This window comes from Pseudomonas avellanae BPIC 631, from assembly GCF_000444135.1.
GTDB lineage: Bacteria > Pseudomonadota > Gammaproteobacteria > Pseudomonadales > Pseudomonadaceae > Aquipseudomonas > Aquipseudomonas avellanae.
This window is the reverse complement of record NZ_ATDK01000221.1, coordinates 1-54,312: the sequence shown is the minus strand read 5'-3', so window position 1 is coordinate 54,312 and position 54,312 is coordinate 1. Positions and strand designations below refer to the sequence as shown.

Sequence of the window (54,312 nt, the reverse complement as noted above, 5' to 3'; positions counted from 1 at the left end):
ATGCAGAAGTAGTCTCACACGTTGCGTCATCAAGTCCTACTCTGGAAGATGAAAATCGCTACACCTGCGCCGGATGCGTCGGGAGGATTTTCATCGCCAGCCCGGACAGGCGTTCGACGTCGGTCGCGTGCATTATCAAGGAAGATATCAATGAACAAACTCCATTCGAACAGGGAAATACTGCGTGCGGTGTACAAGGATCCGACACGTATCACCGAGTTTGCCGACACTGACATCGTCCTGCATAAGGCCGATCAGGGCGCTGGCGGTGGCCTGTCCATAGCCATCGGCAAAGACGCGGTGCTTTCCCACGAGATCAATCTGCTCAGACGCACGCGTCAGACCCTTTACATGGATGTCCACGACATCATTGCCAACGACCATTTCGGCTCGGTGGTGGGCGACCTGCGCGCGCGCTGCGAGGGGCGCAGAATCATCATGCCGTTTTGCGGCCTTTGGCGATTTCGTGACGGCAAGATTATCGAGCACTGGGAAAACGTCTACGACGTGCGCGCACTCGGCAATTTCATGAACGGCAAAGAACCGGTCATCAATCAGTGGCTTTACGGCTGAGCCCTTACGGTTGTGCATGGGAATGCGCGCCAGCCTGTGGGAGCATGTGTGCCTGACTGTCAGCAGGTACACATCATGTTGCGTATTCGTGGAACCGTAGGCCAATGGCCGGTGGATTTGACCCTTGAACTGGACGAAGGCGACTGGGCCCATCTGGGCGCTCAGCTCAAGGCTGTAGCGCCTGACCTGGCGGCACCGACCGCTGCCGAGACCAAGCCGGTCAATCCGGATGACCGGTTGTGGCTGGTCGCTCGGGAAATGCTGCAAAAAGCCGGGCAAATGAGTGGGCCGGATCTGCTGGGGCAACTGGAGGGGCTGGCCGGCAGCACCGCAGCTGGCAAGCATTTGCTGGTGCGTTTGCGTCACTCTGCGAACGTGAAGGTCGAGAGCGGCGGGGATGCGCCGCTGTACAGCTGGATCGAGACGGCCTGATCTGAATATCGGCGACAGGCATCATGTGATGCCTGTCGCGGGGGGGCTTCAGTCTGGATTGTTCAGTACAGCGCAGCAAACAGCTTGCGACGGTACGCAGTCACCAATGGATGGTCATTGCCCAGCAGGTCGAACACTTGCAGCAGCGTCTTGTGCGGCAGGCCTTCGGCGTAATTGCGGTTGCGGATGAACAGCTTGAGCAGGCCATCAAGTGCGGCTTCGTACTGTTGACGCGACAACTGCTGAATCGCCAGTTGATGCGCGGCTTCGTCATCCTGAGGGTTTTGCGCCAGACGGCTTTTCAGCTCGGCAGCATCCGGCAAGGTGGCCGCTTCGGCCAGAAAAGTCAGTTGCGCCTTGGCACCGGCCAGTTCGGCTTTATGTGCATCGCCGGTAACGGCATCGAGCACAGCGCGGGCTTCACTCAACTCGCCACGTTCGGCCAGGCAGCGTGCATACAGAATCAGCGCGGCTGCATGGGTGTTGTCTTCGCCCAGCAGTTGCTTGAGAACCGCCTCGGCCTCGGAGAATCGGCTTTCGGCAAACAATGCCTGCGCCTGCTTGAGCGGGTCAGCCGCCGGGGGCGGTGGCATGACCACATGCTGTTCAAGAATCTTGCGGATTTCCGACTCGGGCTGCGCACCGGCAAAGCCGTCCACCGGCTGGCCGTCCTTGAACAGCACCACGGTCGGCAGGCTGCGAATACCGAAGCGGGAGACAACATCCGGCTCGGCGTCGCAATTGACCTTGGCCAGCAGCAACTCGCCCTGATAGCTTTCGGTGATCTGCTGCAACAGCGGCATCAGGACCTTGCAGGGCGCACACCACTCGGCCCAGAAATCAACGAGGACAGGCTGATCGAATGACTTGTCGATCACCTGTTGGTCAAAGTTCGCGCTGGTTGCGTCGAAGATGTAAGCAGTTTCCTGGCTCATTGCACGTCTCGAAGAATCTGAATGCCGCCAACTATAAAGCCCGCAGGGCAATGCTGAAAGCGGCGTCGGCGGTGGGGCATCATCCTTGCCCTACGCTCGGCACTGTCCACACACCTGCTTTTGATTCTGCAGAAACCGTTTGGCTGAGCGATTCTGGACTGTTATTCAGCGCTCACCGCGCCGCGTGATACACACTCACGTCGCGAAACTCGTGCGGCTCGGCCAGGTCCGGCAGGGTGTGCGCATGCAGTATCGTCACACGCTGGTAGGCATCGTGCTTGAAGTCGCGCACGCGGGAATCCGCCACCAATGCCTCGCGGCCTCGGGAGAGAAACTGGTCCAGCAGTGGCAGGTTGGCGCGGTCGTAAAGCACGTCGGCGACCAGAATCAGATCGAAGCGATCCGCCTCGGCAAAGAAATCCGTCGAGTAGCTCAATGGCACCTGATTGAGTTCGGCATTGGCCCGGCAGGCAGCGAGCGCCAGTGGATCGAGATCACAGGCAACCACCTCAAGCGCCCCGGCCCTGAACGCGGCAATGCCCGCCACACCCGAGCCCGCACCGAAGTCCAGTACCCGCTTGCCAGCCACCCAGTGCGGGTTTTCAGCCAGAAAACGCGCCAGGGCCAGGCCACTCGCCCAGCAGAAGCTCCAGTACGGTGGGTCTTCCAGAATGCGGCGCGTTTCATCCGGGCTGAAGGCGCGGTCCATCTTGGCCTCGTCGATCAGCCACAGCTTCAGCTCTGTGCCCGGCAGCGCAGTGACAGCCAGCCGGGCGTCGCCAAGCAGTTCGCTCAACGCGTGTTGCAGATGTTGCGGGGCGATCATGGCGCCTTGACGAACTGCAATTGCCCCAGTGCCTGAGTGGTGGCCTGTTCGATGCGCATCGATGGCAGGTGCAGAATCAACTGTCCTGATTTGCTCGCACGGCCGCGCAATTCGACGCGTCCGCCCACCGGAAAGGCTTCCGGGTTGAAGCGCAACTGAAACGGCAGTGACTGGCCGTTGCCCTTGAGCAAGGTGCTGGTCAGCAGTTTTTGCGGACGACCGCGATCGTCGATCACCAGCATCGCCAGCTCGACCTCGGCACCGGCCGGGACGCCCAGCAATTGCCCGCTGAGCTCACGCTGATAAGGCAGCAACGGGCCCGGCCCGGCCGGCAGCTTGATCGCTGGCGCAACGGGCGGCGCGGCGACAGGTTTCGGGGCGTCATTGCTACTGCACGCGGCCAGCAAACCGATGAGGCCGAGTAAAAAAAGGGGGCGTAACGTCATCAAGAGCTCCACAAGACAAAAATCGAAAGGCTGTGTCACGCCAAGCGTGCAGTATTACCGAGCCGGGGCAATTTCACATCGCTTTAATGCGCGTCTATATACCGTAAACCCCCAGCCTTGTCTTGCCGGCAGGATGCGCTAACATGGCGCTCCTCATTCTTTCGTTGCCAGCCACCATGCACTGTCCCTTCTGCGGTGCCAATGACACCAAAGTCATCGACTCCCGCCTCGTCGCCGAAGGCGAGCAAGTACGCCGCCGCCGCGAATGCCTGGCCTGTGGCGAGCGCTTCACGACGTTTGAAACCGCCGAGCTGGTCTTGCCGCGCCTGATCAAGCAGGACGGCAGTCGCCAGCCGTTCGACGAAGAAAAGCTGCGCGCCGGCATGCAGCGCGCCCTCGAAAAGCGCCCGGTGAGTGTCGAACGGCTAGAAGCCGCACTGGCCCACATCAAGCACAAGCTGCGGGCCACGGGTGAGCGCGAGGTCAAGTCGCTGGTGGTCGGCGAGCTGGTCATGGGCGAGCTGCAAAAGCTGGATGAAGTGGCCTATATTCGCTTCGCGTCCGTGTACCGCCGCTTTCAGGACCTCAACGAGTTTCGTGAAGAAATCGACCGTCTGGCCCGCGAGCCGGGTAAGGAATGAGTGCAGTGTTGACTGAACAGGCAGCCCTCGACGTTCATTACATGGCCCATGCGGTGGAACTGGCGCGCAAGGGCCTTTATTCGACACACCCCAACCCGCGAGTCGGTTGCGTAATCGTGCGTGACGGCCAGATTGTCGGCCAGGGCTGGCATGCGCGGGCCGGCGAGTCGCACGCCGAAGTGCACGCGCTGCGCGAGGCCGGCGAGCTTGCCCGGGGCGCAACCGCCTACGTCACACTTGAACCGTGCAGCCATCAGGGACGCACCCCGCCGTGCGCCGATGCACTGATCAGCGCCGGGCTGGCGCGGGTCGTGGCGGCAATGCAGGACCCCAATCCGCAAGTGGCCGGCAGCGGGCTTTTGCGCCTGATGACTGCCGGTATCAGCGTTCAGTGCGGCGTGCTGGAAAGCGAAGCGCGAGCGCTGAACAAAGGTTTTATCAAACGCATGGAAACCGGACGGCCCTATGTGCGGGTCAAGATGGCCATGAGCCTGGATGGCAGAACGGCCATGGCCAGCGGTGAAAGCCAGTGGATCACCGGCCCCGAGGCGCGTTCTGCCGTCCAGCGCCTGCGCGCCCAATCGAGTGTGGTGCTGACCGGTGCCGATACGGTGCTGGCCGACAAGGCGCGCCTGACCGTGCGCCCTGACGAGTTAGGCCTCAATGCCGAACTCACTGCGCTGGCGGCTGCGTGTCCGCCGCTGCGCGTATTGATTGACGGACGGCTGCGCGTGCCATTGGATACGCCGTTCTTTCAGGCGGGCAGTGCGCTGGTCGTGACCTGCGCCGCGGCGTCGGCGCGGGGTCGTTATCAGGAAGACGGTCACGAGATGCTGGCGCTGGCCGACAGCGCCGGTCATGTTGACCTGCGCAGGTTGATGGGCGAACTGGGTGTGCGGGGCGTCAACGAGGTGCTGGTCGAAGCCGGTCCGCGTCTGGCTGGTGCCTTCACGCGTCTCGGGCTGGTCGACGAATTTCAGCTATTCATTGCAGGCAAGTTTCTCGGTTCGTCGGCCCGGCCGCTGCTCGATCTGCCACTGGCGCAGATGAGTGAAGCGCTGGAGCTGAACATTATCGAAATCCGAGCCGTCGGCAATGACTGGCGAGTCATTGCTCTCCCTGCCAGTGCACCCGGCGTATAATTCTTCGCTTTCGCCTAGCGCGTAGCCCTTGTTCTCCCGGAGGACCCATGTTTACCGGCATCATCGAATCCATCGGCAGCATCCGCGCCCTGACTCCCAAGGGTGGCGACGTCCGCGTTTACGTGGAAACCGGCAAGCTCGACCTGAGCGACGTCAAACTCGGCGACAGCATTGCCGTCAATGGCGTGTGCCTGACCGCCGTCGAATTGCCCGGCGACGGCTTCTGGGCTGACGTCAGTCGTGAAACCCTGACCGTGACTGCCTTTGTCGATTTGAAGAGCGGCAGCCGAGTCAATCTGGAAAAAGCCCTGACGCCGACCACGCGCCTTGGCGGCCATCTGGTCAGCGGCCATGTCGACGGCGTAGGCGAAATCGTCGCCCGTGCCGACAACGCCCGCGCCATCCAGTTTACGGTGCGTGCGCCGCGCGAGCTGGCCAAATACATCGCCCATAAAGGCTCGATCACCATTGACGGCACCAGCCTGACGGTCAACTCGGTCAATGGCGCCGAGTTCGAACTGACCATCGTGCCGCACACCCTCAGCGAAACCATCATGGCCGACTACCTGCCTGGCCGTAAGGTCAACCTGGAAGTGGATCTGCTGGCGCGCTATCTGGAGCGTCTGTTGCTGGGCGACAAGGCAGCAGAACCGGGTCACGGCACGATCACCGAAAGCTTTCTGGCCGAGAACGGCTACCTCAAATCCTGAATCAAGGAGGGTGCCGCGTGGCGCTCAATAATATCGAAGAACTGGTTGAAGACATCCGCCAGGGCAAGATGGTCATCCTCATGGATGACGAAGACCGCGAGAACGAAGGCGACCTGATCATGGCCGCCGAATGCGTCAAGCCTGAGCACATCAACTTCATGGCGCGTTTCGCCCGTGGCCTGATCTGCATGCCGATGACCCGCGAGCGCTGCGAAACCCTCAAGCTGCCGCTGATGGCGCCGCGCAACGGCTCCGGTTTCGGCACCAAGTTCACCGTCTCCATCGAAGCTGCCGAAGGCGTGACCACTGGCATCTCTGCGGCAGACCGTGCGCGTACCGTGCAGGCAGCCGCCGCCAAAGAAGCCAAAGCCGAAGACATCGTCAGCCCGGGGCACATCTTCCCGCTGATGGCTCAGGCCGGTGGCACTCTGGCTCGCGCCGGTCATACCGAAGCTGCGTGCGATCTGGCGCGCATGGCCGGGTTCGAGCCGACGGGGCTGATCTGCGAAGTCATGAACGACGACGGCACCATGTCGCGTCGCGCCGAACTTGAAGAATTTGCCCTGCAACACGACATCAAGATTGGCACCATCGCCGACCTGATCCACTACCGGATGATCCACGAACGTACCGTTCAGCGGATTGCCGAGCAGCCAATGGACAGCGAACTGGGCAGTTTCAACCTGGTGACTTACCGCGATTCGGTCGAAGGCGATGTGCATCTGGCGCTGACCCTGGGCAAGATCTGCGCAGAAGAACCGACCCTGGTGCGGGTTCACAACATGGACCCGTTGCGCGACCTGTTGATGGTCAAGCAGCCCGGCCGCTGGAGCCTGCGCGCCGCCATGCGTGCGGTTAGCGAGGCGGGCAGCGGTGTTGTGCTGTTGCTTGGTCACCCCTTGGATGGCGATGTATTGCTGGCCCATATCCGTGAAACTGCAGGGCAGCAACCGGTCAAGACGCCGACCACTTACAGCACCGTGGGTGCCGGTTCGCAGATCCTTCGTGACCTCGGTGTACGCAAAATGCGCCTGATGAGTTCGCCAATGAAGTTCAATGCGATATCCGGTTTCGATCTGGAAGTTGTAGAATACGTGCCCTCCGAATAAATACCGGCAGGTTGAAGCATGCGAAAGACTGTTTTTTGCAGCGTTTGGCCTGACAGGTGCGATTCGTGGCCTAATATCCCTCAAAGTCCGCCCCAAGGCGGGCTTGCTCTTTAATACGAGACTCACCGAATGACCTTGAAGACCATCGAAGGTACCTTCATCGCCCCCCAAGGCCGCTACGCCTTGGTGGTTGGCCGTTTCAACAGCTTCGTCGTGGAAAGCCTGGTTAGCGGTGCCGTTGATGCGCTGGTACGCCACGGCGTCAGCGAAAGCGATATCACCATCATCCGTGCGCCGGGTGCGTTCGAGATTCCACTGGTTGTGCAGAAAGTTGCCCAACGCAGCGAGTTCGCGGCCATCGTTGCACTGGGTGCAGTGATCCGTGGCGGTACTCCGCACTTCGAATACGTGGCAGGCGAGTGCGTCAAAGGCTTGTCCCAGGTTTCCATGGAATTCGGCGTTCCGGTCGCGTTCGGCGTATTGACTGTCGATTCCATCGAGCAGGCCATCGAGCGCTCCGGCACCAAGGCCGGCAACAAGGGCGCTGAAGCTGCCCTGTCCGCCATCGAAATGGTCAGCCTGCTGTCGCAGTTGGAGGCCAAGTGATTTCCGACGATACCGACCAGTTCAACCCGCGCGACGCCAAATCGCCGGAAATCGCCAAGGGCAAGAGCGCCAAACGTCGCGAAGCGCGTCAGATGGCAACGCAGGCCCTGTACCAACGGCACATGGCTGGCCACGCGCTGAACGAAATCGAAGCCCAGTTCCGTGTCGATAATGACTTCAGTAACGTTGACGGCACTTACTTCCGTGAGCTGCTGCACGGCGTGGCAACCAACCAGACCGAGATCGACACCGCTCTGACGCCTTGCCTTGACCTGACCATCGAAGAACTCGATCCGATTGAGCTGGCGATATTGCGCCTGTCCACCTTCGAACTGCTCAAGCGCATCGACGTGCCTTACCGCGTTGTGATCAACGAAGGCATCGAGCTGGCCAAAGTCTACGGCTCCACTGACGGCCACAAGTTCGTCAATGGCGTGCTGGACAAGCTTGCACCGCGCCTGCGTGAAGTCGAAGTGAAGGCTCACAAGCGCTGATCAGCGCCTGACCTTCATGGGAGAGTTCGAGCTGATCCGCAATTACTTCGCCGCCGCGCCCTGTGCGCAGGCGGGCGAAGAGGTTGTATTGGGGATCGGCGACGACTGCGCGCTGCTGGCGTTACCGCCCTGCGAGCAGTTGGCGATCTCGACCGATACCCTGGTGGCCGCTGTGCATTTTCCGGCCGTCTGCGACCCCCTTCTGCTTGGTCAGCGTGCATTGGCCGTCTCTGCCAGTGATCTGGCGGCCATGGGCGCTCGTCCCGTTGCATTCACCCTTGCCTTGACCTTGCCGCACGTCGATGCCGACTGGTTGCAGCGCTTTGCTCACGGTTTGAGCCTGATGGCGCAAGGCTGTTCGTTGCGCCTGATCGGTGGCGACACCACGCGCGGTCCGTTGAGCCTGACCCTGACCGTGTTCGGCGCTGTACCCCCAGGGCTTGCGTTGACACGCAGCGGCGCTCGCGAAGGTGATCTGTTGTGTGTCGGCGGTGCGCTGGGCGATGGTGCCGCTGCGTTGCCCCTGGTGTTGAATCAACGCAGCGCCGAGGCTTCTATTGCCGAACCGTTGCTGGCGCGCTACTGGTCGCCACAACCGCAATTGGCGCTGGGTCAGGCATTGCGCGGCAAGGCGACGTCGGCGCTGGATATCTCCGATGGCTTGCTCGCGGACTGCGGGCACATCGCCCGTGCTTCGGGGGTACGTCTGGTGATCGAGCGCGACCGGCTGCCAATGTCGCCGCAGCTGCTCGCGTTGTTCGACCTGCAGGCCGCGCAACAGGCGGCGCTCAGCGGCGGTGACGATTACGTGCTGGCCTTTACGCTGCCGCCCGAACATCTGGCTGGGTTGCTCGACGCAGGCTGGCCGGTGCATGTGATCGGCCGGGTCGAGGCTGGAAATGGCGTGGTTCTGATCGATCATGTCGGAGCCGACATCACCCCCGATACCCGTGGCTACCAGCATTTTGGCGGCTCACAGTGACGGGGTGTGTCAGGTCTATCTATCGAACTTTATGATCTAAATGCGCGAGAATTCAGCCTGAGCGTCTGTAGGAACCTGCTGTTACAATGCAAATCTTGCGAATTTCCAGTCTTCATACTGATCAGGAGCACATGGTGCCCGTCGTATTTGTCGCCGCTTCCAAACTGCCCACACCCTTTGCAGAATTTGCCATGCACGGCTTTATCGAGTCGGCAACCGGCCGAGAACACGTTGTCCTGAGCCTGGGCGATGTAGCGGATGGCGCCCCGGTTCTTGGCCGCGTGCACTCCGAGTGCCTGACCGGCGACGCGTTGTTCAGTCAGCGTTGCGATTGCGGCTCTCAACTGGAAGCCGCCATGCGCGCTATTGCCACCGAGGGGCGCGGCGTATTGCTGTATCTGCGTCAGGAAGGGCGCGGCATCGGCCTGATGAACAAGATCCGCGCCTACGAGCAGCAGGACGGCGGGGCCGATACGGTCGAAGCCAACGAACGTCTTGGTTTCGCTGCCGACCAGCGCGACTACGCCATCTGCCTGCCGATGCTTCAGCATCTGGGTGTGCAGTCGCTGCGCCTGATGACCAACAACCCGCGTAAAGTCAAAGCGCTGACCGACATGGGCATCAATGTCGCCGAGCGTGTGCCGCTGCACACTGGGCAAAACCCGCACAATCGCCTTTATCTGGCGACCAAGGCCGGCAAGTTGGGGCACATGATGGGTAACGAACACCAAAGCGAGGTCGGCCCCGCGTGACACGCAGCGAGGTGCGCCAAAAGCTGGAAATGGCCTGGTGGCGCCAACTGGGTCTGACTCTGGCGCCATTGTTGGTGGTTTGTGTGTTTTTCGGCTCCAGTGAGCCGCTTATCCCTGTATTGGCGATACCGTTGTTCATCGCCGGGATAGGCTCGATGTTCGTCAGCCTGAAGCCGTTCGGGGCTTACAAGCGTGCATTGGCGGCCACTCAGGCTGCGCTCGACACGCCAGAAGAGCCCGCCGCCTGGATCAAGCTTGCTGCGGTCCGCCGTTTTGCCTTTCTAGCGGCCGGGCTTCCCGCCTGGATCGCCGCCATCGCGGTACTGTTCGGCCTTCATCCGCTGCCGGTTTGCCTGTTGGCGTTTTCCAGTGTGGTGCTGCTTTATCTGTACCGGCTGCCCACAGCCTGAATGCGGATCGCCGCCCCGGTAGCTCCCACGAGATTTATGTATAACGCTGAGCACTGGAATGTGCGTGTCAGCCAATCAGCGATAACCGCTCATTGATCGCCGCTTCAATCCCGTCAACATCCAGCCCGCATTCAGCCAGCATCTGCGCCGGTTTGGCGTGCTCCACGTAAACGTCTGGCAAGCCCAGGTGCAGTACGGACTTGAGGATGTTCGCGCGGGCCAGAAACTCGCTGACTGCAGCACCTGCACCACCCATCACCGCGTTTTCTTCCAGCGTGACCAGCAGTTGGTGACTGGCAGCTGTTTCGCGTACCAATGCTTCGTCCAGTGGTTTGACGAAACGCATGTCGATGACGGTAGCGTTCAGCTTCTCAGCAACCACCAGTGCCTCGGCCAGTTGTACGCCAAACACCAGAATCGCAACCCCCTGACCTTGACGGCGCACAACGCCTTTGCCAATTTCGACCGGGTCCAGATTGGCTTCAATCACAGCATTCGGCCCGGTGCCGCGCGGGTAGCGCACAGCCGCAGGTCCGGTGTGCAGATAGCCGGTGCTGAGCAATTTGCGCAATTCGTTTTCGTCACTTGGTGTCATCACCACAATGCCGGGGATGCAGCGCAGGTAAGACAGATCAAAGCTGCCCGCGTGGGTCGGGCCGTCTTCGCCCACAAGCCCGGCACGGTCGATGGCGAACAGCACGTCGAGGTTCTGCACCGCTACGTCATGCACCAACTGATCGTAGCCGCGCTGCAGGAACGTCGAATAGATCGCCACCACCGGCTTGCTGCCTTCACAGGCCATACCGGCTGCGAGGGTGACGGCGTGTTGCTCGGCAATGGCCACATCGAAGTAACGCTCTGGAAAGCGCTCGCTGAAGTCCACCAGGTCCGAACCTTCCTTCATGGCCGGCGTGATGCCCACCAGACGAGAGTCGACCTCGGCCATGTCGCAAATCCACTGGCCGAACACACCGGAGTATTTCGGTGAGCTGACCTTTTTCTGAACGCTGACAGGTGCATTCAGGGGTTCAAGCTTGGTAATGGCGTGATAGCCGATCGGGTCGACTTCGGCGGGCGCAAAGCCTTTGCCCTTCTTGGTCACCACGTGCAGGAACTGAGGGCCTTTCAGGTCGCGCATGTTGCGCAGCGTGGCAATCAGGGTTGGCAGGTCATGGCCGTCGATAGGGCCGATGTAATTCCAGCCCAGCTCTTCGAACAGCGTGCCGGGGACCAGCATGCCTTTGGCGTATTCTTCGGTGCGTCGTGCGATTTCCCACGCGCCCGGCAGCCGCGAGAGCACTTTCTTGCTGCCTTCGCGCATGCTGGTGTAGGTGCGGCTGGAAAGAATCTTGGCCAGATAGTTCGACAGCCCGCCGACATTGCGCGAGATCGACATGTCGTTGTCGTTGAGGATCACCAGCATGTTCGCCGCCACTTCCGGCGCGTGGTTCAACGCCTCGAATGCCATGCCTGCGGTCAGCGCACCGTCGCCGATCACGGCAATCGATTTGCGCTCGCTGCCTTGCAGGCGTGAAGCAATCGCCATACCCAGTGCGGCGCTGATCGAGGTGCTGGAGTGGCCAACGCCGAACGTGTCGTACTCGCTCTCGCTGCGGCGCGGAAAGGCGGCAACACCGTCCTTCTGGCGCAGGGTGGACATGCGCGCGCGACGGCCGGTGAGAATCTTGTGCGGATAGGCTTGATGACCCACGTCCCACACCAGACGGTCGTCCGGGGTGTCAAACACGTAATGCAGCGCGATGGTCAGCTCGATGACCCCAAGACCGGCACCGAAATGCCCTCCGGTCTGGCCAACGGAGTACAGCAGCTCCAGGCGAAGTTCATCGGCCAGGGTTTCGAGCTCGGCTTCACCCAGACGGCGTAGGCCGTGTGGGGTGTCAGCCTGGTCGAGCAACGGCGTGACCGGGCGCTCGCGGGGGATCTCTTTGAACGTCGTGGGCATCAGGCGAATCGTTATATATAAGTAAAGAGGCGGCAGTTTACCTTATGCATCGCACGCTGCCCATGAAGTGAGTCGGCGGAAGGTCCGTCGACTGACAAGCTTGATGATTCAGACCTGATGAACCGCCGTTGATTCATCGTATTTCAGCCCCGGCAATAGCAATCAGTGGCGGCGCTCGACGATGTACCGCGCCAGCTCGCGCAACGGCTCTGCGGCGGCGTCGAAAGGACTCAGTGCAGCGAGCGCCTGATCGCGTAACTCCAGGGCATAGCCCTTGGCTGCGTCCAGGCCCAGCAGTGCGGGGTAGGTCGGTTTGTCGCGTGCAATATCGGCACCCTGGCGCTTGCCGAGGGTCGCGGTATCGCTTTCGACGTCGAGAATGTCGTCCTGCACCTGAAAGGCCAGGCCGACCGCACGTGCATAGACCTGCAGGGCATCGAGCCGCGCCTGATCGGCCTGACCGCTGGCCAGCGCACCGAGCCGAACACTGGCTTCGATCAACGCGCCGGTCTTGTGACGGTGCATGTATTCCAGCGCGGCCTGATCCAGCTTCAGCCCTACCGAGCCCAGATCGATGGCCTGTCCGCCCACCATTCCGGCCGGACCTGCGGCAGCGGCCAGTGTGCTGACCATCTGCAACCGGGTTTCGGCGTCACGCGAGCTCAAGTGCGGGGCGAGCAGGGCGGTGAAAGCGAGGCTTTGCAGGCCGTCACCGGCGAGGATCGCGCAGGCCTCATCGAACGCCTTGTGCGTGGTCGGTTGGCCGCGACGCAGGTCGTCATCGTCCATCGCCGGCAAATCATCGTGCACCAGTGAATAAGCATGGATCAGCTCGACCGCACAGGCCGCGCCATTGGCATCTTCGGCCACGCCGCCCAGTGCTTCACAGGCGGCGTAGGCCAGCAGCGGGCGCACGCGTTTGCCGCCATTCATCACGCTGTAACGCATGGCCTCGTACAGACGGTCCAGCTCAGGGCTCGGTGCCTGAAACAAGCCTTCGAGTGCTGCATTGACGCGAGTCTGGCTTTGCGCTTGATAGCTCGCGATCATTCGGGGAGTTCCGCGTCGTCGAACGGCTCTTCGGTCAGTTCGCCGTCGCGCTCCAGCAGTACTTGAACCTTTTGTTCAGCCTGGGTGAGGGCGCTCTGGCAATCACGCGTCAGACGCACGCCTTGCTCGAAGGCGGTCAACGAGTCTTCCAGCGACAGTTCACCATTCTCCAGCCGCTCTACCAGCGCTTGCAGATCAGCGAGAGACTGTTCGAAATCCAGTGCAGCTTTCTTGCGGGCCATGGGGGCATTTCCGGTAGAGGTTAAACCGCGCGACACTAGCAGAGCGGCGGCTTTGGGGCAAATGACAGCGATGGATGTTCGTTGTCGCAGTGAGCAAAGTAACTCAACCCGCAGCAAACCCGTTCTGCAAGTCGGCGATCAGATCATCCGGGCTTTCCAGGCCGACCTGCAGGCGCAGCATCGGCCCCATGCCGCGGTCTGGACCGTGCTGCTCTACTTCCGTGACCAGGCTTTCAAAACCGCCCCACGAATAACCAATGCCAAAAAGCGTCAAGGCACCTGTAAAACGATCCAGCACCAGCCGATCAGCCGTTTTGAACTCGAAACTGAGCAAGCCATTGCAACCATGGAAATCGCGTTTCCAGAGGGCGTGCCCCGGATCGCTCGGCAGCGCGGGATACAGAACGCGAACGACTTCAGGCTGGTCCTGCAGCCACTGCGCGACCTGCATCGCGTGGCGTTCGTGCATGGCCATGCGTGCCGCCAGACTGCGCGCTCCGCGCAGCACCAGATAGGCGTCATCCGGGCTGACGGTGTTGCCGACAGCGGTGTTCATGGTCTTGAGGGTGTGCCAGTGGGTTTGGGTGGTACTGACACTGCCCATCATCACATCCGAGTGCCCGGCCACGTATTTGGTCAGGGCCATCAGCGAGATATCGGCGCCCAGCTCCAGCGGCTTGTACAAAACCCCCGAACCCCAGGAGTTATCCACCGCCAGCAGCATGTTCTTCGCTTTGCACAACTGCGCCAGGGCGGGCAGGTCGCACATGTCGAAGGTCAGCGAACCCGGAACTTCGGCGTAGATCATCCGCGTGTTGGTTTTGATCAGCGATTCCACGTCACTGCCATCGGCGGCATAGAAATCGAACTGAATGTCGAAAGCTTTCAACATCGTGTTCGCCAGACGCCGGACAGGTCCGTAGACCGATTCGGTGAGCAGTACATGATCGCCGGGGCGCAGAAAGGACTGAAACATCTGTGCGACGGCGGCAAGCCCGGTGGGGTAAAGACACGTGCCGTGCGCGCCTTCCAGCTCGGAGATCAGGTCCTGCAAGGCAAACGCGGTCGGGTTGCCATTGGCCCCGTAAGTCAGCGAACGCTCCGGCCCGGCCGTGCGAACCTCGGCTTCGCGCAAGCTTTCGAGGCTGTCGAATACTACCGTGCTGAGGCGCACAACCGGCGGATTGACCGCAAGCCCCGGACCGCTACTGGCGCTGCGACCACGTTGCGACAGGGCAGTGTGGGCGCGAGGGTCTTTGCTGTGCGGCATCTGAGGCTCCGATAGGTGCTGGCGTTATTACGTTATTGCGCCAAGCGTAATGCATCCGTGCGGTTGGCAGGTATTACTGATCGTCCTTCGCAACGTCCAGTGCATAAAACTCGTGCAGTTTGGCCTGTAACAATTGCCTGTCCGGCAGTCGGGTCTGGTATTCGGCAATCAGTGCGGGTGACAACGAGCGGTTCAGCGCGTACTCGACCACTTCATCGTTTTTGCTGGCGCACAGCAGCACGCCAATGGCGGGGCTTTCATGGGGTTTGCGCTCAGTCTGGTCCAGTGCTTCCAGATAGAAGTTCAGCTTGCCCAGGTACTCCGGCTCAAAGCGTCCGACCTTGAGTTCGATGGCCACAAGGCAGTTAAGGCCACGATGGAAAAACAGCAGGTCCAGCGCGAAATCCTGGCCGCCCACCTGCACCGGGTACTCGGAGCCGACAAAGCAGAAGTCACGACCCAGTTCGATCAGAAAATCCCTCAGGCGTTGCAGCAAGCCGCGATGCAGGTCCGCCTCGGCATGTCCGGCAGACAGTTCCAGAAATTCCACCATGTAGGCATCACGAAACACCTCCAGTGCGGCCGGCCGGGTTTCCTTGAGCATGGCCGAGGCTTTGGCTGGCTGGGTGACAGTGCGTTCGAACAAGGCGGTTTTGAATTGGCGTTCCAGTTCGCGGCTGGACCATTTTTCCCTGATAGCCATACGCAAGTAAAACTCACGTTCTTCGGGTCGCTTGCTTTGACTGAAGATGATCAAGTGATGAGTCCACGGCAATTGTGTCAGCACTGCTGACACTTTCTCATCGTCCCGGTAAGCCTCGAAAAACTGGCGCATGCGAAACAGATTTCGACGTGTAAACCCGCGCAGCCCCGGCTGGGTGGTAGCCAGGTGCTCGGCAAGCTGGCTGACCACTGCATCGCCCCATTCGGCGTTTTCAATCTTGCGACTGATGTAGGCGCCGACTTGCCAGTACAGCTCTATCAGGCGCGTGTTGACCGCCTGCGCTGCCTGCTGTCGAGCGCCCTGAATCATGGCGAGCACTTCATCGAAGCGATCAGTTGCCGGTGAGAGAAGGGCCGGGCGTGTAGTTCCCTGGTTCATGTAAGCGCGTCCTTGGGGAGTCGGTAAGGGCGGCTACTTTACGTGCAGATCACACCTGCCAGACCCGGCATTTGCGCCGGGTTTGTGACATCAGGTTTCTCTTCGTGCCGACCTTGACTTGCGCCTCATTTATCCAGGTCAGATGCCTCATGCCGCTCCGGAACCTGATCCGCTTCTTCGCCCCAGGTGCGATTGACCTTCTGGCCTTTGATAACAGCCGGACGCGCTGCGATCTCTTCCGTCCAGCGGATCAGATTCGGGTATTCGTGCACCGACAGGAACTCGGCAGCCGAGTAAACCTTGTTGCGCACCAGCGCGCCATACCATGGCCACACCGCGATATCGGCAATCGTATAGGTATCGCCGGCCAGGTAGCGGTGCTCCGCAAGGCGACGGTCCAGCACATCGAGTTGACGCTTGGCCTCCATCGCAAAACGGTTGATGGGGTACTCGAGTTTCTCGGGCGCATAAGCATAAAAATGCCCGAAACCGCCGCCCAGATAAGGCGCAGCGCCCATCTGCCAGAACAGCCAATTGAGGGTTTCTGTGCGCCCTGCCAGGTCTGCGGGCAGAAAGCTGGAAAACTTCTCCGCCAGATACAGCAGGATCGAACCGGACTCGAAGACCCGCACAGGCTTTTCATGGCTTCGGTCCATTAATGCCGGGATCTTGGAGTTGGGATTGATCTCGACAAACCCGCTGGAAAATTGATCGCCCTCGGATATGCGGATCAGCCAGGCATCGTATTCCGCCCCGCTGTGCCCCAGCGCCAGCAACTCTTCCAGCATGATCGTGACCTTCACCCCATTGGGCGTGGCCAGTGAATAAAGCTGCAGCGGATGCTTGCCGACCGGCAGCTCCTTTTCATGTGTTGGGCCGGCGACAGGCCGGTTGATGCTGGCAAACGCGCCACCCGTTGGCGTTTCCGGCTGCCAGACTTTTGGTGGGGTGTAAGGAGATTGCGTCATGAAGAGCCTCGCTTGTTCAGGGACGATCGCAGGACCGGTCGCGTTGAAATGACCATTGACGTTATAGATCAATGCGCGGGGAGGGAAGTGCCTTGCGATGCTGGCCGGGCGTAGCGCTTGCCCATCATAACGGTGCTGCTGAGGCAACCATTCGGTTGCCGTCTGTAGTTTGTGGAATATTCCTACAGCAACTAAGGTGACGTCCTATAGCTGTAGATCGACAAAAGAGGGGAGTATGTGTGCGCATCAGGAAGCCTGAAGGTTATCCATGTAGGTGCTTGATTGTCAAAGGTCGTTTACCCAGGCCACATTATTAATAACCGGATATCCGTATGCCGTTATCTCGTATTGCAGGCGTTATCAAATGGCGCGATCTGGTCATCAATCTCGTCTGCAAAGAAATAAAAATCCGCTATATGGGCGCGACGCTGGGCTTCGTATGGTCACTGGGTAACCCGTTGGTTGTGACACTTACGTATTACATGGTGTTTACCTACATTCTGCCCAGCAATCAGGACCGTTTCGCACTTCATCTGGTGACTGGCGTCGTCCACTGGATGCTTCTGGCGCAAATAGTCTCGCAAAGTGGGGAGTGGCTCATCAACAACGGCAATCTCATTCGCAAATTACGCTTTCCACGTATCTTGCTGCCCGTCTCCGGGGCGCTCACGATTATTGTGTTCTGGGCAGGCTGCATGATCGTGTACGCATCATTGTTTGCCATGCTCGGCGGTGTGTTTACCCGGGCACTGTTTTTTTACCCGATTGTACTGATCGCATTCATGGCCTTGATCATGGGCTTCGGTCTGGCGCTCAGCGTCATCCAGATAACCGTGCGGGATGCCAAGCATTTCATCGATGTGTTTTTACCCTTGCTGTTCTGGTTCACGCCAATTGTGTGGGTCACCTCTTCGCTGCCCGAGGGCATTGCCAGTATCGCGGCCTACAACCCGGTAGCCCTGTATTTCAACAGTTTCAGCAGCATCCTGCACGCCGGGGTCATTCCCGACAGCCGTGACTTGATTGTGTGCGTAGTGCTGGGCACCACGTCCCTTATTGTAGGCCTCGCCATATTCAGACGAGTAGACCGTGCGGTGGAGTACTTATGAGCAACGTCGTCATCAAGGCCGAAAACCTCACCAAGCAGTTCGTCTTGCGCCACAACATGGGCGGTTTGAAGAAAAAGTTTCTGGGGCTATTTGATGCTCAATACCGTGAGCGCGCCGAAAAATTCATGGCGGTAAGCGACGTGTCGTTCACCTTGCACAAGGGCGAATCGCTAGCGCTTGTGGGGCACAACGGTTCAGGCAAAAGCACGCTTTTGCAGCTTGTCTCAAGAATCCTTTTGCCTACCAGCGGCCGTTTGACCACCGTTGGCCGTGTAGCACCTTTGATTGAAATTGGCGTTGGCTTTCATCCCGAGCTGACCGACGAAGAAAATATTTACTTGAACGCCAGCCTGTTTGGCTTGAGCAATAAGGAAATACGTTCGCGCTTTAACGAGATCGTCGATTTCTCCGGTCTGGGAAACTTTATCGATACACCGGTGAAGAATTATTCCTCGGGCATGTACATGCGCCTAGGGTTTTCGGTTGCTGTCCATGTGGAGCCACAGACGTTACTGGCTGATGAGGTGCTTGCTGTGGGTGATGAAGAATTCAAACTCAAGTGCCATGAACGAATTCGCAGTCTGCAGGATGACGGCATGGCCTTGATTCTGGTGACTCACGCCGTAGAAGAAGGCAGAGCATTTTGTCAGCGATATTTGAAGCTTGAGCGTGGCCGGATGATTGAACACGGTTGCTATTAGTCTCTTTTTTGAAGTTTAAAATTTCAAGGCGTCAGGCTTCTATCGACTGGGTAAACACTATTTCACACAGGGATTTCCATGCTGCAAATTATCGTTCCAATGGCCGGAGCCGGGAGTCGCTTTGCCGTTGCAGGCTACACGGCCCCAAAGCCACTGATCCCTGTGCATGGTGTGCCGATGATCAAGGTCGTGATTGATAACCTGACACCTGACTGCCCGCACAGCTTCATCTTTATCTGTCAGGCGGAACAGGTCGCGGCCTACGGGCTCAGAGAAAAACTGAATGCCTGGGCACCCGGTTGCGACATCGTCGAACTTGGCGGTTTGACCGGTGGTGCGGCCTGCACTGTTTACGCAGCAAGGCACCTGATCGATTATGACCAGCAAGTGATGATTGCCAACAGCGACCAGTACGTTGACGTAGACATCAATGCCTATCTGCATGCAATGAACGAATGCGATGCCGCAGGCCTGATCATGACCATGAAAGCCAGCGATCCGAAGTGGTCATTCGTGGGGTTCAATTCACAAGGCCACATCAATCGCGTGGTTGAAAAGGAAGTCATCTCGGACGAAGCCACTGTCGGCATCTACAACTTTCGCAGTGGCGGCCAGCTGATATCAGCCATCGACGCGATGGTCCTGAAAGATCTTCGCGTCAACGGCGAGTTCTACGTCGCGCCGGCTTACAACGAGCTCATCGAGCAAGGCGCAAAGGTCGTTCATTACAGCATTGGCGCTGAGGGTCATGGCATGTATGGCCTTGGCATACCCGTCGATCTGAACCTGTTTCTGTCACTGCCTTTAAGCCGGCAGGCAGCCTCGGGCGTCGGGAACTGACATGCAGATCATCAGCCATCGCGGCTACTGGCTGCACAAGCCCGAGCGTAACCTGACGCAAGCCTTCCATCGATCATTCGACTTCGGTTTCGGTTTCGGTACCGAAACCGATGTTCGTGATGTGGCGGGTCAACTCGTGATTTCTCATGACATGCCCGTGGGCGGCGAACTGACGCTCGACGGTCTGCTCGACATCATGGCGGGTCGCAACCTGCCTCTGGCCATCAACGTCAAGGCCGATGGCATGGCGCTGGCGCTCAAAAAGACGTTTGCCCGTTACGGCCACAGCAACTGGTTCGTCTTCGACATGGCTGTTCCGGACATGCGCAGTTACCTCGACGAAGAGGTCATCACCTATTCCCGCCTCAGCGACGTTGAACCTTCACCCGCCTGGCTCGAAAGGGCAGCAGGCGTCTGGCTTGATGGTTTCGACGGCGAGTGGTTTTCCAATCAGGTCATTGGCGATCTTTTGTCACAAGGCAAGCAGGTCTGTGTGGTTTCACCGGAACTGCACGGCCGCGACTGCATGGCGCTCTGGCAACAGTTGGTTGAGTTCAGGTCGGAGAACCGTTTGACGCTGTGCACTGATACTCCCGCAGACGCAGCCATTTTCTTCAAGTGAGGCAATCATGATCAAGGCAGTGATTTTCGATATGGATGGTGTCCTCATCGAAGCGAAGGAGTGGCACTACGATGCACTGAACAAAGCGCTCAGTCTGTTCGGCTACACCATCAGTCGCCACGAACACCTGACGGCCTATGACGGTCTGCCCACTTCGCGAAAACTCGACATGTTGAGTATCGAACGTGACCTGCCGGTTGCCTTGCACACCTTCATCAACGAGATGAAACAGCAATACACCATGGAGATTGTCCACGCCCAGTGCAAACCGACGTTTGTGCATCAGTATGCGTTGTCATCGCTGAAAACCCTGGGCTACAAGCTGGCCGTTGCGTCCAACTCCATTCGCAACACCGTGGAGGTCATGATGGGCAGGGCAGATCTTGATAAATACCTCGACCTGCAACTTTCCAACGAAGACGTGGCGCACGCAAAGCCCGCGCCCGACATCTACACCAAAGCCATCAAGCAGCTTGGCATGAAGCCCGAAGAGTGCCTGATCGTCGAAGACAACGAAAATGGCATCAAGGCCGCCAGAGCCTCGGGAGCCCATGTTCTGGTTGTTGCGCAAACCTGCGATGCAAACCTCAACAACATCCTTGGCCGAGTCGAACAGATCAACGCCGACAAGGTGGCCAGCCTGTGAGCACACTGAACATCATTCTTCTGTCGGGCAAAAAGAGCGAAGCGCAGCCCGGCGATGGCGAGTACCCCGAATACTTGTGCGAGTACAACGGCAAGCCATTGATCCACACGCTGATCGATAATTGTGCCGCGCTTGAGCCGCGCAGGATCATCTGCACGTTCTCTAATGACGACGTGATCCGTTTGCACCTGCGCAACATGGTCCAGCAGATGCATCCTTCTGCCAGCGTTCTTCCCGTTCACAACATCACCCAGGGCGCTGCCTGCACCGCGCTTCTGGCGAGCGGGCAAATCGATAACGATGATGAGCTGCTGATCCTCAGCGTCAGTGATTTTCTCGACATAGAACTGCGAGAGGTGCTGCGTGGGTTTCGGGAGGCGAACGAGGACGCCGGTGTCGTCATCTTCAACTCTCTGCACCCTCGTTATTCATTTGCACGCCTGGACAGCGACCAGCGCGTTATCGAGGCTGCCGAAAAGAATCCGATCAGTCCCCACGCCATTGCAGGTATGTACTGGTTCAAATCCGGTTCGCTGTTTGTCTCTGCCGCCAAGGAAATGATTCGCAAGGACGCGAGGGTCAACGACCACTTCTACATCGCTCCAGCCCTCAATGAACTGGTGCTGTTACGCAAGAAAATTGGTGCCTACCGGATTGAACCCCGTCAGTACCGCCCCTTGAAAACCCAGAACCAGCTTCACGCGTTTGAAATGGCGGACATTCGATGAAAACGGCAAAGCTGGAGGACATGGTCAAAGGCTGGTTTGTGGGCGGGTTTGAACCGTCCGCGTTCAATACCGAGTCCTGCGAGGTGGGCATCAAGCATTACAAGGCCGGCGACAGGGAAGTGGCTCACTATCACAAGGTTGCCACCGAGATAACGGTGCTGCTTTGCGGGTCAGTCATCATGCGCGATAAAGTCTGGGAGGCCGGCGACATCATCGTTCTTGAACCCGGCGATATCACGGCTTTCGAGGCGCTTACCGATGCGACCACCGTGGTCGTCAAGTTGCCGGGTGCGCTCGATGACAAGTACGTGGTCTGACGCATGCCCCCCTATAGAGCACCATCCAGGCCTTGGTCATGCGTCGGCGAGCGAGCTGCAAGATCCATCTGACTGATCTGTTCTTGCCGTTGTTAGCGGTCGTTTCCCATTACAAGGTTTAAAACATGCCTCATCTTGCGGCCGTTGATTCCACAAAGATCAGTGTGGTTATCCAGGGCCCTCTCTATCGAAACTTAAGCCCCAAGCGGAACATCTTCGCCTGCATCGCATCGATAAGAACGCATTTGCCACACGCGGAAATCATCGTTTCAACCTGGCGCACTGAAGATGTTTCTTCAGCGGAAGCTGACCAGATTATTCTGTCGGATGATCCCGGTACCTTCGTCGACGATGCCGGCAATCAGATCAACGTCAATCGCATGCTGCGATCAACGCTGTACGGGATTCAGGCTGCAGCACGGCCTTACATCATGAAGATGCGCGCTGATCACAACCTGACCAGCGCTGCACTTGCTGTCATCGGCCGGCCAGATGACAACGAGCCCGTCGAGCCCCGATTGTTCGACACGCCTATCACCACCACGACGCTTTACATTCGCAACCCTGAACAGATGCCGATGCTGTTTCACATATCGGACCTGGTCCAGTTCGGCACCCGTGACGCCATGCTTGCCATGTGGGTACAGCCGTTGTTCAAAAGAGAAGAACTCTTCAACAACACGCCGTCTCGCAACCCGTTCGGAAACTTCATCGGCTATACATCCGCGCGTATGGTGAGCGAACAGGCACTCATGCTTGGCCTCATGCGCAGGCGCGGTATCGACGCCCGACTTGCGAAACCCTGCCAGGTAGGCCTTAGCAATCTGAAGCTGTGGGATAACGTCTTGAGGTGCAATTTCAGGGTATTGAACCACCAGGAAGCCGGGGTCGATTTCCCCGAGCGCTTTACCGCAAACAGCTACGTGCTGAAAACGCTCTACACAGCACATGACATAGAGCAACTAGGGCGCCTTGGGCCTGGCGCTTACCGGTCGAGAATAGCGCGCATCTGGCTCAACCAATACGTACTCAACTGCCTGCGCCCCGGCTGGTGGATATCGTTCGCAACCGTCGTCATGTTCAGCCTCTCGCCACCGCTGGCAAGAGTTGTACGCTCGTGTTGGCGAAAGACCAGGAAGCTGGGGCATGTGGGGTCGTATAGGGTTTAGACATCATAAGCCCGAACACCTGCACAGTTTAACGAGGCATGAATGTACCGATAATATTTGATGTTATTTCAAGGCTGTTACTTTATTCTCGCCGCGCTCTTCTATGTGGCCAATCGCCATTTTTTGCCGCAGCAGGTTCCCGCTACGCATGGAAACGCCCCAACATAAGGAATGAATCGTGACCGCTGTGATTTTTCGCAAGACCCTTCTCGCCATGGCTGTGGCTGCAACTGCTATCCCGGCTTTTGCTGAAACTGTCCAACTGACCAATGCGGGCTACAACAGCGAGCGTCAGACCCATACTGGCAATCTTGAAATCAACGGCGCCTATACCGGCAGTACGGTTAAAGATGCGATCAAACTCAGCGGTTCGACCGTTGACAGGGATCTGATCCTCAACGCGAACATCAACAACTCCGGCAACCTTGCCGGCGGTGAAGATGCCAAAGGCGTCAGTCTCGAAGGCGGCAGAATTGTCGGCAGCGTTATCAACCGCGGCCTGATTGATGTGGTGGGTACAGGGGCGACTGCTCTGGATGTCGCGACGAGTCTGGCTGTTTTCGACAACCAGGGCAGCATTTCCGCCACGGGTACGGGCTCTAAAGGCCTTCGCATCGACGGTGCCACGATCACTGGCTCCAATGCTTATATCACCAATGCGGGGACAATTCGTGGGGAGGGCGCTGCTATTGCGATCGGTACTACCCGATACAGCCTTAGCAATGCTCAACCCTGGTTCATCGAGCGGGGCGACTTCAACATCTACAACACCGGCTCGATCATTTCTGCAGACAGAGCCATCGACGCTTCAAAAAGCAACCGACCGGTCGAGCTGATCCTGAGAAAAGGCAGCGTTGTGGTCGGCACCTGATAGACCTGAGCAATATCGAGTTGGAAGGTGATACCTCTTTCACTGGTACTGACAGCCGTACAGATGGCTACAACATTCGTCTCAAGACGGGCGGCGAGGTTTCCGTTGGCGGCACTTCCGGCAGCCCCACTACCATGACCTTCGAGTCCACGCACACCAGCATTAATGGTGACCTCTATGTCGACGGCAACTCTGCGCTCGGCCTGAATCTGAGCAATGCCACTGATGCTAAAATTGCGGTGCTGAAAGTGACCGGCACTACCCAGTTCGAACAGGGCGCGCAAGTGAAGCTGGCAGCCAAGGGTGACGACTTCAACGCCAACGGCACGACTTACCAGCTCATCGAAGCAGGTAAGATCGAATTACTGAGCAAAGATGGAAAAGCGGTCGATCCTGTCGGCAAGCTCGATGTGGTCAGTACCTCGGCGCTACTTAAAATCGACAGCTATACCGTCGACGGCAAAAACGTGGTGGCTGTAGTCACCGGTAAAGGCCGGGAAGAGGTCGCCCAGGTAGTTGCTGATAACGGCGGCTCAGTTAATGAACAGGCAACACTGGTCACCTTGACCGGTGACAGCATCATCAGCAGATTGAATGACAGCGACTCGTTCAAACAGCTCTTGTTGAACGCGGATGGAGGTCAAGTTGCCAAACTGGCTTCGGAGTTGGCCCCGGAAGTCAGCGGTGGGGCCAGAAGCGCCGCCACCACCAGCCAGAGCCTGATCAGCAATGTGACGGGCAGCCGCACCAGTTCGATACGCGGTGCATCCTCTGGTGAAGGCTTCAAAGATGCGGGTGTTTGGGTCCAGTCACTCTACAGCGACGCCACTCAAGACCGGCGTGACGGCATTGCCGGCTACAACGCCTACAGCAACGGAATCGCAGTAGGTGCTGACGGCAAGGTCAATGAAAACCTGACCCTGGGACTGGCCTATAGCTTCATCAACACCGATGTGAATGGCAAAAGTGGCAACCAAACCGACGTCGAGAGCCATGCCTATACGCTGTACGGCGGGTTTGAGCAGGGCAACTATTTCGTGGATACCAGCCTGACTTACGGCTTCAACGACAACCAGAGCAAGCGCAGCATCGCGGGCACACGTGCCAAGGCCGATTACGACAGTGACCTGCTGGGCCTGAATCTGGTGGGCGGCTACACCTACCACGTTAGCCCGCAAGTACTGATCGAGCCACGTCTTGCTGCGCGTTACAGCCAGGTAAACATTGATGGCTACCGCGAAAAAGGTTCTTCGGCTGCGCTGAAAGTAGAAGACCAGCGTTATGAGGCGATTGAGTTGGGCGCAGGTATGCGTGTGGCTGGCAGTTTCACCTTGGGTGCCGGCACGCTGGAGCCGCAGGCCAAGCTGATGGCTTACCATGACTTCGCCGCCGACGAGGCTCAGAGTACATCGACCTTTTTGCTCGGCAGCACGCCGTTCGTGACAACTGGCGCCAAAGCGGTGCGTGACAGCTACGAAGCCGGTGTAGGTGCCGATTACAAACTGGGCGCAGTTACATTGGGCGTCAACTACGACTACATCGGAAAGTCCGGCTTCAATGCCGACGTGTTTTCGGCAAAAGTGCGTTACGACTTCTGATGAACGGGCATCGTCCTTGCGAACAACGCCGGGTCGGTATTCATGGGGTTTTGATGGCGCTGCTGGTCAGCGCCTTCATCTCGGGTTGTCAGTCGCCAAGCGCCGCATTGCAACAATTGGCGGACGAGCACCACCGGCAGATGCAGATCCTGCCGGGACAGCCTTTTCCGCTGATCGCGCTATTGCCGCCAGAGACCTTCAAGGCCGCGCGCCTGCGGGTATATCTGGAAGGCGACGGTCACGCCTGGGCCACGGCAACCCAGCCCAGTCTTGATCCAAGCCCACGGAAACTGCTTGTACCGAGCCTGGCAATCAACGATCCGACGCCCAATGCTTACCTGGCGCGACCCTGCCAGTTCATCAAGACCGCAGCGTGCAACTCCGCGCTCTGGACCCATCGGCGCTTCTCTCCTGAAGTCGTCGCCAGCATCAGCCAGGCGCTGGACCAATTGAAACACCGCTACGGTAACCGTGAGTTTGAGTTAATCGGCTATTCCGGTGGCGCTACCCTGGCACTGTTGCTCGCTGCGCAGCGGGATGACGTGACTGGTGTTCAGACCCTCGCGGGCAACCTCGACCCGACACAATGGATAAAAACAAAAAGCCTTTCGCCGCTCAGCGGGTCACTTGACCCACTGGATTACACCCAGCGCTTGGCGCTTATACCTCAGCGTCACTTTTCAGGAGCAGGTGACGAAATGATACCCACTGAATTAGCGAAGCGTTATAACCGGCTACTGGGCCACACAGCATGCAGTCTGCTGATTATCGTTGCGGGTGCGACCCACGAAACCGGATGGGAAGAGGCCTGGAAGGTGTGGAGAGGTCTGGAGTTTACGGGGTGTCGGTAAGCCCCCGGCTAATCTGACTGAAAAGAACGAAGCTGCTGCACAAACGCCGTGGTCGGTCAGCGCGGCTCAATGGCTTCCAGCTTGCTGAGCAACGCATACGGATCAGTCCCGATCCCCCTGCAGACATCCATGAACTCAATCACATCGAGCCTGCGTTCGGCGTTCTCTGTTTTTGATACAAAAGACTGTGGTCGGCCGAGCCGGGCTGCCAATTCCTTTTGCGTTATGCCAGCCGCACTGCGCGCTTCCAGCAAAAGATCAAGCAGCGCTTGGTAGCGAGCGTTATGGATGGTTTTCACGTAGGCGCGCCGTCTGAATAGTCCGGCTACCTAAATAAACCTGATTTGGGATTATCCCAAAATGGGTTTTTCATTTAAAATGCTTTCTCAAGGATGCTCGCACGCGCTCAAGGAGGCCAAATGAAAACCAGAAAGTCGCAGTTGCTCAGTCGTAGACATCGTTATTCGGGGTTGTCGCATACGCGAAGTCGATGCAAGCAGTGTGTCGCATGCTCGACTTCGGCATCTGACTCCCCAACCAAACTCCAGATCGTCAGCGCGATGTACGCCTACCTCATGACCAGTTGGGAAGAGCTGCCCGACCAGAACAAGCGTGCGCTGGGCTTTGATTCTATCGTGGGCGGCGAAGAAGAAGAGGCTGCGCTGAATCGTCTGGCGGGGCTTTTCATGGAATATGCGGATGTTTCGCTGCGCCGAGCGCTGGATGCGCGGCGGAGGCGGTTGGGGGCGTGAAAGTGATTGAGTGTCTGGCGCGCAGCTTTTCCGAAGCTTTGGTTCCATGTTATGACCGTGTTGACCTGTGGCTGAATGGGCAAGCGTGGCGGCACGCGAGTCATCTACTACAGCGCGCTTTCAGAAGGCTATATCTGGCTATTGATTGCTTACACTAAGGCGAACTTCGACAATCTGCCGATCGCGTTCCTGAGTCATTTGAGAGAGGAGATCAGTCATGGACAATGAAATGGAGCAGTTTCAGAAAGACTTGCTGAATTCAGTACGCCAAATGAAAAATGGCAAGGCCGCGCGCACTACAGAGGTGACGCTATCGGCTGCTGCTGAGGCCCGAGCTAAAGTCGGTGTTTCCCAGAATGCGTTTGCTCAACTATTGGGTGTCAGCTTGCGTACTCTTCAGGATTGGGAGCAGGGTCGTCGTCAGCCAACCGGCGCGGCACAGACATGTCTGCGAGACGTGTTCATGAAATTGGTTTTTCGCGACGCATCAAGTGAGCGCCCGCTTGGCGTACCGGTCATGCACAGCCGCCAGCTACCTAGGAAGCGGCCATCTCTGGACTGAGACTGCTGGTAGTCAACGGCTTTAGCGCAATGTCGATCGCTTTATCATCGAACAACCTGCTTTTCCGAGCCGCCGCATCTGCGCCTCCATCCCAATGCTTCAATGCTTCACGCACTGTCGGAACCGTTGGAGACACTCCCGACTTACACAATAACCAGTCAACCGTCGCCAACAGTTCCATGCCGAAAGGCGACTCAAAGCCGTCAATCAGCTCTGCGGTGCGCTCCAGAGCCTGGGAATATTCCTTGGCCTCTGTTTTCAGATAAGTTTGCAGAAAAGCCTTACGGCCCTCGTCAAACCAGATCACGTCGTCAATACCTGCGTCGCTGATGCGTTTATCGCAATGCAGGTAGCTACCATCGAGATTGTCGAGCAGATGCTCAAGGCGATTGGCGTATGGCCCATATTTGTGGGCTACAAATTTGAGATCCAAGGGGTTCTTGGCGCTTGGCAATTGCTCTGTCGAACGCTCCAGAAACCAAGCGAGCTTCTGAATCTCAAGCAGGCTGCATTCCATGCCCAAAACCCAGTAACGCCGAACGAGTTCGGCAATGAGTGCGCGTGCAGGCGTCAGTTTCTCGACACCGCTACGCTTCGCGACATTCAGATATTGATCAGTGGGTTCAAAGACAAGTACATCGACATCCAGATCACTCAAGACATCAACAATCTGCTCACGGACCTCTACCCATTTCAAACCGCCATTACCCGCCCCGAGAGGTGGAACCGCTACGGACTTCACGTGGTTATCGATCAAAAAACGGCGCAGATCCCGTAAGCCTTCGGTGATCCATGCCATCTGCGAGGGGGAACGCCAGTGACGCTTGGTAGGGAAATTCACTATCCAGCGCGGGCCGTCCAGCTCGTTGACTGCCGTTACGTGAACCTTTCCGGTCTCTACCTCACCCGCCTTGCACGCCGCAGAATAGAGGCGATAGTTTTCGGTAAAGCGCTCCTTGAACATCAGCGCAATGCCTTTTCCCATCACGCCTACAGTGTTCACCGTGTTGACGAGAGCTTCGGTATCTGCTTCCAGCAGATTGCCTTGGGTGAATCTGATCATTGGAAATACCATCCCGGACGCGCGTGGACAGGCAAAGTCAGACCTCGGGCGGCAACGTCTTGCTCAATGCGTTCTTTCATTGCATCGTCGTAGCACATGATGCCCAGGAGTCCTGTAATCGGTAGGTGATGGTGAATGAGCGCTTCGGCCTGATAACGCTCCATCTTACGCGGATCATCAGGGTCACGCTTGAAGTCTCGTTTCTGGATTATAGGCCAGTCGATCTGGTCGAGATTCACCAGATCGCTGTAGTAATCGGTCCAGTCAGGGTAGGCGTGTGCGTTGGTAAACATTGGCTGCAAAGCGTGCCGGTGAGCCAGGCGGTGCGAGAGATTGGGATGTTCGGTAACCAGAATACGGTTTGCCGTCCGACTACGCCGAAGTGGCGGTGGACGATTGAGCGATTAAAGCAGCGATTTCCGGGTTTTGATGAAGTGCCAGCTACTGATATCGCGAGCGTTCCCGGCAATTGATAAATTGGGCAGCAGCGTGCTGCCCAATTGCTTGTTCGGTAGCGCCTGTAGTCACTCAGACATTAAAAAGCCGGCTTGTGGCCGGCTTCTCGTAGGCGATTCCTATCTATTTTTGATAAACCGCAATCGCCTTCAACAGATGCGCCCTCAAAGAAGCGCGAATAGACAACGAGGCAAACGGATCATATGCCCCGTTCAAGCACCGCACCGCTCAACAGCGTCGGGTGCTCTGGATGGTGCGCAGGATACTAAACCTCACCACTTATGCCCAGCCCGGATACCTCCCAAATCCCGAACCCGTCACAACAACAGCATCGCATTACGCCGGCTGTTCAGTGTCGACCACCAGAATATCCAGCCCAGAATCCGGATCTTCTCCCTTGCAATGTCCTCGCCGCTGAACACTTCGTCCGGGTACTCGGCGTCGTTGTGGCTGCGCAGGCGCAGGCCGCCGTTGGGGAGGCGGTAGAGGTAGCGCACGCGCAGGATGCCGCCGTGTTCGAGGGCGTAGATTTCGCCGTCGATGACTTGGGTGAGTTCGCGGTCGACGCCGAGGATCGAGCCGTCCTGGATTTTGTCGGCCATGCTGTTGCCGACCATGGCCACGCACATGCAGTTTTTCGGGTCGATGCCCATGGTTTGCAACACTTGCAGGGGCAGGCGGATTTTTTGTCCGGGGGCTTCGGAGAGCACGGTTTTGCCGACGCCGTGGGTGGATTCGATTTCCATGTAAATTTGAATTTCCACGTCGCCGCGCAGTACGTTTCTTGTTTGCTGGATGGCCATCCGTGTGTCGTCACCGGTGTTTTCATTGGCCGATTCATTGGGGTGTTTGGGCCCGTCGCCGCTGCGCAGCCAGCGGGCGTTGACGGTCAATAGTTCAGCCACCTCGTCAATCCGCGCCATGGGCACGCCGCGCTTGAACCAGTTATTGACGTGTTGCGGCGTGATTTTGCGGTTGGCGGCAAAATCAGTCGCGGTGAGGTGGCACTCCCGAAGGAGGATGCGGAGTCGATCGCCTGATGTATTCATGGCGCAAATTCTACGGGCGTCGCTTGGGCGTTTAAATGAACGAGGTGTTGAGATCGACGTTATCCCAAGGGGGTGGCGGCTATCGGGACTACGGATGGAATGAATACCGTGTAGGCAGATTCCGTAATAACGCTTTTTCGACTAAACGACGCATCGGACGTTTACCCAGGCTATACGGGCATTAACGGACTGTTTATGGGTGGGTGAATCGTCGAGCGCATTTTTAAACGTGCGGTCTGCAGAAAAATACGTATGGGGGTGTGTCGGGAGCGGATTTGACGCGCAGGAGAGGTAAAGCGTGTTTCCGGGCCCTGGCATCAGGTGCCCGGAAACGCGAAATCGATGATCAGCCTTTGAACGCTTCTACCGATTTCATGATCTCGGCACGGGCAGCGTCAGCGTTGCCCCAACCTTCGATCTTCACCCATTTGCCTTTCTCGAGATCTTTGTAGTTCTCGAAGAAGTGCTTGATCTGCTCAAGCAGCAGGGCTGGCAGGTCGGTGTACTCTTTCACGTCGACATACAGCTGGGACAGCTTGTCGTGGGGTACTGCGATGACTTTGGCATCGCCGCCGCCGTCGTCAGTCATGTGCAGAATGCCGACCGGGCGGGCGCGGATGACCGAGCCTGGGGTGACCGGGTAAGGGGTGACCACCAGCACGTCCAGCGGGTCGCCGTCGTCAGCCAGGGTGTTAGGGATGAAACCGTAGTTGGCCGGGTAGAACATCGGGGTGGCCATGAAACGGTCAACGAACAGGCAATCGGTGTCTTTGTCGATTTCGTACTTGATCGGCGCATGGTTGGCCGGGATTTCGATCGCGACGTAGATGTCGTTCGGCAGGTCTTTACCGGCCGGAATCTTGCTGTAGCTCATTGGGCATTGCCCCCCTGGTTGAACAGACAGATTGCGGCGCGAGCCGCCCTAAAGTGGTCCGGATTATAGGCATATTCTGTTTTGGTTGCTACGCATGGCCTCGGTAGCGGTTAGCTGTCCCGATAAGCCGGGTCCTGATGGCGCAACGCATTCAGCCTCGCGAGGGTGTCCTGACGGTAGAACGCCTGAAGTTGTGCGTACACCGCCGGGTAGCTTTCGTGCAGCAGGTCGGGTGCGCTGAAGAAGTACTCGCTGGTCACGGCGAAGAACTCGCCAGGGTCTTGTGCGGCATAGGGGTCGATGACGGTTTGTGCATCCGGGTCCTGATCAAGTTGCCGGTTGAGTTCGTCGAATGCGCTTTGCATGACGCTGGCCCAGTCGGTCACCCGCATGTCGCTGTGCAGCGGCGGCAGGCCGTTGGCGTCGCCGTTGAGCATGTCGAGCTTGTGCGCCAGTTCGTGGATGACCAGGTTGTAGCCGTCCCAGTCGCCGCTGCTCAGCACGCCCGGCCAGGCCAGAATCACCGGGCCTTGCAGCCAGGCCTCGCCGCTGTGTTCACCATCCCACTCATGTTCCACGCCACTTGCATCGCGATGGCGCTGCGGGCTGACGAAGTCGTCGGGGTACAGCACGATCTCGTGAAAGCCCTGATACCAGTTCAGTTCGCCCAGGCTGAGCAGCGGCAATTGCGCTTGCGCGGCGAGAAACAGCCTTTGCTCGTCGTCCAGCTCTACACCCGGCAGCGCGCTCAAGTGTTTGTCGTTCAGAAACAGCACGCAGGCGTCGCGCAGGTGTGCGTCCTGCTCGTTGCTTAAGCCATCAAGGATCGGCAGACGCTTGCGCACCTGCTGCCACAGTTCTTCAGCAACCGGATGTCTGGCGAGGGTTCGTCGCCTGCGCCAATTGCTGAATGACCACATGGTTTAGCGTGCGTCTACCGGCGGGGCGCTGCGGCTGCGCAACACGCCAATGACCATCGGCACCAGCGAAATAAGGATGATGGCGAGCACCAGCAGGGTCAGGTTTTGCTTGATGAACGGCACATTGCCGAAGAAAAAGCCCAGCGCGACCAGACTGCCGACCCACAGCACCGACCCCAGCACACTGAACCCCACGAAGCGCGGATAGGACATTCGGCCGACACCGGCCACGAACGGCGCGAACGTGCGGATGATCGGCAGAAAACGCGCCAGGGTGACGGTCTTGCCGCCGTGGCGCTGGTAGAAATCCTGGGTGCGCAGCAGGTAGTCGCGGCGGAAGATGCGTGATTTGGGGTTGCTGAACAGTTTTTCTCCGGCGGTGCGACCGATGACGTAATTGGTGCTGTCACCGAGAATCGCCGCCAGCATCAGCAGCCCGGCCAGCAATACCGGGTCCATGCCGCCACCGGCAGCCACGGCTCCGGCGATGAACAACAGCGAATCGCCCGGCAGGAACGGCATGATCACCAGCCCGGTCTCGCAGAAAATCACCAGAAACAGGATCGCGTAGACCCAGGTGCCGTAGTTGGTCACCAGCAGGTCGAGGTAGACGTCGAGATGCAGGATAAGGTCGAGCGGGTTGAATTCCATTGAAGCACCTGAGGCGAGAACCCTGTCCGGGGTCGCATGCGGAAGAAACGACTTTTCGGTATGCGCCGCATTATAGAAGCAGAATGCGCAGAAGGGGTTTTGGAATAAGTGGCGGGATTGACGGAGTGACAACCGGGACGCTTTATCGCAGCCGAACGCGGCAGTGCTGCCACGTTCGATCAGGCGGGTGATCAGTCTGAGTTGATCGGCAGCACGTAGTTTTTGAACTGCGTGTCTTCCTTGAAACCGATGGACTCGTAGACCTTTTGCGCCACCTCGTTGTTGCTGCTGGTGGACACCCGCAGGCGGACGGCATGGGTTTCCTTGGCCATTTTCTTCGCTTGTTTCATCAGATGATCGGCGACCAGTTGGCGGCGAGCGTCTTCGGCGACGTAGATATCGTTGAGAATCCATACACGCTTGAGCGACAGCGACGAGTAGCTTGGATAGAGCTGGCAAAAACCCAGCAACCTGCCTTCGTCATCATTGGCCAGTGCCAGGTAGATCACCGATTCGTCGCGGCGCAGGCGTTTTTCGAGAAAGTCCCGTGAAGAGTCCGGGAACGGTGTTTCGCCGTAGAACTCGCGGTATTTGATGAACAGTGGGCAGAGTATGTCCAGGTGTTCGAGAGTGGCTTTGATGATCCGCATGGTTGGCCTCAACTTCCCTATGGGCTAATGCAGTGTGCCGGGAGGATTACGCGATCCTGCCCGGCAGTTTTAGAAAGCACAATCTAATGTGGGACTGCGGGGCCGTCGAGCAGGAAATTGCCGATTTTCCTGTCTGAATTGTCGGCAGAGTCATCGGACTCCAGAGTATTCAATTGCGCTTCGTCCTTGAGGCTGACCCCGGAAATCTGCCGTTTGCAGGCTTCGCGCATCAGGTACAGCAGGCGATGGGCGGCCATTGCGTAACTCAGGCCCTCCAGCCGCACGTTGGAAATGCAGTTGCGATGTGCGTCGTTCAGTCCGACTTTTGGCGCGTAGGTGAAATACAGGCCCAGGCTGTCAGGGGAACTCAGGCCAGGTCGTTCGCCGATCAGGATCACCACCATTTTAGCGCCGAGCAGCTCGCCGATTTCGTCCGCGACCGCCACACGGCCTTGCTCTACCATCAGCACCGGCGACAGGGTCCAGCCCTCGGCGCTGGCCTGTTCTTCCAGGCGGGTGAGGAACGGCACGGCATGGCGATGGACGGCGAGTGCCGACAGCCCGTCAGCCACCACCACGGCCAGGTCCAGCCCGCCCGGATGAGCCGCGGCGTACTCGCGCAATGTCTGTGCAGACTCGTCATTCAGGCGACGGCCCAGGTCCGGGCGTTGCAGGTAACTGTCGCGGTCGGCTGCAGCGCTGTGCAGCAGTATGGTTTCCCGGCTTTTTTCGGCCAGTTGCGCGCTGATCGCGGCATGATCGAATGCCAGATGCACAGCATCGCGCGCCTGGGCATGCGCGGCCTGAAAGTCGAGTTGCGCGGAGGTTGGCAGGCTGGTGCCGGTACGTCCCAGCGCGATGCGGGCGGGCGTCAGGCGGCGCAGTTCCAGCCACGGATTGGCGGGTGCGGCGTTGTCTTGTACTTCGTTCATCGGCTGATCACTCATGCGAGGTGCGCCAGTGCCTGACGGAAGGCGGGCGGCAGGCTGTCACCGAAGCGAACGCGGCCGTCTGCCTGAGTGAAGATGCCCATTTTCTCCAGCCAGGCTTCGTATTCCGGTGCCGGACGCAGGCCCAGGCTCTGCCGGGCGTACAGTGCGTCGTGGAACGAGGTGGTCTGGTAGTTGAGCATGATGTCGTCGGAGCCCGGGATGCCCATGATGAAGTTGATGCCGGCAACGCCCAGCAGCGTCAGCAGGGTGTCCATGTCGTCCTGATCGGCTTCGGCGTGGTTGGTGTAACAGATGTCGCAGCCCATCGGCACGCCCAGCAACTTGCCGCAGAAGTGGTCCTCCAGGCCGGCGCGAATGATCTGCTTGCCGTTGTACAGGTATTCCGGCCCGATGAAACCGACCACGGTGTTGACCAGAAACGGGTTGAAATGCCGGGCGACGGCGTAGGCGCGGGTTTCGCAGGTCTGTTGGTCGACGCCGTGGTGGGCGTTGGCCGACAGCGCGCTGCCCTGGCCGGTCTCGAAATACATCAGGTTTTGCCCGAGGGTACCGCGGTTCAGGCTCAGCCCTGCTTCGTAGCCTTCCTGCAGCAGCTTGAGGTTGATGCCGAAGCTGGCGTTGGCGGCTTCGGTGCCGGTGATTGACTGGAAGACCAGATCGACCGGCACGCCACGGTTGATCACCTCGATGGACGTGGTGACGTGGGTCAGCACGCAGGACTGGGTCGGGATGTCATAGCGCTGGATGATGGCGTCGAGCATCTCCAGCAGCGCGACGATGCTTGAGGTGCTGTCGGTGGCCGGGTTGATGCCGATCATGGCATCGCCGTTGCCGTACAGCAGGCCGTCCAGCACGCTGGCGGCAATACCGGACGGGTCGTCAGTCGGGTGGTTGGGTTGCAGGCGGGTAGACAGCCGGCCACGCAGGCCCATGGTGTTGCGGAAGCGGGTGACGACACGGATCTTCTGCGCCACCAGGATCAGATCCTGCACGCGCATGATTTTTGAAACGGCAGCCGCCATCTCCGGCGTCAGGCCCGGCGCCAATGCGCGCAGGCTGGTTTCATCGGCCTGGTCGCTGAGTAACCAGTCACGAAAACCGCCGACAGTCAGGTGGCTGACCGGCGCGAAGGCCAGTTTGTCGTGGGTGTCGATGATCAGGCGGGTGACTTCGTCCTGTTCGTAGGGGATCAGGGCCTCCTCAAGAAAATGCTTGAGGGGAATATTGGCCAGCGCCATTTGCGCGGCAACCCGCTCGGCATCATTGTGCGCCGCGACTTCAGCCAGATAATCACCGGAACGCGCGGGGCTGGCCTTGGCCATGACTTCTTTGAGGCTGTCGAAGCGGTACGTCTGCGCACCGACAGAATGGGAAAAGCTCGCCATACAGATTCTCCATGACGTCGCGCTGTTCGCGTTGGACGTAGTCTTTCGGTCGAACCGGTGACGTCCCGGTTCAAACGACTGTGGGAAGCGATGCAAGCAATTAATACTCCATCCCGGCCGGGAGTGCGAGTTTGCAGGCGTAAGCGGATGGGTTCGGGGGCGGGATGCATCACGCCAGAGCGTTAAGCCGGGACGTGATGCACAGGGTTGGTGCGTGGTGTGTTTCTTGTTACCGCTCAAGAGGGCTCAGTGCTGTACACAAGTCTGCTTTTGATTCTGGCCAAAGGCCGTGGGAGCGAACTTGTTCGCGAAAGGGCCAGTACATTCTCCGAGAAGGTATCGTCTGAACTACCGTCTTCGCGGACAAGCGAAGCGTCGCCCGGTCCGCTCCCACAGGGGGGCATGTTCCAACTTGAGCAGGGGACCTAAAAACCTAGAAAAACCCCAACGGATTAGTGTCGTAGCTCACCAGCAGGTTTTTGGTCTGCTGATAGTGCTCAAGCGCGATTTTGTGGGTTTCGCGGCCGACGCCGGATTTTTTGTAGCCACCGAATGCGGCGTGTGCCGGGTACAGGTGGTAGCAGTTGGTCCAGACGCGCCCGGCCTTGATTGCCCGGCCCACGCGGTAGGCGCGGTTGATGTCGCGGGTCCACAGGCCTGCGCCCAGGCCGAACTCGGTGTCGTTGGCAATCGCCACCGCTTCCGCTTCATCCTTGAAGGTCGTGACGCTGACCACCGGACCGAAGATTTCCTCCTGGAAGACGCGCATCTTGTTGTTGCCTTTGAGCAGCGTCGGCTGGATGTAATAGCCCGTCGACAGATTGCCTTCCAGCTTCTCGACCTTGCCGCCGGTCAGCAGCTCGGCGCCTTCGCCCCTGGCGATTTCCAGGTACGAGAGAATCTTGTCGAATTGTTGCTCGGAGGCCTGAGCGCCGACCATGGTGTCAGTGTCCAGAGGGTCGCCACGCTTGATCTTCTCGACCTTGCGCAGCACTGCTTCCATGAACTGTGGATAGATCGACTCCTGCACCAGCGCGCGCGACGGGCAGGTGCAGACTTCGCCCTGATTGAAAAACGCCAGCACCAGGCCTTCGGCAGCTTTGTCGATGAACTCCGGTTCGGCGCTCATGATGTCTTCAAAGAAGATGTTCGGCGACTTGCCGCCCAGCTCAACGGTGGACGGAATGATGTTGTCTGCCGCCAGCTTCATGATGTGTGAGCCAACCGGTGTCGAGCCGGTGAAGGCAATCTTGGCAATACGCTTGCTGCTGGCCAGCGCTTCGCCGGCTTCGCGGCCATAACCCTGGACGATGTTCAGAACGCCGGCAGGCAACAGATCGCCGATCAGTTCGATCAGCACGCTGATGCCCAGTGGCGTCTGCTCTGCAGGTTTGAGCACGATGCAGTTACCGGCAGCCAGTGCTGGAGCGAGTTTCCAGGCGGCCATCAGGATCGGGAAGTTCCACGGGATGATCTGCCCGACCACGCCCAGCGGCTCGTGAATGTGATACGCCACGGTGTTGCCGTCGATCTCGGCGGCGCTGCCTTCCTGGGCGCGCAGCACGCCAGCGAAGTAGCGGAAGTGGTCAGCGGCCAGCGGAATGTCGGCGTTGAGGGTTTCGCGAATCGCCTTGCCGTTGTCCCAGGTCTCGGTGATGGCCAGGACTTCCAGATTGGCTTCGATACGATCGGCGATTTTCAGCAGCACCAACGAGCGCGCCTGCACCGAAGTCGAGCCCCAGGCTGCGGCGGCTGCGTGGGCAGCGTCGAGTGCCTTGTCGATGTCTTCGGCGGTGGAGCGCGGGAATTCGGCGATGGGCTTGCCGTTGACGGGCGAGGTGTTGGTGAAATACTGACCTTTGACGGGCGCGACGAACTCGCCGCCAATGTAGTTACCGTAGCGTTCCTTGAAGTTGACGATAGCGCCTTCGGTACCGGGATGAGCGTAACGCATGGTATGTCTCCTGGTTCTTGTTGTGAGGGAGTCTGTGTCGATTCTGCAGTCGGGTAGTGGGCAGGAGGCATTCAAGAGTAGGCTATTTGCAGCCGGCCGTGATCAGGACTTTAGGCTTATCCGCACGCTATTGAAATACCTGCGCGGGCGCTGCGACGGACAAACTCAGGGTGCCATTTGACCGCCCCTACGTTAACCTGCGTGGATGTTCTGAGAGGTTGGTCATGCACATTCATATCCTTGGTATCTGCGGCACGTTCATGGGTTCGCTGGCGGTGCTCGCCAAAGAGTTGGGGCATCGGGTCACCGGCTCCGACGCCAACGTCTACCCGCCGATGAGTACCCAGCTTCAGGCTCAGGGTATCGAGCTGACTCAGGGCTACGACCCTGTGCAACTGGTTCCGGCGCCGGATCTGGTGGTGGTCGGCAACGCACTGTCGCGTGGCAACCCGGCGGTTGAATATGTCCTGAATAAAGGTTTGCCGTATGTGTCTGGCCCGCAATGGCTGGCAGACCACGTGTTGCAAGGTCGCTGGGTACTGGCGGTAGCCGGCACGCACGGCAAGACCACCACCAGCAGCATGCTGGCCTGGGTGTTGGAGCACGCAGGCATGAGCCCTGGCTTTCTGATTGGCGGTATCCCGCAGAATTTCGCGGTGTCGGCGCGTCTGGGTGAAACCCCGTTCTTCGTGGTGGAAGCCGACGAATATGACAGTGCCTTCTTCGACAAGCGCTCCAAGTTCGTTCATTACCGCCCACGTACTGCGATCCTCAATAACCTTGAGTTTGATCACGCCGACATTTTCCCCGATCTGCCCGCCATCGAACGTCAGTTTCACCATCTGGTGCGCACCATTCCGAGCGAGGGCCTGGTGATCCATCCGACCACCGAGCCTGCGCTGTCACGCGTCATCAAAATGGGCTGCTGGACGCCGGTGCAAACCACGGGCGAGGGCGGTCAGTGGCAGGCGCGGTTGTTGAGTGAAGACGGATCGCGCTTTGAAGTGCTGTTCGAAGGCGAGCTGCAGGGCGCGGTCGAGTGGGACATGACTGGCCTGCACAACGTCGCCAATGCGCTGGCGACCCTCGCTGCAGCCCGTCACGTCGGTGTTGTTCCGCTGCTGGGCGTGCAGGCACTAAGCGCGTTCAAAAGCGTCAAGCGCCGTATGGAAAAGGTCGCCGAGGTGCGCGGCATCACTATTTATGACGACTTCGCTCATCACCCGACCGCGATTGCCACCACGCTGGATGGCCTGCGCAAAAAGGTCGGCGATGCGCCGATCATTGCCGTGATCGAACCGCGTTCCAACTCCATGAAGCTGGGCGCGCACCGCGACGGTCTGCCGGAAAGCGTACAGCAAGCCGATCAGGTGGTCTGGTATGCGCCCCCCAATCTGGGCTGGGACCTGGCGGCAACAGTCGCGGGAGGCACCGTGCCAGCGTTGGTCTGTGATTCTCTGGAGGCAATCATCGCCCAGGTCAAAAGCCAGGTGCAGCCCGGTACGCACATTGTCATCATGAGTAACGGCGGTTTTGGCGGCCTGCATGGCAAGCTGGCGGAGGCGTTGCAATGAGCGGCCCGGAGCGCGTTACCGTTGCGATGACCGGTGCGTCAGGTGCGCAATATGGCCTGCGGTTGCTGGATTGTCTGGTGCGTGAAGACCGGGAAGTGCACTTCCTCATCTCCAAGGCTGCGCAACTGGTGATGGCCACCGAGACCGACGTGCGCCTGCCGCCCAAGGCGATGATGATGCAGGCCTTCCTGACGGAATACACCGGCGCGTCGGCCGGGCAGATTCGGGTGTATGGCCGCGACGACTGGATGTCGCCGGTGGCTTCGGGCTCCGGTGCGCCCGGTGCGATGGTGGTGGTGCCGTGTTCCACCGGTTCGTTGTCGGCGATTGCGACCGGTGCCTGTAACAATCTGATCGAGCGCGCCGCCGACGTCACCTTGAAAGAGCGTCGGCAGTTGATCCTGGTGCCCCGCGAGGCACCGTATTCCAGCATTCATCTGGAACACATGCTCAAGCTGTCGAACATGGGCGCGGTGATTCTGCCAGCCTCTCCTGGCTTTTATCACCAGCCGCAGACCATCGACGACCTCGTGGACTTTATCGTCGCGCGGATTCTCAACCTGCTGAACATCCCTCAGGACATGCTGCCGCGTTGGGGTGAGCATCATGTGGGCGGCGATGAATAAGCTGATATCGATATCACTTGCGCTCGCACTGACCGGTTGCGCCACCGCACGCACGCTTGATGCCGCCAAGCCCGGCGCGCCGGTGGTGTATGCCGGCACACGGCTGAACCTGTATGCATTGCAGGGCGGTTGCTGCGCCGCAGACCGGTTCGGCGCAGAGGCACCGAGCTATCCGGGCCTTGACCTGCCAGGCAGCGCGCTGCTCGACACCTTGTTGCTGCCGCTGTCGTTGCTGACGGCGGCTGGGGTGGGCGTTCGGGCGACAGGCGGGCTTTAGAGAGACACCAGAGCGACTACCAGCGCTACCAGTCGATGGTGATCGTTATACACAAGTCCGCTTTTGATTCTGGCCGGAGGCCGTGGGAGCGAACTTGTTCGCGAAAGCGGCATTTCAGACGATATATTTTCGGCGTTTGCACCGGCCCTTTCGCGAACAAGCGAAGCGTCGCCCGGTTCGCTCCCACGCCCTGCGGGCAGAAGCTTGAAATCCCCGTCCACCGGACTCTTCAGGACTTGTGTATAGCGACGAGCGCGGAGCGTGGGGACTATCATAGTCTGAGCCCCAGCGACCATCGCCTACTTCCCCAGCTTACGCAGCTCATCCGACTCGACAATCCGCACACCATTCTGCTCTTCCAGCGCCAGGCGCCACATGGCACGGGCGAGTTGGCAGGCTTCGATTGCGCCGTATTTGCCGGGGAGCAGCTTGGCGATAGGCGTGGCCAGTTGTTCGACCCAGCGGGTTTCAGTACGGCTGCCCACCAGCAGTGACGGGCGGGCGATGGTCAGTTGCGGCCAGTCTTGCGCGCGCAGTGCCTGTTCCATCTCGCCTTTGGTGCGGTTGTAGAACGTAGTCGATTTCGGGTCAGCGCCAATCGCGCTGATCACCAGCAAATGACGCGCACCCAGCTCACGGGCACGGGTGGCGAACGCCAGCACCAGGTCCAGATCGACCGCCTTGAAAGCGTCCTGCGAGCCTGCCTGCTTGATAGTGGTGCCCAGGCAGCAGAAGGCAATGTCCACACGGCCACCCAGCAAGGGCAGCAATGTGGTGAGGTCGCCGACCGGGTTTTCCAGGTGAGGGTGTTCCGCCAGAGGCCTGCGCGTCGGTGCCAGCACTCGGCTTACGGTCGGTTCGTTAAGCAGGCGATCAAGCAAATGCTCACCGGTAAGGCCGGTGGCCCCGGCGAGCAGAATATGTTGCGGCGTCAAATACATTACCGTTCTCCCTTGATACTGATAAGCCTAGCGGCTAGTCGGGGTCTTCGCTTCCGTGCGGTTCAACGCCGTATTCAAAGCGCGTTCGGCCTGGCTTTTGCGCAATTGCTGCCAGCGCGCCAGAACTCCTTTTGGTGTCCATATCTGCGGCTCGGAGGCTTCGAAATTATCTTCGGTCTCACGTTGGGCGACATAGGCTTTTGCTTCATTGAATGCTTGTTGCAGGTCATCGGTTTCGACCAATGCCTTGGCAAACAGTGCATCGCCAAAATAAGTGAAGTCGGCTTCTTCCGAGCAACCGAAGGACACCCGGTCGGCGCGGGAGGCGGTCATGATCAGGGTGCGCTCGTCCTTGAGGTCCGGAATGAAGCCGCCGGAGTAGCAGGCCGAAATGACCACGACCTTGTCGCGGTTTTTCAGCGGGGCGAGGGCGGCGGCCAGCGCGTCAGCGGGCAGATCAGCCAGCGACAGGCGCGGTTGGTCGAGTACCAGTTCATGGTCCTGTGTGCCGTGGCTGGTCAGGTAAATGAAGACCAGGTCTTCCGGGCCGGTGCGCTGTGCAAGGGGCTGCACTGCGCGGGTGATGGTTTCGCGGGTGGCCATCGGCCGGTCATCCATGTGATCGCGATGATTGACCAGACCAACCTGGCCGACCGCGCCGAAACGCGATTTCAGCAAATTGCTGACGTAGTCCGCTTCGCGCATGAACACGCTTTGCTTGCCATCGCCTGCCACCACCAGCGTGTACAGTTCGGTGGCCGGTGTCGATGCCGGCACGGCGGCGAGCGCCTGGTCCAGCAAAGTGCCCTGCGCAAGCAACCCGGCTTCAAGCACGTCGGGCAGCAATTTACCCTTGGCGTCACGCACCCGTTGGCCATTGGCCCAGATGCCGCGCTGTTCCTTGCCATCCGGGGAGGTCAGTACGCCGTTGCCCTGATAGGTGTCATCGGCGAACTGGCCGACGTAACGACTGCCGTCAGCCAGTTGCAGTTGACCCTGGCCCATGAAGCGCCAGTTATCGAAGTCGCCCTGATAGCGGCTGCCGTCCGAACCGATCAGCTCGCCTTTGCCGGTCAGTGCGCCTTCCTTGAATTCACCGCTCCAGACGTCGCCGTCGCTGTTTTCGTAGCGGCCCTGGCCGTCCAACTGGCTGTTGCGGAAGTTGCCGACATATTGATCGCCGTCGGCGCTGGTGAAACTGCCGATGCCCTGCAACTGGCCGTCGACGAAGTTGCCGCTGTATTGATTGCCGCTGGCGTCACTGCGCGAACCTTCGCCGTTGGCTTTGCCTTTGGCGAACATGCCCTGGTGCTGACTGCCGTCTTCCAGTTCCAGACGTCCGGGGCCGTCGTACTGGCCTGCCTTGAACTGGCCGCGGTAAAGCACGCCCTTGTCTTTCTGCGTCCCTTCGCCGTCACGCAGCCCGAGTTTGAAGTTGCCGACATAACTCGCGCCGTTGCGCGTGGTCAGTCGACCCTGGCCTTGATACAGGCCCTGCTCGAAGCCGCCTTTGTAGACGTCACCATTGCTGGCGTGCCATTCCCCCTGACCTTGCCAAAGCCCGTTTACAAACTGGCCGGTGTACCACCTGCCGTTGGGGTAGTCGATCCGCCCCTCGCCTTGCAGCAGGCCGTTGACCACGTCGCCACGGTAGCGTCCGCCATCGGGCAGGCGGCCGTCTGGCGGCAAAAGTGATTCGCCATCACCGCAGCCTGCGATCAAGAGTGTCAAAGCCAATGGAGCAAGCGCGCGCATGTGAGATCCCGGAAGAGTGATTCAGTGGCGAGCCCGGCTCTGCTTGAGCAGATGTCATGGGTCACGACTGCAGGGGAGTATGCCGCAGCGAGTAAGCGGGATGAAACAGTCTGTTACGACTGTTTCATGTTTTAAACGTGTTACACGAAACACAAGGTCAGGGGTTCGGCCACAAAAGCGGGTTTTGCCTGGCCTTCGATCTCAAGCGTAGCGGTTGCCTTGAGCAACCACTGGCCCGGTTTCTTCTCGGTGACTTCCGTCAACTCGACCTTGAGGCGCACGCGCGAGTTAACCACCACCGGCTGCACAAAACGCACGCTGTCCATGCCATAGTTCACCGCCATCTTCATGCCTTCGGGCAGCACCATGATGCCTTCCATGAGCTTGGGGATCAGCGATAACGACAGAAAACCGTGGGCGATGGTCTCGCCAAACGGGGTCTGCGCCGCTTTGACCGGGTCGATGTGAATGAACTGATGATCCCCCGTGGCTTCGGCGAACAGGTTGATACGTTCCTGGTCAATTAACAGCCAGTCGGAACATCCCGGTTCCTTGCCAATGTAGTCCTCGAGCTCTGTGACAGGTACAAAAGGCATGTCGCGCTCCTTGTCAGGTTTGGTTTTGCAGCATTGGCCGCAGCGGTTCTCCCCGCCAGGCGAACCTCAAGATCAGCAGACGGTTGCCGGTTGGTCAAGCGACTGCATGGATGCGAATACCCACGCATAGTCTCTGGCGCGGCGTGTTTATAATGGCGCGGTGAATTCGCCGGATTCGTTTATTTGCTGGAGTCCTCATGTTGTTACGGGGTTTGACATGGCTGGTGCTGTTCCAATTGCTGGGCACGGCGCTCAACCATCTGTTTCTATCGATATTGCCGGGGCCGATCATTGGCCTGGTGCTGCTGATGGCTTACCTTATGCTGCGCGGTGAAGTCAGCGAGCCAATCAGCGTGGCCGCCAGCAGCCTGTTGCGCTACCTGCCACTGTTACTGGTGCCGCCCGCCGTCGGCGTGATGGTGTACGCGTCGGCCATTGCCCAGGACTTCTGGGCGATCTTTGGCACCCTGACCCTGTCGCTGATGATTTCCCTGACCTTCGTCGGCTGGCTGATGCAGAAGCTCGTCAAGCGTCAGACTCGCCGCCAGGAGCTGTCATGACTCTGGACTGGCACGGCGCATGGATGTCGGTGATTCATCACCCGCTTTTCGGCATCGCGGTCACGCTCGGTGCCTATCAGATGGCGATGGCTGCGTATGAAAAAACCCGCTGGCTGTTTCTCCAGCCGGTACTGGTGTCGATGGTGGTGGTGATCGGCGTGGTACTGGTCTGCGACCTGGACTACACCGAGTACCGCAAAAGCACCGAGATTCTCAGCACCCTGCTGGGGCCGGCGACGGTTGCGCTGGCGGTGCCGCTTTATCTGAATATGCGGCGCATTCGGCAGTTGTTCTGGCCCGTCTTGACTACGCTGGTGATCGGCGGAGTGTTTGCCACCGGGCTGTGCGTGGGCCTTGGGGTGCTGTTTGGGGCCGATCACATGATTTTGATGACCATGGCACCGAAGTCGGTGACATCACCCATCGCCATGCTGGTCGCCGAGCAGATTGGCGGAGTGGCGGCGCTGGCGGCGGTTTTTGTATTGATTACGGGTGTATTCGGTGCCATTTTCGGCCCGGGCCTACTGTCGCTGGCCGGCGTGGACAATCCTGCGGCGCGGGGCATGGCCCTGGGCCTGACCGCTCATGCGGTGGGAACGTCCGTGGCGTTGCAAGAAGGTGAGGAATCGGGGGCTTTTGCTGCGTTGGCAATGAGTCTGATGGGCGTTGCAACGGCACTGTTTCTGCCGCTGGCAATGTCGCTGGCCATTTAAAGGAGACTTTTCTATGACGTTGCCTTTGTTTCCATTGAACGCTGTGCTGTTTCCGGGTTGTGTGCTTGATCTGCAACTGTTCGAAGCCCGGTATCTGGACATGATTGGCCGCTGCATGAAGCAGGGCGAAGGGTTTGGCGTGGTGTGCATCACCCAGGGCAGTGAGGTCGGCATAGTGCCGGACGGCTACTCGCTAATCGGCTGTGAAGCGCTGGTCGAGGATTTTCAGCAGCAGGACAACGGTTTGCTGGGCATTCGTGTTGTGGGTGGACGCCGCTTCCGGGTTACTGCAACCGAGGTCCAGCGCGATCAACTGCTGGTGGCCGAGGTTGAATGGCTGCAAGAGCCTGAGGAGCGGCCGTTACAGGAAGAAGACGCCGACCTCGTCGCGCTGCTTGAAGCCCTGGCCGAACACCCGATGGTTGCCTCCTTGAACATGGGCGTGTCCGCCGAGGGGCAGTATTCGCTGTCCAACCAGTTGGCCTATTTGCTGCCATTTACCGAGAAAGACAAAGTCGAACTGCTGGAAATCGACGACCCTGAAGAACGCCTCGACGCGATTCAGGAATTGCTCGATGAAATGCAGGGCGACATGCAGGCTTGAGCTTTGGAAAGTCACTTCGCTCAGTACTGAGATCAGGGGCTTCTGACCGGAGGGCGTAGGAGTGGACCGGCCCCCTCGGTATAGTCAGATGCAGCCGAGGTGGCTCGTTTTGGGGTTGCTTCGCAACCCTTCGCGGACGAGTCCGCTCCTACAAAACCGAGAGATCCCAGACAAGCGAAGCGTTGCCCGGTCTCGGTCAGGCGCCAATCAGCGCGGCGGGTACTGCTCCAGGATCTTCGCAACGGTGCTGCGCATGGCCTGGTCGCGTTCGGCGGGGGTGCCGGCGTTGTCGTTGAGGATGCGTTCGGTGCTGCCGCGCCAGACCAGTTTGCCGTCCTTGGCGTCGAACAGGTCGATCTGCAGGGTGCTGACCTTGTAATCAACGCTGCGGGTTTCGGTGTTCATCGGCCCGTTCCAGTAACCATAGCCGCCCCACGGGTTCCATCCGCCGCCGTAGTTGGTGCTCACCGTCTGCTGGCGATTTTCGACGATCAGCCAGGCCTGCACGTTCAAATCCGCACGTGCACCGCCCGCGGCCATGCGCAAGCCGCGCTGGTCCAATTGCTCGCCGATCGACTGGCGAATGCGTTGCTCGGTCAGGTCACTCCTGAGCCGTGGATCATCCGGCTGGTACTGCACACCGGGCTCTTTCCAGCTCCAGCTGCGATAACCAGCGAAATCACGCTGGGCATCGAAATCGCGATTGATCGAGTTGCTCTGACAGGCGGCCAGCAACAGGGCACAGGACAGCAGGATGATACGGCGAAACATGGCAGTTCTCCGAAGAGGTTACAAAAGAGCTACGAAGGGGGATAAGCGGTCAGTGCCTGTTGCACGGCCTGACGCAGTGCGCTGCTGCGGTCTGCCAGATTGTTGCTGGCGCGTGCGTCGGCGCTGGCGCTCCAGACCGGCTGGCCGGTGCGCGCATCAATCAGGTTGATCTGCACCACCATCACGTTTTCCTGATAAGTGCGCACCACCGGCACGCTGGCGTATCCGCCGTAACCGGGGCGGTAGCCATCGTAACGGCCGTAACCCAAGCCGCCCCCGTAATACGGATCATAATCCTCGCGCACCTGGCGTAGCCGGGTTTCCTGCCGTGTCGTGGCGCTGACGTACAGGTCGGCAGGCTGATTATTACGAGCCGGGCGCAGGCCGCGCTGATCCAGGCCATTGCTCAATGCTTCGACCACCTGTGCCGAATCCACCCAGGCCGTACCCGGTGGCAGTTGGCCGTTGAGCCAGCCCCAGGTCCGGTACTTGCCGTAGTCGCGCGGCGGCGCTGGATAAGCGCTCAAGTCCAGCGTTTTGGCTGCCTGCGGCGGCGCTGGCGGCATGGGCAGCGAGCTGGCCACGTAAGGGTTGTCGCTCTGACAGGCGCTCAGCCCGATAACGCTCAGGCCGAGCAACAGGGCAAACAAGGCTGGACGGTAGGTCATGTGGGTCTCCGCAATGATGTCAGACCGGACGGCAGATCCAGTGCAGGTATCGACCCAGCCCGGCAAACGCCGGATGCCGTCGATGCGCCAGCTCCATTTCCAGCAGGTCCGTCAGCTCGGCCCGCGCCTGGAATTCAACCGGCATGTAATCGTGAAACACCCGCACGCCGCTGCGGGTTTCGACTTGCCACAGCCCTTCAAGTTGCGTCGCCAGTTCCCGAGGGTCGAGGGGCTGCTGGGGCGTCAGGCTCTGCTTTTCTCCGGCCATGTCGTTTTTACGCATCTTGCGGAAATGACCCTTGAGCAAGTTGCGATAAATCAGCGCATCGCGGTTGTAGAACGCCAGCGACAGCCAGCCGTCGTCCTTGGTGAGCCTGCGCAGCACCGGAAGAATCGAGTACGGCTCGGCCAGCCATTCCAGTACGGCGTGGCACAGCACCACATCGTAAGTGTCGCTCAGTAAGTCGGGCAGCGCCTGCCACGGGGCCTGAATGAAGGTTGCCGTCTGTCCGGCATCGGCAAAACGCTGGCGTGCGCCTTCAAGCATAGGCTCGGCGGGCTCGGCCAGCGTCACCTCATGACCTTGCTCGGCCAGCCACAGCGACATATGCCCCAACCCGGCGCCGATATCCAACACGCGCAATGGCCGCGTGGGCAGCGTCTCGGTCATATCGGCCTGCAAAACGGCCAGACGAATGGCCCCTTTGGCCCCGCCGTAGATCTTTTCTGCAAAGCGCGTCGCCAACTGGTCGAAATGGCGATCACTCACTTGGCAAATCTCCGCTCACTGTCTGCCAGCTTGTTGCGCACGACCGTTTCCATGTCCAGCCCCAGTTCGCTGCACAGCAGCAACAGGTAGAGGACGATATCGCCGACTTCCTGCCCGGCATGCTCACGTTGATCGGCAGGCAGCTCGCGGGACTGGTCTTCGCGCAGCCACTGGAATATCTCCACCAGCTCGGCCATTTCCACGCTGGCAGCCATGGCCAGGTTTTTCGGGCTGTGAAATTGCTTCCAGTCATTCTGGTCGCGGATGCGGTGCAGGCGTTGGGTCAACTCGTCGAGGTTCATCGTGCTCTCCTGAAGACGCATAGCTTCAGGGGGATCGAGTCGTCAGGCAAGTGGGCGTTGCAGTTTGTTCAGCCGTTGAAGGGAGCAGCGCTCCCGTCACAGGACGCAATGACCTCAATCCGTAGCGGGTTGCCAGCTACCGATCATGTGCACGATGCCTTCCTGGCCCTCGACACGAAACTCACCATGGGAACCGGCGGCGCTGGCCGACAGCGTGACATCGGCGGGCAGGCGTACCGGCTTCTGGAACTGCACGCTGATCTCGACGTTCGAGGCGGGCAGGTGATCTTCCAGTGCTGCGAGCGCACGTGCCTTGAGCCACATGCCGTGGGCAATGGCGCGCGGGAAGCCGAACAGCTTGGCGCTGGCGGCGCTGAGGTGGATCGGGTTGTAGTCGCCAGACACCTTGGCGTACTCGCGGCCGATCTGTGCAGACGCCCGCCAGCGGTCCAGCTCGGTGAGCGGTTGCAGGTACGCTTCGGGCGTCTCGACAGGTGCGTCTTCCAGGTGCACGGCGGTGCACAGCAGGGTGCTTTCTTCTTCCCACAGCAGGCCCATGCCGTCCTCGGCCTGCGTGAGCAAGGTAAACGTCGCGCCTTTGAGGTGTGGGCGCAGGTCGGTGGCCTGCACGCTGATGTACAACTGGCTCACACCGCCGAGCGGACGAAGGGTGCGAATCTGATTGCCCAGATGAATGAGCCCCAGCAGCGGGAAGGGAAACTCCGGTGAGGTCATCAATTGCATCTGCAACGTAAATGCCAGCGCATGCGGGTAAGTGGGCGGCAGCAGGCTGCTGTCTGCAAACCCACAGACCTTGCGGTACGCTTCAAGCTTGTCGTTATCGACCGTGATCCAGCTGCGCAACCCCAGATCGGGTAGCTTTGTGCCGGTTACCTTGCGCCTGAGCGCCGCCTGAATGAACAGGTTGGACAGCGGTTGCAGTGAATTGAGATAGCGCCAATGAGCCGTCATCATCCATCTCCTTGAACTCAGTGCGGGACCTCAGGCCCCGATCACGTTTTGACCACATACGCGTAAAACCTGGCCACTGACGGCGCCGCTGCCCGGCTGGCTGAACCACGCCACCGCTTCTGCGACATCCTGTGGCGTACCGCCCTGGCCCAGCGAACTCATGCGCCGGCCCGCTTCACGCAAGGTGAACGGCATGTGGGCGGTCATTTTCGTTTCGATGAAACCTGGCGCAACAGCATTGATGCTGATGCCGCGAGCCTTGAGCCCTGGCGCCATGGCCTTGGCAAAGCCGATCAGACCGGCCTTGCTGGTGGTGTAGTTGGTTTGCCCGCGATTACCGGCGATGCCGCTGATCGAGGCCATGAGCACGATTCGGGCGTTGTCTTTCAGCGCGCCGCCATCAAGCAGCACCTGAGTGAGCACTTGCGGCGCGCCAAGGTTGACGGCCAGCACCGAGTCCCAGAAATCTTCCGGCATATTGGCCAGCGTCTTGTCGCGGGTGATGCCTGCGTTGTGCACCAGAATGTCGACGCCATCGGGTAGGTGCTCAAGCAATTGCGCAGGTGCATCCGCCGCGCAGATATCCAGCGCCAGGGCCTGACCACCGAGCCGCGAGGCCAGCGCTTCCAGCTCTTTGCGGGTTTGCGGCACGTCCAGCAGAATGACCTGCGCGCCATCGCGGGTCAGGGTTTCGGCAATCGAGGCGCCGATGCCCCGCGCGGCACCGGTCACGACCGCTTTGCGCCCGGCCAGTGGGCGTGTCCAGTCCTGCACCTTGCTCGGGCAGGCGCTCAAATGGACAAACTGACCGGAGATGAATGCCGCCTTGGGTGTCAGGAAAAAGCGCAATGCGCCCTCCAGTTGGTCCTGCGCTTCTTCGTCCACTTGCAACAGCTTGACCGTCGCACCGTTACGCACTTCCTTGGCCAGCGAACGGCTGAAGCCCACGATGGCTTGCTGCGTGCTGGCCGCCAGTGGATCGTCGAGCATCTCCGGCGCGCGGCCAAGAATCACCACGTGTGCACAGTGGTCGAGGTTGCGCAGCAACGGTTGAAAGAAATCCCGGAGTTGTCTGAGCTGCTCGGTACGCAGAATCTGACTGGCGTCAAAAACCACCGCTTTCAGGCGCGGCCCCTGATTGGCGACCCAGGCGGTTGCGCCGGGCATCTCGCTGCCGAAGCTGTAAAGCGAGTCGGTCAGGCGGCTGGCGAACTGCCTGACCTGATCGCCCAGCGGCCCGGCGCTGATCAGCAGTGTGCCTTCGACCGGACGCAGACGCCCGGCCTGCCAGCGCTCCAGGTGGGTGGGGGCGGGCAGACCGACGGCGTTCACCAGACGCCGACCCATGTCGGAATTGGCGAAATCAATATAGCGATCTGACGGCATGGAACACTCTCCTGAAGTCGGGGTTCAAAGGAATGGACCACGGTGGCATGACGTTTGTTCTTGCGATCGACACGGCTCATCCATTCGTATGCATAAAGGGAGTTTTCCATGACGCAACCTCGTCGGGTCGCCATCGTCGGCGGTAACCGCATTCCGTTCGCCCGCTCCAATGGCTCGTACGCCACTGCCAGCAATCAGGACATGCTCACCGCAGCGCTCGAAGGTCTGATCGAGCGCTTCAACCTGCACGGGCTGCGCATGGGTGAAGTCGCGACGGGCGCGGTGCTCAAGCACTCCAGAGACTTCAACCTGACCCGCGAATGCGTGCTCGGCTCGCGGCTGTCCGCGCAGACTTCCGCTTACGACATTCAGCAGGCCTGCGGCACGGGTCTTGAAGCCGCATTGCTGGTGGCCAACAAGATCGCGTTAGGGCAGATCGAGTGCGGCATTGCCGGCGGTGTGGACACCACGTCGGACGCGCCAATCGGCGTCAATGAAGGGCTGCGCGCCATTCTGTTGCAGGTCAACCGCAGCAAGACTCCGGCTGACAAGTTCAAGGCGTTGCTGCAGTTGCGCCCGCATCACCTCAAGCCGGAGCTGCCGCGCAACGGTGAGCCACGCACGGGGTTGTCGATGGGCCAGCATTGCGAGCTGATGGCGCAGACCTGGGGCGTCGAGCGCTCGGCGCAGGATCAACTGGCGCTGGAAAGCCATCTGAAAATGGCCGCCGCTTACGCCGAGGGCTGGCAGGATGATCTGATGACGCCGTACCTGGGGCTGATCCGCGACAACAACCTGCGCCCGGACCTGACGCTGGAGAAACTGGCCAGCCTCAAACCGGCTTTCGAGCGCAGCGCCAAAGGCACGTTGTCGGCTGGCAATTCGACACCGCTGACCGATGGCGCGTCGGTGGTGTTGCTGGCCAGTGAAGACTGGGCTCGCGAACGTGGTTTGCCGGTGCTGGCTTACTGGCGCGATGGCGAAGCAGCAGCAGTGGACTTCGTCAACGGCGCGGAAGGCTTGCTGATGGCGCCGGTCTACGCCGTTCCGCGCCTGTTGGCCCGCAACGGGCTTACGCTTCAGGATTTTGATTACTACGAAATCCACGAAGCGTTCGCCGCGCAAGTGCTGTGCACGCTCAAGGCCTGGGAAGACGCCGAGTACTGCAAGACCCGCCTGGGGCTGGATGCGCCGCTTGGGTCGATTGATCGCAGCAAAATGAACGTCAAGGGCAGCTCACTGGCCGCCGGCCACCCGTTTGCTGCTACCGGAGGCCGCATCGTCGCCAACCTTGCCAAACTGCTGGCGGCGGCAGGCAGCGGACGTGGCCTGATCTCGATCTGCGCAGCAGGCGGGCAGGGCGTGACGGCGATTCTGGAGCGTTAGGCAAATGGCGGCGGTCATGGGCATAATCCGCTGCCGCGCTTCGCTGTGCAGCCAAGACCGGACGCAGAGCGTCCAGAACGGCATGCCGACGAGCAGCGTCGCACGATAGTTGAGATTATCAATGATCAACCAGCACTACTGGCCTGTAACGTCGAGGTAAAACATGGGGCTCATCATTGGTATATCGGTACTTCTGATTCTGATCGGCACTGTGCTCTATCTGTTCGACAAAGGCGCGCGAACCCGCTGGTTGCGGCCTTACATTGGTCTGGCGCTGATCGGTTTGCTGATCTTCGGCATGGGGCTGCTGGTGGGGCTGGTCTCCGATGAGATCGAAGGTTATTTTGTGCTGGTTGCCAAATGGGTGATCGCCGTGACCGGTATCATGTTCTGCCTGCGGCTGATCATGCTGATCGCCAAACGCTTCATCGTCAGAAATTGAACGCGCAACCCGCCCGTGCGTGACAGGACAACGTGGAAAATCATTTCAAATTTCTGACCTTGCCCAAGACATCGGGCGAGGTCGCCAACGTGTTCATTCATGGCTACTCCTCAGGGCACGATCTGGATGACCGGCGCATGCTGGCCAGCAGCATTCCCGTTGCCTTGCGCCACAGCGTGAACATCCTGGCCTTTTGGCCTTCGAGCCATTTCACCCAGATGGATAACCGCTCCCGTGGCCTGCTGATGGCCGCCGCTCGTGTGCATCCGCTGGCCGGTGCGGCGGCGCTGGCGGGGGATCGGGTGGTTCATTTCGCGCGCATCCGCAATCGTGCCCGCGATATGGGCAAGGTGCTGCTGACGCAACTGGACCGCTACCTGTTCGAGCATCACCCGCAGGTAAAGCGCGTCAACCTGATCGGCCATTCACTGGGCGGTCGGCTGTTGGTCAGCGCACTCAAAAACGCCGAGCAACCCCTCGAACACGGCCTGGTCGTGGGTGATGTGCTGCTGATGGCCGCTGCGGTGCGCCTCAATGCCGCCGAGGCCGAGCAGCTCAAACAAAGCATCAGCGGGCGACTGATCAATGCTTATTCCAGCGAAGACCACGTGTTGCTGCTGAACCTGGGCGAGAAAAGCCTGGGGCGCACGCCGGTCGAGCATTTTGAAAATGTGCGCATGGCGGGGTATCGCCATCACCATTACTGGCGCCGTTTGCAGGAAGTGCTGATCGCGACCGGTTTCAGCGGGTGTGAAGGGCTGGAAACAGGCGTCGCTGTTTTGCCCGTAACGACCCGCGACCCGGTCTTGCAGGATGCCTTGCTGCACGACGTGCTGGCGCGCTCGCCGGATCACTTGCTGGACGCGGCGATCAGGCATTTGCGCAGCAGCCGCTGGACCCGCCTGCACGATGCCGAAGCAGACCGGGCCTATGCATTCGTGCGCGAATTCCAGCTGGTCGCCGGACACTTTCTGGTCAATGCCGCGCGTCGTCGAGGCGTGCCCTATACCCGAGCGCTAGGCATGCTGGCGCGGCAATACGGCCTGGACGACGCGCTGCACCAGTGCGCCACGGTGGTCGAGGTGGAAGAGCTGCTGCTCAGAACGTTCTTTCGCCATGCGTTCAACAGTGCGCACCCGCTGGTGCAGATGCCCCGCACCAGTGTCAGGGCGATGAGCTGGGAGGTGTATGCCGCGCATGTCGATACGCTGGCCGAGCGCCTGACCGTCGCTGCGTTTTTCAAGCCGGCGCAGGCCGAAGAAGCCCCCGGCAGGCTCAAAGGGTTATTGGGTGCGATTCGCCAGGCGCCGGTGCAGCGCATGCTGACGCATTTCGGCACGGCGCTGAGGCCAGGTTATTCGGCGTTGAACCCGACCGTGGCCATCGTCTTTTACGCGCGCGTCACGCTGGACGACGACGCGCTGATGTAAGCCGCGGTCAGGCGGCGCGAGCTTCTTCCAGTGCGGCTTGCGAGAGCTGCTGGCGGTGCCGACTGGCGTAGCTCTCGGCGATGATCGAACAGACGATCAACTGCATCGGGTGATAAATCATGATCGGCAGCAGAATCAGCCCCAGCCCCGGATTGCTGCCGAAGATCAAGGCCGCCATCGGTGCGCCGGCCGCGAGGGACTTCTTGGTGGCGCAGAACACCGCAGCAACCTTGTCGGCGTGATCGAACTTGAGCGCCCGCGCGGTGCGGGTGGTCAGCAGCAGAATCACCGCCAGCAACAGCGCGGTGCCGATGAATGCAGTCAGAATCACGCTGTTGCCCTGGCTTTGCCACATGCCGGAGATCATCGAATTGCAGAACGCCGCATAGACGAGCAGCAGAATCACCATCTTGTCGATCAGGTTGGTGTACTTCTTGTGCCGCGCAAAGAACTTGCCCAGCAGCGGACGCAACAGTTGGCCCAGCACCAGTGGCAGCAGCAACATGGCGCAGAGGTTCAGCAGCGTATCGCCCAGATCGATACCGCCTGCGCCAGTGCCGACCAGCAGGCTCACCAGCCACGGCGTGATGAAAATCCCGATGACGCTGGACATGCTGGCGTTGAGAATCGCCGCCGGAACGTTACCGCCCGCGCTGCCGGTCAGCGCCACCGAAGACGAAATGGTCGAGGGCAGGGCGCACAGGTAGAAAAAACCCAGCATCAGCAGCGCAGGCACATGCGAGCCCAGCAGCTTGTCGCACGCCAGCCAGATCAGCGGGAATACGACGAAGGTGAACACCTGAATCATCACGTGCAGGCGCCAGTTGCTCAGGCCCTTTTTGATCTGCTCGCTGGACAGGTTGACCCCGTGCAGGAAGAACACCACGAACACGCCGATGTTAATGACGTATTCGGCATGCATGCTGCCGCCCGTGGCACCGAAGTGGGGGAGGAAGTAGGCAAGAACCGTCGCCAGGACCATGCCCCAGAGGAACCAGTCGGTGGCGACGCGCTTGAAGTGTTTGAGTGATTGCATGGCAGGCTCGGACAACTTTTTAATCAGGGCGGTTTCAGAGGCTGAGTGCAACACCCGGCTATTGAGTTAGGGATGGACTCTCATGATGCTTGGACATCATTTCCGTCATCATTTCGATAGGGCATCTGTA

The 54,312-nt window shown here is 59.5% G+C and carries 61 protein-coding genes and 4 pseudogenes; 35 read left to right on the top strand and 30 right to left on the bottom strand.

Translation table 11 applies throughout. The features are described 5' to 3' along the window. The first annotated feature begins 150 nt into the window (after positions 1-150). Positions 151-573, top strand: a complete 423-nt coding sequence (locus tag DW49_RS0109765; protein ID WP_005614373.1) for a nuclear transport factor 2 family protein — start codon at positions 151-153, stop codon at positions 571-573. A 75-nt stretch (positions 574-648) separates the two neighbouring features. Beyond that, positions 649-1,005 carry a hypothetical protein gene (locus DW49_RS0109760; protein WP_024420086.1) on the top strand — a complete coding sequence of 119 codons (357 nt, stop codon included), beginning with the start codon at positions 649-651 and terminating at the stop codon, positions 1,003-1,005. A gap of 62 nt (positions 1,006-1,067) precedes the next feature. On the opposite strand, the gene trxA is transcribed toward DW49_RS0109760, so the two are convergent. The 3 genes from trxA to DW49_RS0109745 all read right to left on the bottom strand — a co-directional run bounded on the left by trxA (position 1,068) and on the right by DW49_RS0109745 (position 3,212). Beyond that, the gene (gene trxA, locus DW49_RS0109755) at positions 1,068-1,940 is read right to left on the bottom strand and encodes a thioredoxin (RefSeq protein ID WP_024420087.1); all 873 of its coding nucleotides are present in this window, start codon (positions 1,938-1,940) and stop codon (positions 1,068-1,070) included. A gap of 172 nt (positions 1,941-2,112) precedes the next feature. Beyond that, positions 2,113-2,766 carry a class I SAM-dependent methyltransferase gene (locus DW49_RS0109750; RefSeq protein WP_005614377.1) on the bottom strand — a complete coding sequence of 218 codons (654 nt, stop codon included), beginning with the start codon at positions 2,764-2,766 and terminating at the stop codon, positions 2,113-2,115. After that, on the bottom strand, positions 2,763-3,212 hold the full coding sequence (locus DW49_RS0109745; RefSeq protein WP_003379143.1) for a lipoprotein: 450 nt from the start codon (positions 3,210-3,212) through the stop codon (positions 2,763-2,765). The genes DW49_RS0109750 and DW49_RS0109745 overlap by 4 nt, the downstream gene beginning before the upstream one ends. A gap of 176 nt (positions 3,213-3,388) precedes the next feature. On the opposite strand from DW49_RS0109745, the gene nrdR reads away from it, so the two are divergent. The 9 genes from nrdR to DW49_RS0109700 all read left to right on the top strand — a co-directional run bounded on the left by nrdR (position 3,389) and on the right by DW49_RS0109700 (position 10,058). Continuing rightward, on the top strand, positions 3,389-3,853 hold the full coding sequence (nrdR, locus tag DW49_RS0109740; RefSeq protein ID WP_003379141.1) for a transcriptional regulator NrdR: 465 nt from the start codon (positions 3,389-3,391) through the stop codon (positions 3,851-3,853). Continuing rightward, positions 3,850-4,995 (top strand): bifunctional diaminohydroxyphosphoribosylaminopyrimidine deaminase/5-amino-6-(5-phosphoribosylamino)uracil reductase RibD, encoded by a 1,146-nt coding sequence (gene ribD, locus DW49_RS0109735; protein ID WP_081591363.1) that lies wholly within the window; start codon positions 3,850-3,852, stop codon positions 4,993-4,995. Before nrdR ends, ribD begins: the two co-directional genes overlap by 4 nt. Positions 4,996-5,042: 47 nt before the next feature. After that, the gene (locus DW49_RS0109730; protein ID WP_005614388.1) at positions 5,043-5,705 is read left to right on the top strand and encodes a riboflavin synthase; all 663 of its coding nucleotides are present in this window, start codon (positions 5,043-5,045) and stop codon (positions 5,703-5,705) included. 17 nt (positions 5,706-5,722) lie between these two features. Beyond that, positions 5,723-6,814, top strand: coding sequence for a bifunctional 3,4-dihydroxy-2-butanone-4-phosphate synthase/GTP cyclohydrolase II (gene ribBA / locus DW49_RS0109725; RefSeq protein ID WP_005614389.1), 1,092 nt, complete (start codon positions 5,723-5,725; stop codon positions 6,812-6,814). Between the two features lie 129 nt (positions 6,815-6,943). Continuing rightward, positions 6,944-7,420, top strand: coding sequence for a 6,7-dimethyl-8-ribityllumazine synthase (gene ribH, locus DW49_RS0109720; RefSeq protein ID WP_002555427.1), 477 nt, complete (start codon positions 6,944-6,946; stop codon positions 7,418-7,420). Then, positions 7,417-7,914: a transcription antitermination factor NusB gene (gene nusB, locus DW49_RS0109715; protein ID WP_003379132.1), complete on the top strand. Its 498-nt coding sequence runs from the start codon at positions 7,417-7,419 to the stop codon at positions 7,912-7,914. Before ribH ends, nusB begins: the two co-directional genes overlap by 4 nt. Positions 7,915-7,930: 16 nt before the next feature. Further along, complete coding sequence (gene thiL, locus DW49_RS0109710) at positions 7,931-8,896, top strand: thiamine-phosphate kinase (protein WP_024421226.1); 966 nt, start codon at positions 7,931-7,933, stop codon at positions 8,894-8,896. 134 nt (positions 8,897-9,030) lie between these two features. Beyond that, positions 9,031-9,648: a GTP cyclohydrolase II gene (gene ribA / locus DW49_RS0109705; RefSeq protein ID WP_024421225.1), complete on the top strand. Its 618-nt coding sequence runs from the start codon at positions 9,031-9,033 to the stop codon at positions 9,646-9,648. Next, positions 9,645-10,058, top strand: a complete 414-nt coding sequence (locus DW49_RS0109700) for a hypothetical protein (RefSeq protein WP_005614402.1) — start codon at positions 9,645-9,647, stop codon at positions 10,056-10,058. Before ribA ends, DW49_RS0109700 begins: the two co-directional genes overlap by 4 nt. 67 nt (positions 10,059-10,125) lie before the next feature. On the opposite strand, the gene dxs is transcribed toward DW49_RS0109700, so the two are convergent. From dxs to yghU, 6 genes are all read right to left on the bottom strand, one after another. Next, positions 10,126-12,021, bottom strand: a complete 1,896-nt coding sequence (gene dxs / locus DW49_RS0109695) for a 1-deoxy-D-xylulose-5-phosphate synthase (RefSeq protein ID WP_005614404.1) — start codon at positions 12,019-12,021, stop codon at positions 10,126-10,128. A 162-nt stretch (positions 12,022-12,183) separates the two neighbouring features. After that, positions 12,184-13,071 carry a polyprenyl synthetase family protein gene (locus tag DW49_RS0109690; RefSeq protein ID WP_005614405.1) on the bottom strand — a complete coding sequence of 296 codons (888 nt, stop codon included), beginning with the start codon at positions 13,069-13,071 and terminating at the stop codon, positions 12,184-12,186. Continuing rightward, positions 13,068-13,313, bottom strand: coding sequence for an exodeoxyribonuclease VII small subunit (locus DW49_RS0109685; RefSeq protein WP_003379121.1), 246 nt, complete (start codon positions 13,311-13,313; stop codon positions 13,068-13,070). Before DW49_RS0109685 ends, DW49_RS0109690 begins: the two co-directional genes overlap by 4 nt. A gap of 103 nt (positions 13,314-13,416) precedes the next feature. Next, positions 13,417-14,583 carry a cystathionine beta-lyase gene (gene metC / locus DW49_RS0109680; RefSeq protein WP_005614406.1) on the bottom strand — a complete coding sequence of 389 codons (1,167 nt, stop codon included), beginning with the start codon at positions 14,581-14,583 and terminating at the stop codon, positions 13,417-13,419. Between the two features lie 73 nt (positions 14,584-14,656). Continuing rightward, entirely contained in the window at positions 14,657-15,685 is a 1,029-nt protein-coding gene (locus DW49_RS0109675) for a PDDEXK nuclease domain-containing protein (RefSeq protein WP_005614407.1), read from the bottom strand. Positions 15,686-15,810: 125 nt separating this feature from the next. Beyond that, positions 15,811-16,653, bottom strand: coding sequence for a glutathione-dependent disulfide-bond oxidoreductase (yghU, locus tag DW49_RS0109670; protein ID WP_005614408.1), 843 nt, complete (start codon positions 16,651-16,653; stop codon positions 15,811-15,813). Between the two features lie 332 nt (positions 16,654-16,985). Here yghU and DW49_RS0109665 point away from each other — a divergent pair, with 332 nt between their 5' ends. The 10 genes and pseudogenes from DW49_RS0109665 to DW49_RS0109620 all read left to right on the top strand — a co-directional run bounded on the left by DW49_RS0109665 (position 16,986) and on the right by DW49_RS0109620 (position 26,105). Then, on the top strand, positions 16,986-17,762 hold the full coding sequence (locus DW49_RS0109665) for an ABC transporter permease (RefSeq protein WP_005614409.1): 777 nt from the start codon (positions 16,986-16,988) through the stop codon (positions 17,760-17,762). Next, entirely contained in the window at positions 17,759-18,463 is a 705-nt protein-coding gene (locus DW49_RS0109660) for an ABC transporter ATP-binding protein (RefSeq protein WP_005614410.1), read from the top strand. Before DW49_RS0109665 ends, DW49_RS0109660 begins: the two co-directional genes overlap by 4 nt. 78 nt (positions 18,464-18,541) lie before the next feature. Continuing rightward, a complete protein-coding gene (locus tag DW49_RS0109655) occupies positions 18,542-19,303 on the top strand; it encodes a glycosyltransferase family 2 protein (protein ID WP_005614411.1) in 762 nt (253 codons plus the stop codon). 1 nt (position 19,304) lies between these two features. Continuing rightward, positions 19,305-19,925, top strand: coding sequence for a phosphatidylinositol-specific phospholipase C/glycerophosphodiester phosphodiesterase family protein (locus DW49_RS0109650; RefSeq protein ID WP_024421224.1), 621 nt, complete (start codon positions 19,305-19,307; stop codon positions 19,923-19,925). A gap of 7 nt (positions 19,926-19,932) precedes the next feature. Then, positions 19,933-20,571 carry an HAD family hydrolase gene (locus DW49_RS0109645; RefSeq protein WP_005614415.1) on the top strand — a complete coding sequence of 213 codons (639 nt, stop codon included), beginning with the start codon at positions 19,933-19,935 and terminating at the stop codon, positions 20,569-20,571. Next, the gene (locus tag DW49_RS0109640) at positions 20,568-21,299 is read left to right on the top strand and encodes a glycosyltransferase family 2 protein (protein ID WP_005614416.1); all 732 of its coding nucleotides are present in this window, start codon (positions 20,568-20,570) and stop codon (positions 21,297-21,299) included. The genes DW49_RS0109645 and DW49_RS0109640 overlap by 4 nt, the downstream gene beginning before the upstream one ends. Further along, the gene (locus DW49_RS0109635; RefSeq protein WP_005614418.1) at positions 21,296-21,616 is read left to right on the top strand and encodes a hypothetical protein; all 321 of its coding nucleotides are present in this window, start codon (positions 21,296-21,298) and stop codon (positions 21,614-21,616) included. The genes DW49_RS0109640 and DW49_RS0109635 overlap by 4 nt, the downstream gene beginning before the upstream one ends. 125 nt (positions 21,617-21,741) lie before the next feature. Then, entirely contained in the window at positions 21,742-22,785 is a 1,044-nt protein-coding gene (locus tag DW49_RS0109630; RefSeq protein ID WP_024420091.1) for a WavE lipopolysaccharide synthesis family protein, read from the top strand. Positions 22,786-22,963: 178 nt separating this feature from the next. Next, positions 22,964-25,254, top strand: a pseudogene (locus DW49_RS01000000128235) (autotransporter family protein). 53 nt (positions 25,255-25,307) lie between these two features. Continuing rightward, positions 25,308-26,105: an alpha/beta hydrolase gene (locus tag DW49_RS0109620; protein WP_081591366.1), complete on the top strand. Its 798-nt coding sequence runs from the start codon at positions 25,308-25,310 to the stop codon at positions 26,103-26,105. Positions 26,106-26,161: 56 nt separating this feature from the next. Here the strand turns inward: DW49_RS0109620 and DW49_RS0109615 are convergent, their stop codons facing one another. Continuing rightward, positions 26,162-26,404, bottom strand: a complete 243-nt coding sequence (locus DW49_RS0109615; RefSeq protein ID WP_005614423.1) for a helix-turn-helix domain-containing protein — start codon at positions 26,402-26,404, stop codon at positions 26,162-26,164. 120 nt (positions 26,405-26,524) lie between these two features. On the opposite strand from DW49_RS0109615, the gene DW49_RS1000000133620 reads away from it, so the two are divergent. The 3 genes and pseudogenes from DW49_RS1000000133620 to DW49_RS0109605 all read left to right on the top strand — a co-directional run. Then, on the top strand, positions 26,525-26,857 hold the full coding sequence (locus DW49_RS1000000133620) for a hypothetical protein (RefSeq protein WP_024420092.1): 333 nt from the start codon (positions 26,525-26,527) through the stop codon (positions 26,855-26,857). 75 nt (positions 26,858-26,932) lie between these two features. Continuing rightward, positions 26,933-27,085: pseudogene (locus tag DW49_RS1000000133075) on the top strand (hypothetical protein); the annotation flags it as partial. Continuing rightward, positions 27,075-27,311: pseudogene (locus DW49_RS0109605) on the top strand (helix-turn-helix domain-containing protein); the annotation flags it as partial. The pseudogenes DW49_RS1000000133075 and DW49_RS0109605, both read left to right, overlap by 11 nt. A gap of 82 nt (positions 27,312-27,393) precedes the next feature. Here the strand turns inward: DW49_RS0109605 and darG are convergent. After that, entirely contained in the window at positions 27,394-28,482 is a 1,089-nt protein-coding gene (gene darG / locus DW49_RS0109600; RefSeq protein WP_005614427.1) for a type II toxin-antitoxin system antitoxin DNA ADP-ribosyl glycohydrolase DarG, read from the bottom strand. Beyond that, positions 28,479-28,775: a DarT ssDNA thymidine ADP-ribosyltransferase family protein gene (locus DW49_RS01000000128230; protein ID WP_044424409.1), complete on the bottom strand. Its 297-nt coding sequence runs from the start codon at positions 28,773-28,775 to the stop codon at positions 28,479-28,481. The genes darG and DW49_RS01000000128230 overlap by 4 nt, the downstream gene beginning before the upstream one ends. Between DW49_RS01000000128230 and DW49_RS1000000129915 the strand changes: the two are divergent. Beyond that, positions 28,764-28,955 (top strand): annotated as a pseudogene (locus DW49_RS1000000129915) (nuclease); the annotation flags it as partial. The gene DW49_RS01000000128230 and the pseudogene DW49_RS1000000129915 sit on opposite strands and share 12 nt — an antisense overlap. A 300-nt stretch (positions 28,956-29,255) precedes the next feature. On the opposite strand, the gene DW49_RS0109590 reads toward DW49_RS1000000129915, so the two are convergent. The 8 genes from DW49_RS0109590 to exaC form a co-directional block, all read right to left on the bottom strand. After that, positions 29,256-29,987: a LexA family transcriptional regulator gene (locus DW49_RS0109590; RefSeq protein ID WP_005614428.1), complete on the bottom strand. Its 732-nt coding sequence runs from the start codon at positions 29,985-29,987 to the stop codon at positions 29,256-29,258. A 346-nt stretch (positions 29,988-30,333) separates the two neighbouring features. Further along, a complete protein-coding gene (ppa, locus tag DW49_RS0109585) occupies positions 30,334-30,861 on the bottom strand; it encodes an inorganic diphosphatase (protein WP_005614429.1) in 528 nt (175 codons plus the stop codon). A 110-nt stretch (positions 30,862-30,971) separates the two neighbouring features. Further along, positions 30,972-31,781 carry a M90 family metallopeptidase gene (locus DW49_RS0109580; RefSeq protein WP_005614430.1) on the bottom strand — a complete coding sequence of 270 codons (810 nt, stop codon included), beginning with the start codon at positions 31,779-31,781 and terminating at the stop codon, positions 30,972-30,974. A 3-nt stretch (positions 31,782-31,784) separates the two neighbouring features. Continuing rightward, positions 31,785-32,432 carry a DedA family protein gene (locus tag DW49_RS0109575; protein WP_005614431.1) on the bottom strand — a complete coding sequence of 216 codons (648 nt, stop codon included), beginning with the start codon at positions 32,430-32,432 and terminating at the stop codon, positions 31,785-31,787. A gap of 191 nt (positions 32,433-32,623) precedes the next feature. Further along, positions 32,624-33,082 carry a GNAT family N-acetyltransferase gene (locus DW49_RS0109570; RefSeq protein WP_005614432.1) on the bottom strand — a complete coding sequence of 153 codons (459 nt, stop codon included), beginning with the start codon at positions 33,080-33,082 and terminating at the stop codon, positions 32,624-32,626. Between the two features lie 83 nt (positions 33,083-33,165). Next, positions 33,166-34,029 (bottom strand): ethanolamine ammonia-lyase subunit EutC, encoded by an 864-nt coding sequence (gene eutC / locus DW49_RS0109565; protein WP_005614433.1) that lies wholly within the window; start codon positions 34,027-34,029, stop codon positions 33,166-33,168. Next, positions 34,026-35,420 carry an ethanolamine ammonia-lyase subunit EutB gene (locus DW49_RS0109560; RefSeq protein WP_005614434.1) on the bottom strand — a complete coding sequence of 465 codons (1,395 nt, stop codon included), beginning with the start codon at positions 35,418-35,420 and terminating at the stop codon, positions 34,026-34,028. Before DW49_RS0109560 ends, eutC begins: the two co-directional genes overlap by 4 nt. Positions 35,421-35,853: 433 nt before the next feature. Beyond that, the gene (gene exaC, locus DW49_RS0109555; RefSeq protein WP_005614435.1) at positions 35,854-37,374 is read right to left on the bottom strand and encodes an acetaldehyde dehydrogenase ExaC; all 1,521 of its coding nucleotides are present in this window, start codon (positions 37,372-37,374) and stop codon (positions 35,854-35,856) included. On the opposite strand from exaC, the gene DW49_RS0109550 reads away from it, so the two are divergent. Genes DW49_RS0109550 through DW49_RS0109535 form a run of 4 tightly spaced genes read left to right on the top strand, consistent with a single transcriptional unit; the run spans position 37,373 to position 39,851 of the window. Continuing rightward, positions 37,373-37,555, top strand: coding sequence for a hypothetical protein (locus DW49_RS0109550; protein ID WP_024420093.1), 183 nt, complete (start codon positions 37,373-37,375; stop codon positions 37,553-37,555). The two genes, exaC and DW49_RS0109550, sit on opposite strands and share 2 nt — an antisense overlap. Positions 37,556-37,598: 43 nt before the next feature. Next, positions 37,599-38,948 (top strand): UDP-N-acetylmuramate:L-alanyl-gamma-D-glutamyl-meso-diaminopimelate ligase, encoded by a 1,350-nt coding sequence (gene mpl, locus DW49_RS0109545; protein ID WP_005614436.1) that lies wholly within the window; start codon positions 37,599-37,601, stop codon positions 38,946-38,948. After that, the gene (gene ubiX, locus DW49_RS0109540) at positions 38,945-39,574 is read left to right on the top strand and encodes a flavin prenyltransferase UbiX (protein ID WP_005614438.1); all 630 of its coding nucleotides are present in this window, start codon (positions 38,945-38,947) and stop codon (positions 39,572-39,574) included. Before mpl ends, ubiX begins: the two co-directional genes overlap by 4 nt. Beyond that, a complete protein-coding gene (locus DW49_RS0109535; protein ID WP_003379087.1) occupies positions 39,567-39,851 on the top strand; it encodes a YceK/YidQ family lipoprotein in 285 nt (94 codons plus the stop codon). Before ubiX ends, DW49_RS0109535 begins: the two co-directional genes overlap by 8 nt. 299 nt (positions 39,852-40,150) lie before the next feature. Here the strand turns inward: DW49_RS0109535 and DW49_RS0109530 are convergent, their stop codons facing one another. The 3 genes from DW49_RS0109530 to DW49_RS0109520 form a co-directional block, all read right to left on the bottom strand. Further along, positions 40,151-40,792 (bottom strand): oxidoreductase, encoded by a 642-nt coding sequence (locus tag DW49_RS0109530; protein ID WP_005614440.1) that lies wholly within the window; start codon positions 40,790-40,792, stop codon positions 40,151-40,153. 27 nt (positions 40,793-40,819) lie between these two features. Then, positions 40,820-42,547, bottom strand: a complete 1,728-nt coding sequence (locus DW49_RS0109525) for a C13 family peptidase (RefSeq protein ID WP_005614442.1) — start codon at positions 42,545-42,547, stop codon at positions 40,820-40,822. 140 nt (positions 42,548-42,687) lie between these two features. Continuing rightward, entirely contained in the window at positions 42,688-43,143 is a 456-nt protein-coding gene (locus DW49_RS0109520; protein ID WP_005614444.1) for a MaoC family dehydratase, read from the bottom strand. 197 nt (positions 43,144-43,340) lie between these two features. On the opposite strand from DW49_RS0109520, the gene DW49_RS0109515 reads away from it, so the two are divergent. The 3 genes from DW49_RS0109515 to DW49_RS0109505 are packed head-to-tail and all read left to right on the top strand — an operon-like array spanning position 43,341 to position 45,020. After that, the gene (locus DW49_RS0109515; RefSeq protein WP_005614446.1) at positions 43,341-43,703 is read left to right on the top strand and encodes a CidA/LrgA family protein; all 363 of its coding nucleotides are present in this window, start codon (positions 43,341-43,343) and stop codon (positions 43,701-43,703) included. Next, positions 43,700-44,416 (top strand): LrgB family protein, encoded by a 717-nt coding sequence (locus tag DW49_RS0109510; protein ID WP_005614447.1) that lies wholly within the window; start codon positions 43,700-43,702, stop codon positions 44,414-44,416. The genes DW49_RS0109515 and DW49_RS0109510 overlap by 4 nt, the downstream gene beginning before the upstream one ends. Positions 44,417-44,429: 13 nt before the next feature. Beyond that, positions 44,430-45,020 carry an LON peptidase substrate-binding domain-containing protein gene (locus DW49_RS0109505; protein ID WP_005614449.1) on the top strand — a complete coding sequence of 197 codons (591 nt, stop codon included), beginning with the start codon at positions 44,430-44,432 and terminating at the stop codon, positions 45,018-45,020. Between the two features lie 207 nt (positions 45,021-45,227). Here DW49_RS0109505 and DW49_RS0109500 read toward each other — a convergent pair whose 3' ends face one another. The 6 genes from DW49_RS0109500 to DW49_RS0109475 form a co-directional block, all read right to left on the bottom strand. After that, a complete protein-coding gene (locus DW49_RS0109500) occupies positions 45,228-45,791 on the bottom strand; it encodes a DUF4136 domain-containing protein (protein WP_005614450.1) in 564 nt (187 codons plus the stop codon). Between the two features lie 29 nt (positions 45,792-45,820). Then, positions 45,821-46,459 (bottom strand): DUF4136 domain-containing protein, encoded by a 639-nt coding sequence (locus DW49_RS0109495; protein ID WP_005614451.1) that lies wholly within the window; start codon positions 46,457-46,459, stop codon positions 45,821-45,823. Positions 46,460-46,478: 19 nt separating this feature from the next. Continuing rightward, entirely contained in the window at positions 46,479-47,228 is a 750-nt protein-coding gene (locus DW49_RS0109490) for a methyltransferase domain-containing protein (protein WP_005614452.1), read from the bottom strand. Beyond that, positions 47,225-47,530, bottom strand: coding sequence for a MazG-like family protein (locus tag DW49_RS0109485; protein WP_005614453.1), 306 nt, complete (start codon positions 47,528-47,530; stop codon positions 47,225-47,227). Before DW49_RS0109485 ends, DW49_RS0109490 begins: the two co-directional genes overlap by 4 nt. A 114-nt stretch (positions 47,531-47,644) precedes the next feature. Next, the gene (locus tag DW49_RS0109480; RefSeq protein WP_024420681.1) at positions 47,645-48,502 is read right to left on the bottom strand and encodes a MaoC family dehydratase; all 858 of its coding nucleotides are present in this window, start codon (positions 48,500-48,502) and stop codon (positions 47,645-47,647) included. 30 nt (positions 48,503-48,532) lie between these two features. Then, positions 48,533-49,888: a 3-oxoacyl-ACP reductase gene (locus DW49_RS0109475; RefSeq protein WP_005614456.1), complete on the bottom strand. Its 1,356-nt coding sequence runs from the start codon at positions 49,886-49,888 to the stop codon at positions 48,533-48,535. A 108-nt stretch (positions 49,889-49,996) separates the two neighbouring features. Between DW49_RS0109475 and DW49_RS0109470 the strand changes: the two genes are divergently transcribed. From DW49_RS0109470 to DW49_RS0109460, 3 genes are all read left to right on the top strand, one after another. Further along, positions 49,997-51,274: an acetyl-CoA C-acetyltransferase gene (locus DW49_RS0109470; protein WP_005614457.1), complete on the top strand. Its 1,278-nt coding sequence runs from the start codon at positions 49,997-49,999 to the stop codon at positions 51,272-51,274. Positions 51,275-51,437: 163 nt separating this feature from the next. Next, positions 51,438-51,716 (top strand): hypothetical protein, encoded by a 279-nt coding sequence (locus DW49_RS0109465; protein WP_005614458.1) that lies wholly within the window; start codon positions 51,438-51,440, stop codon positions 51,714-51,716. Positions 51,717-51,748: 32 nt separating this feature from the next. Further along, positions 51,749-53,146 carry a DUF726 domain-containing protein gene (locus tag DW49_RS0109460; RefSeq protein ID WP_005614459.1) on the top strand — a complete coding sequence of 466 codons (1,398 nt, stop codon included), beginning with the start codon at positions 51,749-51,751 and terminating at the stop codon, positions 53,144-53,146. A 7-nt stretch (positions 53,147-53,153) separates the two neighbouring features. On the opposite strand, the gene DW49_RS0109455 is transcribed toward DW49_RS0109460, so the two are convergent. Then, complete coding sequence (locus DW49_RS0109455) at positions 53,154-54,182, bottom strand: bile acid:sodium symporter family protein (RefSeq protein ID WP_020342489.1); 1,029 nt, start codon at positions 54,180-54,182, stop codon at positions 53,154-53,156. Positions 54,183-54,312: the final 130 nt, after the last annotated feature.

Bases quoted from the DNA above. Each gene is read 5' to 3' on its own strand.
- DW49_RS0109765 (WP_005614373.1), top strand. From the start codon at position 151: ATGAACAAACTCCATTCGAACAGGGAAATACTGCGTGCGGTGTACAAG.
- DW49_RS0109760 (WP_024420086.1), top strand. From the start codon at position 649: ATGTTGCGTATTCGTGGAACCGTAGGCCAATGGCCGGTGGATTTGACC.
- trxA (WP_024420087.1), bottom strand. From the start codon at position 1,940: ATGAGCCAGGAAACTGCTTACATCTTCGACGCAACCAGCGCGAACTTT.
- DW49_RS0109750 (WP_005614377.1), bottom strand. From the start codon at position 2,766: ATGATCGCCCCGCAACATCTGCAACACGCGTTGAGCGAACTGCTTGGC.
- DW49_RS0109745 (WP_003379143.1), bottom strand. From the start codon at position 3,212: ATGACGTTACGCCCCCTTTTTTTACTCGGCCTCATCGGTTTGCTGGCC.
- nrdR (WP_003379141.1), top strand. From the start codon at position 3,389: ATGCACTGTCCCTTCTGCGGTGCCAATGACACCAAAGTCATCGACTCC.
- ribD (WP_081591363.1), top strand. From the start codon at position 3,850: ATGAGTGCAGTGTTGACTGAACAGGCAGCCCTCGACGTTCATTACATG.
- DW49_RS0109730 (WP_005614388.1), top strand. From the start codon at position 5,043: ATGTTTACCGGCATCATCGAATCCATCGGCAGCATCCGCGCCCTGACT.
- ribH (WP_002555427.1), top strand. From the start codon at position 6,944: ATGACCTTGAAGACCATCGAAGGTACCTTCATCGCCCCCCAAGGCCGC.
- thiL (WP_024421226.1), top strand. From the start codon at position 7,931: ATGGGAGAGTTCGAGCTGATCCGCAATTACTTCGCCGCCGCGCCCTGT.
- dxs (WP_005614404.1), bottom strand. From the start codon at position 12,021: ATGCCCACGACGTTCAAAGAGATCCCCCGCGAGCGCCCGGTCACGCCG.
- DW49_RS0109690 (WP_005614405.1), bottom strand. From the start codon at position 13,071: ATGATCGCGAGCTATCAAGCGCAAAGCCAGACTCGCGTCAATGCAGCA.
- DW49_RS0109685 (WP_003379121.1), bottom strand. From the start codon at position 13,313: ATGGCCCGCAAGAAAGCTGCACTGGATTTCGAACAGTCTCTCGCTGAT.
- metC (WP_005614406.1), bottom strand. From the start codon at position 14,583: ATGCCGCACAGCAAAGACCCTCGCGCCCACACTGCCCTGTCGCAACGT.
- DW49_RS0109675 (WP_005614407.1), bottom strand. From the start codon at position 15,685: ATGAACCAGGGAACTACACGCCCGGCCCTTCTCTCACCGGCAACTGAT.
- yghU (WP_005614408.1), bottom strand. From the start codon at position 16,653: ATGACGCAATCTCCTTACACCCCACCAAAAGTCTGGCAGCCGGAAACG.
- DW49_RS0109665 (WP_005614409.1), top strand. From the start codon at position 16,986: ATGCCGTTATCTCGTATTGCAGGCGTTATCAAATGGCGCGATCTGGTC.
- DW49_RS0109660 (WP_005614410.1), top strand. From the start codon at position 17,759: ATGAGCAACGTCGTCATCAAGGCCGAAAACCTCACCAAGCAGTTCGTC.
- DW49_RS0109655 (WP_005614411.1), top strand. From the start codon at position 18,542: ATGCTGCAAATTATCGTTCCAATGGCCGGAGCCGGGAGTCGCTTTGCC.
- DW49_RS0109650 (WP_024421224.1), top strand. From the start codon at position 19,305: ATGCAGATCATCAGCCATCGCGGCTACTGGCTGCACAAGCCCGAGCGT.
- DW49_RS0109645 (WP_005614415.1), top strand. From the start codon at position 19,933: ATGATCAAGGCAGTGATTTTCGATATGGATGGTGTCCTCATCGAAGCG.
- DW49_RS0109635 (WP_005614418.1), top strand. From the start codon at position 21,296: ATGAAAACGGCAAAGCTGGAGGACATGGTCAAAGGCTGGTTTGTGGGC.
- DW49_RS0109630 (WP_024420091.1), top strand. From the start codon at position 21,742: ATGCCTCATCTTGCGGCCGTTGATTCCACAAAGATCAGTGTGGTTATC.
- DW49_RS0109620 (WP_081591366.1), top strand. From the start codon at position 25,308: ATGGCGCTGCTGGTCAGCGCCTTCATCTCGGGTTGTCAGTCGCCAAGC.
- DW49_RS1000000133620 (WP_024420092.1), top strand. From the start codon at position 26,525: ATGAAAACCAGAAAGTCGCAGTTGCTCAGTCGTAGACATCGTTATTCG.
- darG (WP_005614427.1), bottom strand. From the start codon at position 28,482: ATGATCAGATTCACCCAAGGCAATCTGCTGGAAGCAGATACCGAAGCT.
- DW49_RS01000000128230 (WP_044424409.1), bottom strand. From the start codon at position 28,775: ATGTTTACCAACGCACACGCCTACCCTGACTGGACCGATTACTACAGC.
- DW49_RS0109590 (WP_005614428.1), bottom strand. From the start codon at position 29,987: ATGAATACATCAGGCGATCGACTCCGCATCCTCCTTCGGGAGTGCCAC.
- ppa (WP_005614429.1), bottom strand. From the start codon at position 30,861: ATGAGCTACAGCAAGATTCCGGCCGGTAAAGACCTGCCGAACGACATC.
- DW49_RS0109580 (WP_005614430.1), bottom strand. From the start codon at position 31,781: ATGTGGTCATTCAGCAATTGGCGCAGGCGACGAACCCTCGCCAGACAT.
- DW49_RS0109575 (WP_005614431.1), bottom strand. From the start codon at position 32,432: ATGGAATTCAACCCGCTCGACCTTATCCTGCATCTCGACGTCTACCTC.
- DW49_RS0109570 (WP_005614432.1), bottom strand. From the start codon at position 33,082: ATGCGGATCATCAAAGCCACTCTCGAACACCTGGACATACTCTGCCCA.
- eutC (WP_005614433.1), bottom strand. From the start codon at position 34,029: ATGAGTGATCAGCCGATGAACGAAGTACAAGACAACGCCGCACCCGCC.
- DW49_RS0109560 (WP_005614434.1), bottom strand. From the start codon at position 35,420: ATGGCGAGCTTTTCCCATTCTGTCGGTGCGCAGACGTACCGCTTCGAC.
- DW49_RS0109550 (WP_024420093.1), top strand. From the start codon at position 37,373: ATGGTATGTCTCCTGGTTCTTGTTGTGAGGGAGTCTGTGTCGATTCTG.
- exaC (WP_005614435.1), bottom strand. From the start codon at position 37,374: ATGCGTTACGCTCATCCCGGTACCGAAGGCGCTATCGTCAACTTCAAG.
- mpl (WP_005614436.1), top strand. From the start codon at position 37,599: ATGCACATTCATATCCTTGGTATCTGCGGCACGTTCATGGGTTCGCTG.
- ubiX (WP_005614438.1), top strand. From the start codon at position 38,945: ATGAGCGGCCCGGAGCGCGTTACCGTTGCGATGACCGGTGCGTCAGGT.
- DW49_RS0109535 (WP_003379087.1), top strand. From the start codon at position 39,567: ATGAATAAGCTGATATCGATATCACTTGCGCTCGCACTGACCGGTTGC.
- DW49_RS0109530 (WP_005614440.1), bottom strand. From the start codon at position 40,792: ATGTATTTGACGCCGCAACATATTCTGCTCGCCGGGGCCACCGGCCTT.
- DW49_RS0109525 (WP_005614442.1), bottom strand. From the start codon at position 42,547: ATGCGCGCGCTTGCTCCATTGGCTTTGACACTCTTGATCGCAGGCTGC.
- DW49_RS0109520 (WP_005614444.1), bottom strand. From the start codon at position 43,143: ATGCCTTTTGTACCTGTCACAGAGCTCGAGGACTACATTGGCAAGGAA.
- DW49_RS0109515 (WP_005614446.1), top strand. From the start codon at position 43,341: ATGTTGTTACGGGGTTTGACATGGCTGGTGCTGTTCCAATTGCTGGGC.
- DW49_RS0109510 (WP_005614447.1), top strand. From the start codon at position 43,700: ATGACTCTGGACTGGCACGGCGCATGGATGTCGGTGATTCATCACCCG.
- DW49_RS0109505 (WP_005614449.1), top strand. From the start codon at position 44,430: ATGACGTTGCCTTTGTTTCCATTGAACGCTGTGCTGTTTCCGGGTTGT.
- DW49_RS0109500 (WP_005614450.1), bottom strand. From the start codon at position 45,791: ATGTTTCGCCGTATCATCCTGCTGTCCTGTGCCCTGTTGCTGGCCGCC.
- DW49_RS0109495 (WP_005614451.1), bottom strand. From the start codon at position 46,459: ATGACCTACCGTCCAGCCTTGTTTGCCCTGTTGCTCGGCCTGAGCGTT.
- DW49_RS0109485 (WP_005614453.1), bottom strand. From the start codon at position 47,530: ATGAACCTCGACGAGTTGACCCAACGCCTGCACCGCATCCGCGACCAG.
- DW49_RS0109480 (WP_024420681.1), bottom strand. From the start codon at position 48,502: ATGACGGCTCATTGGCGCTATCTCAATTCACTGCAACCGCTGTCCAAC.
- DW49_RS0109475 (WP_005614456.1), bottom strand. From the start codon at position 49,888: ATGCCGTCAGATCGCTATATTGATTTCGCCAATTCCGACATGGGTCGG.
- DW49_RS0109470 (WP_005614457.1), top strand. From the start codon at position 49,997: ATGACGCAACCTCGTCGGGTCGCCATCGTCGGCGGTAACCGCATTCCG.
- DW49_RS0109465 (WP_005614458.1), top strand. From the start codon at position 51,438: ATGGGGCTCATCATTGGTATATCGGTACTTCTGATTCTGATCGGCACT.
- DW49_RS0109455 (WP_020342489.1), bottom strand. From the start codon at position 54,182: ATGCAATCACTCAAACACTTCAAGCGCGTCGCCACCGACTGGTTCCTC.